This window comes from Pseudomonas sp. TKO26 (genome assembly GCF_003225665.1).
Taxonomy (GTDB): Bacteria; Pseudomonadota; Gammaproteobacteria; order Pseudomonadales; family Pseudomonadaceae; genus Aquipseudomonas; species Aquipseudomonas saponiphila.
Map to the genome: position 1 here is coordinate 170,325 of NZ_QKLN01000006.1, position 55,470 is coordinate 225,794.

At 62.3% G+C, this 55,470-nt stretch carries 58 protein-coding genes (2 of these 58 running past the window's edge); 33 read left to right on the forward strand and 25 right to left on the reverse strand.

The genetic code is table 11. The features are described from left to right. The 4 genes in view from DNK59_RS11500 to DNK59_RS11515 are tightly spaced (at most 46 nt apart) and all read right to left on the reverse strand, a layout consistent with a single transcriptional unit that may run on beyond the window. Window positions 1-515, reverse strand: partial view of a hypothetical protein gene (locus DNK59_RS11500; RefSeq protein WP_110723274.1) — the 5' portion only. It extends 97 nt beyond the left edge of the window; only the first 515 of its 612 coding nucleotides appear in the window; it begins with the start codon at window positions 513-515; its stop codon lies off the left edge, out of view. Then, entirely contained in the window at window positions 515-1,810 is a 1,296-nt protein-coding gene (locus tag DNK59_RS11505; protein WP_110723275.1) for an exo-alpha-sialidase, read from the reverse strand. Before DNK59_RS11505 ends, DNK59_RS11500 begins: the two co-directional genes overlap by 1 nt. A gap of 46 nt (window positions 1,811-1,856) precedes the next feature. Then, window positions 1,857-2,402: a cytochrome b/b6 domain-containing protein gene (locus DNK59_RS11510; protein ID WP_110723276.1), complete on the reverse strand. Its 546-nt coding sequence runs from the start codon at window positions 2,400-2,402 to the stop codon at window positions 1,857-1,859. Next, window positions 2,402-2,668: a PepSY domain-containing protein gene (locus DNK59_RS11515; protein ID WP_110723277.1), complete on the reverse strand. Its 267-nt coding sequence runs from the start codon at window positions 2,666-2,668 to the stop codon at window positions 2,402-2,404. Before DNK59_RS11515 ends, DNK59_RS11510 begins: the two co-directional genes overlap by 1 nt. A 169-nt stretch (window positions 2,669-2,837) precedes the next feature. Here DNK59_RS11515 and DNK59_RS11520 point away from each other — a divergent pair, with 169 nt between their 5' ends. The 3 genes from DNK59_RS11520 (at window position 2,838) to DNK59_RS11530 (ending at window position 5,606) form a co-directional block, all read left to right on the forward strand. Continuing rightward, on the forward strand, window positions 2,838-3,500 hold the full coding sequence (locus DNK59_RS11520) for a response regulator (RefSeq protein ID WP_110723278.1): 663 nt from the start codon (window positions 2,838-2,840) through the stop codon (window positions 3,498-3,500). Further along, window positions 3,497-4,879, forward strand: a complete 1,383-nt coding sequence (locus tag DNK59_RS11525) for an ATP-binding protein (protein ID WP_110723279.1) — start codon at window positions 3,497-3,499, stop codon at window positions 4,877-4,879. Before DNK59_RS11520 ends, DNK59_RS11525 begins: the two co-directional genes overlap by 4 nt. 184 nt (window positions 4,880-5,063) lie before the next feature. After that, the gene (locus tag DNK59_RS11530) at window positions 5,064-5,606 is read left to right on the forward strand and encodes a hypothetical protein (protein WP_110723280.1); all 543 of its coding nucleotides are present in this window, start codon (window positions 5,064-5,066) and stop codon (window positions 5,604-5,606) included. A 180-nt stretch (window positions 5,607-5,786) separates the two neighbouring features. Here DNK59_RS11530 and DNK59_RS11535 read toward each other — a convergent pair whose 3' ends face one another. The 3 genes from DNK59_RS11535 to DNK59_RS11545 are packed head-to-tail and all read right to left on the reverse strand — an operon-like array spanning window position 5,787 to window position 8,308. Then, the gene (locus DNK59_RS11535; protein WP_092313184.1) at window positions 5,787-6,539 is read right to left on the reverse strand and encodes an SDR family NAD(P)-dependent oxidoreductase; all 753 of its coding nucleotides are present in this window, start codon (window positions 6,537-6,539) and stop codon (window positions 5,787-5,789) included. A gap of 23 nt (window positions 6,540-6,562) precedes the next feature. Beyond that, the gene (locus DNK59_RS11540) at window positions 6,563-7,348 is read right to left on the reverse strand and encodes a TSUP family transporter (protein WP_047305291.1); all 786 of its coding nucleotides are present in this window, start codon (window positions 7,346-7,348) and stop codon (window positions 6,563-6,565) included. 27 nt (window positions 7,349-7,375) lie between these two features. Further along, window positions 7,376-8,308 carry a TauD/TfdA family dioxygenase gene (locus DNK59_RS11545; protein ID WP_256596336.1) on the reverse strand — a complete coding sequence of 311 codons (933 nt, stop codon included), beginning with the start codon at window positions 8,306-8,308 and terminating at the stop codon, window positions 7,376-7,378. Between the two features lie 512 nt (window positions 8,309-8,820). On the opposite strand from DNK59_RS11545, the gene DNK59_RS11550 reads away from it, so the two are divergent. Beyond that, window positions 8,821-10,203: a PLP-dependent aminotransferase family protein gene (locus DNK59_RS11550; RefSeq protein WP_092313178.1), complete on the forward strand. Its 1,383-nt coding sequence runs from the start codon at window positions 8,821-8,823 to the stop codon at window positions 10,201-10,203. 33 nt (window positions 10,204-10,236) lie between these two features. On the opposite strand, the gene DNK59_RS11555 is transcribed toward DNK59_RS11550, so the two are convergent. The 8 genes from DNK59_RS11555 to DNK59_RS11590 all read right to left on the reverse strand — a co-directional run bounded on the left by DNK59_RS11555 (window position 10,237) and on the right by DNK59_RS11590 (window position 17,770). Further along, window positions 10,237-11,010: a 1,6-dihydroxycyclohexa-2,4-diene-1-carboxylate dehydrogenase gene (locus tag DNK59_RS11555; protein ID WP_110723282.1), complete on the reverse strand. Its 774-nt coding sequence runs from the start codon at window positions 11,008-11,010 to the stop codon at window positions 10,237-10,239. A gap of 143 nt (window positions 11,011-11,153) precedes the next feature. Then, on the reverse strand, window positions 11,154-12,167 hold the full coding sequence (gene benC / locus DNK59_RS11560; RefSeq protein WP_110723283.1) for a benzoate 1,2-dioxygenase electron transfer component BenC: 1,014 nt from the start codon (window positions 12,165-12,167) through the stop codon (window positions 11,154-11,156). Window positions 12,168-12,177: 10 nt separating this feature from the next. Next, window positions 12,178-12,666, reverse strand: coding sequence for a benzoate 1,2-dioxygenase small subunit (benB, locus tag DNK59_RS11565; protein WP_110723284.1), 489 nt, complete (start codon window positions 12,664-12,666; stop codon window positions 12,178-12,180). Continuing rightward, on the reverse strand, window positions 12,663-14,027 hold the full coding sequence (gene benA / locus DNK59_RS11570) for a benzoate 1,2-dioxygenase large subunit (protein WP_110723355.1): 1,365 nt from the start codon (window positions 14,025-14,027) through the stop codon (window positions 12,663-12,665). Before benA ends, benB begins: the two co-directional genes overlap by 4 nt. A 219-nt stretch (window positions 14,028-14,246) precedes the next feature. After that, on the reverse strand, window positions 14,247-15,203 hold the full coding sequence (locus tag DNK59_RS11575) for an AraC family transcriptional regulator (protein WP_110723285.1): 957 nt from the start codon (window positions 15,201-15,203) through the stop codon (window positions 14,247-14,249). 136 nt (window positions 15,204-15,339) lie between these two features. After that, window positions 15,340-16,269 (reverse strand): catechol 1,2-dioxygenase, encoded by a 930-nt coding sequence (gene catA, locus DNK59_RS11580; RefSeq protein ID WP_110723286.1) that lies wholly within the window; start codon window positions 16,267-16,269, stop codon window positions 15,340-15,342. A 51-nt stretch (window positions 16,270-16,320) separates the two neighbouring features. Then, the gene (gene catC, locus DNK59_RS11585) at window positions 16,321-16,611 is read right to left on the reverse strand and encodes a muconolactone Delta-isomerase (protein WP_016966965.1); all 291 of its coding nucleotides are present in this window, start codon (window positions 16,609-16,611) and stop codon (window positions 16,321-16,323) included. A 10-nt stretch (window positions 16,612-16,621) separates the two neighbouring features. Next, complete coding sequence (locus DNK59_RS11590) at window positions 16,622-17,770, reverse strand: muconate cycloisomerase family protein (RefSeq protein ID WP_177431234.1); 1,149 nt, start codon at window positions 17,768-17,770, stop codon at window positions 16,622-16,624. Between the two features lie 125 nt (window positions 17,771-17,895). On the opposite strand from DNK59_RS11590, the gene DNK59_RS11595 reads away from it, so the two are divergent. From DNK59_RS11595 to DNK59_RS11610, 4 genes are all read left to right on the forward strand, one after another. Beyond that, on the forward strand, window positions 17,896-18,804 hold the full coding sequence (locus DNK59_RS11595) for a LysR family transcriptional regulator (protein ID WP_092313152.1): 909 nt from the start codon (window positions 17,896-17,898) through the stop codon (window positions 18,802-18,804). Window positions 18,805-18,875: 71 nt separating this feature from the next. Then, a complete protein-coding gene (locus DNK59_RS11600) occupies window positions 18,876-19,304 on the forward strand; it encodes an RDD family protein (protein WP_110723288.1) in 429 nt (142 codons plus the stop codon). A 59-nt stretch (window positions 19,305-19,363) separates the two neighbouring features. Then, window positions 19,364-19,699 carry a DUF6388 family protein gene (locus tag DNK59_RS11605; RefSeq protein ID WP_110723289.1) on the forward strand — a complete coding sequence of 112 codons (336 nt, stop codon included), beginning with the start codon at window positions 19,364-19,366 and terminating at the stop codon, window positions 19,697-19,699. Window positions 19,700-19,741: 42 nt separating this feature from the next. Then, window positions 19,742-20,446 carry a YoaK family protein gene (locus DNK59_RS11610; protein ID WP_110723290.1) on the forward strand — a complete coding sequence of 235 codons (705 nt, stop codon included), beginning with the start codon at window positions 19,742-19,744 and terminating at the stop codon, window positions 20,444-20,446. Between the two features lie 12 nt (window positions 20,447-20,458). Here DNK59_RS11610 and DNK59_RS11615 read toward each other — a convergent pair whose 3' ends face one another. Next, window positions 20,459-21,208 carry an SDR family oxidoreductase gene (locus tag DNK59_RS11615; protein ID WP_092313140.1) on the reverse strand — a complete coding sequence of 250 codons (750 nt, stop codon included), beginning with the start codon at window positions 21,206-21,208 and terminating at the stop codon, window positions 20,459-20,461. Window positions 21,209-21,394: 186 nt separating this feature from the next. Between DNK59_RS11615 and tusD the strand changes: the two genes are divergently transcribed. The 6 genes from tusD (at window position 21,395) to DNK59_RS11645 (ending at window position 24,867) form a co-directional block, all read left to right on the forward strand. Next, window positions 21,395-21,787: a sulfurtransferase complex subunit TusD gene (tusD, locus tag DNK59_RS11620; RefSeq protein ID WP_092313137.1), complete on the forward strand. Its 393-nt coding sequence runs from the start codon at window positions 21,395-21,397 to the stop codon at window positions 21,785-21,787. Window position 21,788: 1 nt separating this feature from the next. Further along, window positions 21,789-22,151 (forward strand): sulfurtransferase complex subunit TusC, encoded by a 363-nt coding sequence (tusC, locus tag DNK59_RS11625; RefSeq protein WP_110723291.1) that lies wholly within the window; start codon window positions 21,789-21,791, stop codon window positions 22,149-22,151. Continuing rightward, window positions 22,151-22,447, forward strand: a complete 297-nt coding sequence (gene tusB, locus DNK59_RS11630; protein ID WP_110723292.1) for a sulfurtransferase complex subunit TusB — start codon at window positions 22,151-22,153, stop codon at window positions 22,445-22,447. The genes tusC and tusB overlap by 1 nt, the downstream gene beginning before the upstream one ends. Then, on the forward strand, window positions 22,444-22,779 hold the full coding sequence (locus tag DNK59_RS11635) for a TusE/DsrC/DsvC family sulfur relay protein (RefSeq protein WP_092313128.1): 336 nt from the start codon (window positions 22,444-22,446) through the stop codon (window positions 22,777-22,779). The genes tusB and DNK59_RS11635 overlap by 4 nt, the downstream gene beginning before the upstream one ends. Continuing rightward, entirely contained in the window at window positions 22,776-23,777 is a 1,002-nt protein-coding gene (locus DNK59_RS11640) for a glycosyl transferase family protein (protein ID WP_110723293.1), read from the forward strand. The genes DNK59_RS11635 and DNK59_RS11640 overlap by 4 nt, the downstream gene beginning before the upstream one ends. An 88-nt stretch (window positions 23,778-23,865) precedes the next feature. Beyond that, window positions 23,866-24,867 (forward strand): glutathione S-transferase family protein, encoded by a 1,002-nt coding sequence (locus tag DNK59_RS11645; protein ID WP_110723294.1) that lies wholly within the window; start codon window positions 23,866-23,868, stop codon window positions 24,865-24,867. Between the two features lie 67 nt (window positions 24,868-24,934). Here DNK59_RS11645 and cysG read toward each other — a convergent pair whose 3' ends face one another. The 6 genes from cysG to DNK59_RS11675 all read right to left on the reverse strand — a co-directional run bounded on the left by cysG (window position 24,935) and on the right by DNK59_RS11675 (window position 32,456). Beyond that, entirely contained in the window at window positions 24,935-26,329 is a 1,395-nt protein-coding gene (gene cysG / locus DNK59_RS11650) for a siroheme synthase CysG (protein WP_092313119.1), read from the reverse strand. Next, on the reverse strand, window positions 26,330-27,610 hold the full coding sequence (serS, locus tag DNK59_RS11655; protein ID WP_110723295.1) for a serine--tRNA ligase: 1,281 nt from the start codon (window positions 27,608-27,610) through the stop codon (window positions 26,330-26,332). It abuts the gene before it with no gap. Window positions 27,611-27,626: 16 nt separating this feature from the next. Beyond that, entirely contained in the window at window positions 27,627-28,001 is a 375-nt protein-coding gene (gene crcB, locus DNK59_RS11660) for a fluoride efflux transporter CrcB (RefSeq protein ID WP_041119048.1), read from the reverse strand. Next, window positions 27,998-29,323, reverse strand: coding sequence for a replication-associated recombination protein A (locus tag DNK59_RS11665; RefSeq protein WP_047305310.1), 1,326 nt, complete (start codon window positions 29,321-29,323; stop codon window positions 27,998-28,000). Before DNK59_RS11665 ends, crcB begins: the two co-directional genes overlap by 4 nt. Window positions 29,324-29,356: 33 nt before the next feature. After that, on the reverse strand, window positions 29,357-29,980 hold the full coding sequence (lolA, locus tag DNK59_RS11670) for an outer membrane lipoprotein chaperone LolA (RefSeq protein WP_110723296.1): 624 nt from the start codon (window positions 29,978-29,980) through the stop codon (window positions 29,357-29,359). A 67-nt stretch (window positions 29,981-30,047) separates the two neighbouring features. Next, window positions 30,048-32,456 carry a DNA translocase FtsK gene (locus DNK59_RS11675; protein ID WP_060840121.1) on the reverse strand — a complete coding sequence of 803 codons (2,409 nt, stop codon included), beginning with the start codon at window positions 32,454-32,456 and terminating at the stop codon, window positions 30,048-30,050. 295 nt (window positions 32,457-32,751) lie between these two features. Between DNK59_RS11675 and trxB the strand changes: the two genes are divergently transcribed. The 4 genes from trxB to infA all read left to right on the forward strand — a co-directional run bounded on the left by trxB (window position 32,752) and on the right by infA (window position 35,540). Further along, entirely contained in the window at window positions 32,752-33,702 is a 951-nt protein-coding gene (trxB, locus tag DNK59_RS11680) for a thioredoxin-disulfide reductase (protein ID WP_110723297.1), read from the forward strand. 72 nt (window positions 33,703-33,774) lie between these two features. Beyond that, window positions 33,775-34,455, forward strand: a complete 681-nt coding sequence (gene aat / locus DNK59_RS11685; protein ID WP_110723298.1) for a leucyl/phenylalanyl-tRNA--protein transferase — start codon at window positions 33,775-33,777, stop codon at window positions 34,453-34,455. 58 nt (window positions 34,456-34,513) lie between these two features. Further along, window positions 34,514-35,221: an arginyltransferase gene (locus DNK59_RS11690; RefSeq protein ID WP_092313104.1), complete on the forward strand. Its 708-nt coding sequence runs from the start codon at window positions 34,514-34,516 to the stop codon at window positions 35,219-35,221. 100 nt (window positions 35,222-35,321) lie between these two features. Further along, window positions 35,322-35,540, forward strand: coding sequence for a translation initiation factor IF-1 (gene infA / locus DNK59_RS11695; protein ID WP_002553999.1), 219 nt, complete (start codon window positions 35,322-35,324; stop codon window positions 35,538-35,540). A gap of 126 nt (window positions 35,541-35,666) precedes the next feature. Here the strand turns inward: infA and clpA are convergent, their stop codons facing one another. After that, complete coding sequence (clpA, locus tag DNK59_RS11700; RefSeq protein WP_092313101.1) at window positions 35,667-37,937, reverse strand: ATP-dependent Clp protease ATP-binding subunit ClpA; 2,271 nt, start codon at window positions 37,935-37,937, stop codon at window positions 35,667-35,669. Window positions 37,938-37,966: 29 nt separating this feature from the next. Further along, window positions 37,967-38,329, reverse strand: a complete 363-nt coding sequence (clpS, locus tag DNK59_RS11705) for an ATP-dependent Clp protease adapter ClpS (RefSeq protein WP_011062173.1) — start codon at window positions 38,327-38,329, stop codon at window positions 37,967-37,969. Between the two features lie 224 nt (window positions 38,330-38,553). On the opposite strand from clpS, the gene cspD reads away from it, so the two are divergent. Then, entirely contained in the window at window positions 38,554-38,811 is a 258-nt protein-coding gene (gene cspD / locus DNK59_RS11710; protein ID WP_092313098.1) for a cold shock domain-containing protein CspD, read from the forward strand. A 79-nt stretch (window positions 38,812-38,890) separates the two neighbouring features. Here cspD and icd read toward each other — a convergent pair whose 3' ends face one another. Beyond that, window positions 38,891-40,147 carry an NADP-dependent isocitrate dehydrogenase gene (icd, locus tag DNK59_RS11715; RefSeq protein ID WP_110723299.1) on the reverse strand — a complete coding sequence of 419 codons (1,257 nt, stop codon included), beginning with the start codon at window positions 40,145-40,147 and terminating at the stop codon, window positions 38,891-38,893. 505 nt (window positions 40,148-40,652) lie between these two features. Here icd and DNK59_RS11725 point away from each other — a divergent pair. From DNK59_RS11725 to nuoF, 14 genes are all read left to right on the forward strand, one after another. After that, window positions 40,653-42,878 (forward strand): NADP-dependent isocitrate dehydrogenase, encoded by a 2,226-nt coding sequence (locus DNK59_RS11725; RefSeq protein ID WP_110723300.1) that lies wholly within the window; start codon window positions 40,653-40,655, stop codon window positions 42,876-42,878. Between the two features lie 167 nt (window positions 42,879-43,045). Continuing rightward, window positions 43,046-43,492, forward strand: a complete 447-nt coding sequence (locus DNK59_RS11730; RefSeq protein ID WP_092313092.1) for an NUDIX hydrolase — start codon at window positions 43,046-43,048, stop codon at window positions 43,490-43,492. Window positions 43,493-43,563: 71 nt separating this feature from the next. Next, complete coding sequence (gene mnmA / locus DNK59_RS11735; protein WP_092313089.1) at window positions 43,564-44,697, forward strand: tRNA 2-thiouridine(34) synthase MnmA; 1,134 nt, start codon at window positions 43,564-43,566, stop codon at window positions 44,695-44,697. After that, window positions 44,694-45,317, forward strand: coding sequence for a high frequency lysogenization protein HflD (gene hflD, locus DNK59_RS11740; protein ID WP_011062179.1), 624 nt, complete (start codon window positions 44,694-44,696; stop codon window positions 45,315-45,317). The genes mnmA and hflD overlap by 4 nt, the downstream gene beginning before the upstream one ends. Before the next feature lie 118 nt (window positions 45,318-45,435). Then, complete coding sequence (purB, locus tag DNK59_RS11745; protein ID WP_110723301.1) at window positions 45,436-46,806, forward strand: adenylosuccinate lyase; 1,371 nt, start codon at window positions 45,436-45,438, stop codon at window positions 46,804-46,806. 83 nt (window positions 46,807-46,889) lie between these two features. Beyond that, window positions 46,890-48,056, forward strand: coding sequence for a cupin domain-containing protein (locus tag DNK59_RS11750; RefSeq protein ID WP_110723302.1), 1,167 nt, complete (start codon window positions 46,890-46,892; stop codon window positions 48,054-48,056). Further along, window positions 48,049-48,471: a GNAT family N-acetyltransferase gene (locus tag DNK59_RS11755; RefSeq protein ID WP_092313078.1), complete on the forward strand. Its 423-nt coding sequence runs from the start codon at window positions 48,049-48,051 to the stop codon at window positions 48,469-48,471. The genes DNK59_RS11750 and DNK59_RS11755 overlap by 8 nt, the downstream gene beginning before the upstream one ends. A 175-nt stretch (window positions 48,472-48,646) precedes the next feature. Continuing rightward, window positions 48,647-49,402 (forward strand): secretin N-terminal domain-containing protein, encoded by a 756-nt coding sequence (locus DNK59_RS11760; protein WP_110723303.1) that lies wholly within the window; start codon window positions 48,647-48,649, stop codon window positions 49,400-49,402. Window positions 49,403-49,915: 513 nt separating this feature from the next. Beyond that, window positions 49,916-51,241 carry an isocitrate lyase gene (gene aceA, locus DNK59_RS11765; protein ID WP_016964777.1) on the forward strand — a complete coding sequence of 442 codons (1,326 nt, stop codon included), beginning with the start codon at window positions 49,916-49,918 and terminating at the stop codon, window positions 51,239-51,241. A gap of 589 nt (window positions 51,242-51,830) precedes the next feature. Further along, window positions 51,831-52,244: an NADH-quinone oxidoreductase subunit A gene (locus DNK59_RS11770; RefSeq protein WP_011062185.1), complete on the forward strand. Its 414-nt coding sequence runs from the start codon at window positions 51,831-51,833 to the stop codon at window positions 52,242-52,244. Window positions 52,245-52,254: 10 nt separating this feature from the next. Next, a complete protein-coding gene (locus tag DNK59_RS11775; protein WP_011062186.1) occupies window positions 52,255-52,929 on the forward strand; it encodes an NADH-quinone oxidoreductase subunit B family protein in 675 nt (224 codons plus the stop codon). A gap of 70 nt (window positions 52,930-52,999) precedes the next feature. Beyond that, window positions 53,000-54,781, forward strand: a complete 1,782-nt coding sequence (nuoC, locus tag DNK59_RS11780) for an NADH-quinone oxidoreductase subunit C/D (protein ID WP_110723304.1) — start codon at window positions 53,000-53,002, stop codon at window positions 54,779-54,781. A gap of 2 nt (window positions 54,782-54,783) precedes the next feature. Next, window positions 54,784-55,281: an NADH-quinone oxidoreductase subunit NuoE gene (gene nuoE, locus DNK59_RS11785; RefSeq protein ID WP_011062188.1), complete on the forward strand. Its 498-nt coding sequence runs from the start codon at window positions 54,784-54,786 to the stop codon at window positions 55,279-55,281. Then, on the forward strand, window positions 55,278-55,470 hold the 5' portion of the coding sequence (gene nuoF / locus DNK59_RS11790) for an NADH-quinone oxidoreductase subunit NuoF (RefSeq protein ID WP_011062189.1). The gene runs 1,163 nt beyond the window's last position; only the first 193 of its 1,356 coding nucleotides appear in the window; the start codon lies at window positions 55,278-55,280; its stop codon lies beyond the right edge, outside the window. The genes nuoE and nuoF overlap by 4 nt, the downstream gene beginning before the upstream one ends.

Sequence of the window (55,470 nt, forward strand, 5' to 3'; positions counted from 1 at the left end):
AGCAGTGGGTCCAGCAGGTAGTCCCAGTAGTTTTCCGAAGGTTTGAGGCGCAGGGCAAAGGCCAGGGTCCCGGCCGCCAGCATCAAGACCCCCAGCACGTTGCGCTGCCACAGCAGCACCAGCGCCGCCAGGCCCATCAGCACGATCATCGGCCGTGGGTTGTAGCCCCAGCGGTAGGGATCGAAATACGTCAGGCCCAGGGTCGCCGGGTACAGGCTCAGGGTCAGGCCGATAAACAGCAGCAGGACCTGCATTCGGTGTTTGGTTGGCAAGGGCGCTATCACCCCCAAGCGCCGCAGGCTGACCCAGCCCAGCAGCACCAGGGTGCTGATGGCCAGGTCGTCGGTGAAGCTGCGCACATAGGCCGCCAGCGGCAGCTGGTTCAGTGGAATAAAGCTGACCAGGGCCAGCAGCGGCAGCAGCCAGGGTCGCCAGGGCGCGGTCACTCGCAGGCTGCCGAGCAGCACAAAACCCAGGAGGATAAAACTCAGGTGGGCTTGCCACAGGGACGGCATCACAGGCGCTCCGCCAGCCACGCCGCGTTGAAGCTGACGTGCTTGATAAAGGTGTTGTTCCAGGAATAGACCAGGTGGTACAGGCCGTCCGTACCACGGCTGAAGTAGGGGTATTCGTACTCGAAGTCGCAGCCCTGGGGCTTGCACACCCGGTAGTCGAGGTTGCTCAGGAAGCGTTGTTCCAGGGGCAGGCGCCGGGCGCCGCTGGAGGCGCGAAAGCCTTCGCCGATGATTGCCTTGTAGGCCTCGTGGGAGAACGGCTGCCCCAGGGGATCGGGGGACTGGTCCAGTTCCACCAGCGGGCGCCATTGGCTAAGGCCGGCGTCGGTGCCGTACAGGCTGAGTTTAAAGCGCCCGTCCTGCAGGTCGTTGAGGGCCACCAGCAGGCCCTGGTCGTCGGTGCCCACCGCCGCCAGGGACGAGTTGGGGTTGGACGGTTGCAGCGGATAAGGCTCGCTCCAGGTCTGCCCAGCGTCTTCGGTGCGGCTGGCCAGGACTTTGTGATGGGTGTCGCCGGCGTAGCGCAGCATGGCCACGGCGCGACGTTCGTCCAGGGGCACGATGGTCGGTTGCAGGGAGTGCTTGCCCCGGCTGATGCGGAATTTGTCGATCACCGCACCGTCGGCGCTCAGGTACAGGTACTCGGCGAACTTGCCCATGAACTCGTGGTACACCGGCAGGCCGATCGAGCCGTCGGCATGGAACACCGGCGCGGCGCGCACCAGGGTGCTGATGTTGAAGAATGGCGAGGTCACCAGTTGGCGTGGCGCCGACCAGTTGCGCCCCAGGTCGTCGGAGACCATCAGGTTGATGGCGCTGGTGGCCCAGCCGCCCACCGACACCGAGACGTAGAACATCCACAGACGCTGGTCCGGGGCCAGGGCGATCACCGGGTTGCCGAGCTTGCGGATGTAGCGTCCGGTGCCATCACGGGTCGATTCGCGGGTGGCCAGCACCTGCTCGGCGCCCCACTCGCCGCTCTGGGCGTCAAAGCGGGCGGTACGCACCTGGACGTCGGCAGCGCCTTCCCGGGAACCGGCGAACCACACGGCCATCAGGTCGCCACCGGGCAAGGCGGTCACCGAGGACGAATGCACGAAGTCATCCAGGTCCGAGGAGACGAAGCGGCTGCTGTATTGCGGTGTGCTATTGGCCGTCGCCCCGTCGCTACTGACGACAGCCTGGGCGAACGGCGCCAGTGGGTGCGGTGGATGGCTGCGCCAGGCGGCGATAAAGACGGCGGCCAACAGCAGGCTGCCGCTGAGGAAAATCAGGCGAAAGGACAACGCACGCATACAGGAGCCCGTGGCAAATACTGGGTGGGGTACAAGGGAAAAACCATTAGTGCCGATCACTGTCCGGCAAGGGTCGGCGGCGGCCGGTGAGCATCGACAACGGCAGGTTGTCGCGCACCTGCAGGCTTTCAAAAATCGCCGCGCACACATGCAGCAGCACCAGCCCCAGCAGCACATCGGCGCTGGTTTCATGCACTTGCAGCGGCCAGTCGGCGCCCCACAAGGCATCGACCTCTTCCATCAGAAAACCGCTGATGCCGATCAGCAACAGCGCCAGCAGCATCAGCAACATCACTAAGGCCCCGAGCGGCGAATGCCCCAGGCGATGCTCGGGACGCCGGGCCAGCAGCGAACGCAGATGCCGCGCCAGCCGGGCCCGGGTCGGCCAGAAGTCGGACCAGCGCGCACTGCGCGGCCCGACAAATCCCCAGACTGTGCGGAGCAGCAGCCAGGCCATAGCGTAGTAGCCGAGCCAGACATGCCAGTCGTCACCGGCTTCATTGAAGAAATAGTTGCCGATGAAGACCCCAGCGATGGACAGGTGAAACAGTCGCACCAACGGGTCCCACAGCCGCAGGGACGCGTGCGGCATCAGCCTTTGATCTCGGTCTTCACCGCTTTGCCGGTGACCGGGTCGTGGTAGATCTCGACCTTGCGCTGGTCCTTGTCGAAGCCATAGATCTCGTAGCAGTTGCCGTCGGTGACCTTGAACTTGCTGATCTGGTAGCCCTGGGCCTTGAGCTGGTCCTGAAAGGCCTTCTGATCCTGCCATTGCGAGCGTTCGGCGGTGGTGCATTGCGGGCCGGCGAGGGCCAGGGGGCTGGCGAGAACCAGGGACAGCAGGAGGATCTTGCGCATGGAAAACGCTCCGGTGATGGGGGAGATTCCACTGTGCAAAACCAAGCTTAGTGAAAGCTTAGTTGGCAACGCGCGGTAACATTTTCCCCACCAAAAACCCCTGCCGGCCAAGCTTGGCCGGCGTCATCATGCGCCCCTTCCCTGCCCCTCGCCCGACCGAGAACCACCCATGCGCCTGCTGCTTGTCGAAGATGATCGTGCCCTCGGCCAGGGCATCCGCGTGGCGCTGAGCGCCGAAGGCTACACCCTGGACTGGCTGCAGGACGGTGCCAGCGCCCTGCACGCCCTGCGCACGGAAAGCTTCGACCTGTTGCTGCTGGACCTGGGCCTGCCGCGGCTCGACGGCCTGGAACTGCTGCAGCAATTGCGCGCCGCCCAGCAGGACCTGCCGGTGCTGATTCTCACCGCCCGCGACGGCACCGCCGAGCGCATCGCCGGGCTGGATGCCGGGGCCGACGACTACCTGGTCAAGCCCTTCGATGTCGAGGAATTCAAGGCCCGGGTCCGCGCCCTGCTGCGCCGCAGCCAGGGTCGCGCCCAGCCGCTGCTGGAACATGCTGGCATCCGCCTCGACCCGGCCAACCAGCAGGTGCACTACCTCGACGCCGAGGTGGTATTCACCCCCATGGAATACCAGTTGCTGCACCAGCTGATGGTGCGCCCGGGCAAGGTGGTCACCCGCGAGCGCCTGTCCCGGGCGCTGTACGGCTGGCAGGACCGGGTCGAGAGCAACACCCTGGAAGTGCTGATCCATAACCTGCGCAAGAAGCTCTGCAGCGAGCTGATCCGCACCGTGCGCGGCGTCGGTTACGTGCTGGCGCTCAAGCCATGAACTCGGTGCGCACGCGGATTCTGCTGCCGGTCCTGGTGCTGGTGCTGCTGGGGGATTTGCTCATCAGTTGGCTGGTGCTGCGCGACAGCCACCACGAGATCGAAGAGGTCTACGACGCCCAACTGGCCCAGAGCGCCCGGCTGCTGCAAGGGGTGCTGCGCCAGCGCGACCCGGCTCAAAAGCCGGACGCGGCGGACTGGGAGCGCCTGCACCAGGCCTTCGACCAGGCCATGAGCCGGGTCGGCGTGGACGGCGCGGCCCACCCCTATGAAACCCGCCTGACCTTCCAGGTCTGGCGCGACGATGGCCAGTTGCTGATGCGCTCCGCCGAGGCCCCCTTGCTGGAGGCGCCGCCCACCACCCTGGGCGCCCACGACATTCTGGAAAACGGCAAGGACTGGTGCGCCTTCCTGCTGGCCGACCCGCAGCAGGGCTTGCTGATCTGGGTTGGCGAACGCGATGACATTCGCCAGGACCTGATCCAGCGCATCGTGCGCCATACCCTGTGGCCGACCCTGATCGGCGTGCCGCTGCTGGCGCTGCTGATCTGGCTGACCATCGGCTGGGGCCTGGCGCCACTGCGGGCCATGGCCCGGGCCATTCGCGGGCGCAGCAGCGACAGCTTGCAGCCGCTCGGGCTCAAGCCGTTGCCCCAGGACCTGGAGCCGATGCAGACCGCCCTCAACCAGTTACTGGCGCAGATCGACAGCCTGCTGGAGCGCGAGCGACGCTTTATCGCCGACGCCGCCCACGAACTGCGCACGCCGCTGGCGATCCTGCGGATTCATGCGCAGAACGCCCAGAGTGCCGGCAGCCCGGAGCAGCGCCGGGAAGCCCTGGATTTTCTGGTCAGCGGCGTCGACCGCGCCACCCGCATCGGCAGCCAACTGCTGACCATGGCCCGCATCGAGCCGCAGTTGAACAGCCCGCGTTTGAGCCGCATCGACCTCAGCGCCCTGGTGCGCGAAGAGCTGGCGGAGCTGACGCCTTTGGCCCTGGAGAAGGATGTTGAACTGGTGCTGGAAGGCGACGAAGGCTGCCTGATCGACACCGACCCGGTGGCTTTGGCCATTGCCCTGCAAAACCTGGTGACCAATGCCCTGAACTTTGCCCCAGCGGGCAGCGAGGTGCGGGTCGGCCTTCGCCCGCAGGCCGATGGTGCGATGCACCTGTGTGTGGAGGACGCTGGGCCCGGCATCAATGAACAGGAGCGCGGGCGTTTGCTGGAGCGCTTCTACAGCCAGGGCAATGCCCATGGCGCCGGGCTGGGGCTGGCGATTGTGCAGATGATCGTCGACAAGATTGGCGGTCGCCTGGAATTGCGCAATCGGCCTGAGGGCGGTTTGTGTGCGTTGTTGTTGCTGGGGCCGGCGCTTTAGTCGGCAGCGCAGAGGGACTATTCTGTGCGCCGCTCGGGAATGGGGGTGGTCTGGCGGGCGTCTTCGCTGGCAAGCCAGCTCCTACACAAGTAGGCACCATCCCTCGTGGGAGCCGGCTTGCCGGCGAAGGCGATCTCACGCCCCCCTTCTCCAGCCACATGCAATGACAATCAGGGAGATACCCATGGCCATGCCGGAACGGCTGAAACCAACCCCACCGACGCCGACTATAAACGCGTTGATGAAGGACCTGCTGGAGCAGATCCTCGACCGGATCTGGGACAACCAGGGCCGGGAAAGCCCCGAGATCAGTGCGCTGATCGAGCAGTGGAACAGCCACGCCGGTCGGCCTTTCGAGTTCCACGAGTTTCTCGTGATGCACAGCCATACCAGCGCGGAGGACTTTCTGCGCACGGCCTTTCATCAAAAACGCTACGTTGACGACCTGAGCTTCGCCGAGGCGTGTGCCCTGGCGGATTTCATCTGTAAATGCGAGGGCACGGAGTCTGATACGGACTACGCCTTGAGCCTGCTGGAAACCAACTTCCCCGAGGCCAATGCCTCGGACCTGATCTTCTGGCCCAACGAGTGGTTTGGCGAGCCGGACATGTTGCAGGTGGACATGACGACGCCGCAGATCATCGGCTATCTGATGGGCAAATCCTCGCGGCAGTTACCGGACGCACCGCCGATCGACTTGCCCTACCCCATGCCTGTAAACCCTTAGCGGCGACGGAGAGGGTCGCCGCTAAGGGCGAAGGATTGCACAGCCATCAGAGACCGGCCCGGTGAGTTTCACCGGGGTATCGCAGCCTCTGGTGTTGCGAGCGCTTTGCGCCCGGCGCCAGCAGCTACAGGGGGCCGTGCGCCTGCGGTTGCGTAAGCGCCGCACTCAGCCCCCCTGCCCTCAAAGGTTGCGCACAACATTCAGCGCCGCGCTGCTCTGCGCCACGGGCATGATTTCGATGGAGTTGATGTTCAGGTGCTCCGGCTGCTGGGCGATCCAGCACACGGTGTTGGCGATGTCCTCGGGGCGGATGGCGTCAACATCCTTGTACAAGGCTTGCACCGCTTCCATGTCGCCGTTGAGCCGCACCACCGAGAAGTCGGTGCCGGAACACAGGCCCGGTTCGATGTTGGTCACCCGCACCCGGGTGCCGGCCAGGTCCGCCCGCAGGTTCAGGCTGAACTGTTTGACGAAGGCCTTGCTGGCGCCATAGACGTTGCCGCCCGGGTAGGGATAGGTGCCGGCAATCGAGCCGATGTTGATGATCAGCCCGCTGTTGGCCTCGACCATGCGTGGCAGGACGCGCTGGGTAATCAGCGCCAGGCCGGTGATGTTGGTGGCGATCATGCGTTCCCAGTTCTGCGCGCTGCTGTGCTGGGCACGTTCGATGCCCAGCGCCAGCCCGGCGTTGTTGACCAGCAGATCGATGGCCAGGGACGCCTCATGGATCTGTTCCACCGCCCGCTCCAGGGAGGCTTTGTCGGTGACATCCAGCTCCAGGGCGATGAAGTTTTCACCCAGTTCCTGTTCCAGGCGCTGGAGCTTGTCCATGCGCCGCGCGCCACCGATCACGCGATAGCCTTCGGCGACCAGTCGGCGGCAGATCGCTTGGCCAAAGCCGGCCGAGGCGCCGGTCACAAATGCGGTTTTCATGGGTTTCTCCTTAGGTCAGGCGATCAGGCCAGGTATTTCACGCCGAGGCTGGCGAACAGGCACATCATCGAGAGCACCAGCACCTTGCGCACCACGTCGTTGCCCTTGCGAATGGCCAGGGCGCTGCCCAGGTGGTTGCCCAGAATGTTGCAGGCCACCAACGGCAGGGCCAGCAGGTAGATCACCTTGCCGGCCATGATGAACGCCACCAGGGCGCCGATGTTGGAGGCGAAGTTGAAGGTCTTGGAGTTGGCCGAGCTGGAAACCAGGTCCATTTTCAGCAGGTAGTGAAAGGCGATGATGAACATGCTGCCGGTGCCCGGGCCGAAGAAGCCGTCGTAGAAGCCGATGACCAGGCAGGTCAGGGGCACTACGGTAAACAGCATGGCATCGGACAGCACATGCTCCTGCACGGGCCGGTCCTTGGGGGTGAGGAAAATCAGGATGCCGAAGGGGATCAACGCCAGGATGATCTTGCCCACGGTTTCCTGGGAGATCGACACGATCAGGTGTGCTCCCAGGTAGGCACCGAGCAGGGAAAACGGCACGCCGACCAGCGCCACCTTCCAGACCATCTTGCTGTTGACCAGAAAGTTCCTGATCGCCGCCAGGGTGCCCAGGGTGCTGACCAGTTTTTCCTGGCCCAGCGCCACCTGCGGGGGCAGGCCCACCAGCAGGAAGCCGGGCACCAGAAACAGCCCGCCCCCGCCGGCAATGCTGTCGACAAAACCGGCGACGAAGGCAATGGCGCCCAGCAGCAGAATCGCCAATACCCAGTGTTCAGCCCAATAGGCTCCTAACAGTTCCATAGCGTTACCCCATAAAGACAAAAAGAATCAGGAAAGGACTTCATACAGATGGTCGGCTCGCGCAAAGCGCACGCGGTTCAGGTCATTGACCGCGAACACGCGCAAGAGCCAGCGGTCGGCACCGTCGTTTTGCGGCTCGAAACCGTCGCGGGCGTGCAGCACCCGCTGGTTCTTGAAGATCATGAAATCCCCGGGCAGCAGCAGGTGCGGCTCATCGAAGCGGCGGGTTTCCAGCAGCGCGCGCAGGGTGTTGAGCGCCAGCTCGGCGGTGGCATTCATGCCGTAGGTGTTTTCACTGTCGAAACGGCACAGCCACTCGTTGGCCGCGCCGCGCACCAAGACCGCCAGGTTGGGCGTTGAACGGCGTTGACTGGCGAACGAGTCCGGGCGGCGCACTTCGAACTGCGGCAGGCTCAGTTCGCGCACGGTGGCCGCCGGCAGTTGCTCGATCACGTCGTCCAGATTGACCAGCGTGGTGTTGATCCGCGGATCGCAACGCATGCCGAAGAACGACAGGTATTCCGGGCAACAGGAGTGCTCGCCGAGCGCTTCGCACGACAGCGGCAAGTCCGGGTTGTCGACGTGGTAGGAGAAGCGCAGGCGCGAGCCGTGCGAGCTTTTCTGGCTGGAGGAGCTGCGTGAAGGAATCACATGGCGGAACAGGCGCCCGTCATTCTCCCCTTCATACACCACCGGATGGATACCCAGCAGGCTTTGCAGCGACAGGCTGACCAGGCAGGCGATGGGTGTGCTCTTGGGGCTCAACACCCCGGAGTATGGCGTCGGCGGAATATCCCGGTCTCGCGGGCAGTTGCGAATCACCATCGAGGTGAGGTCGGGGTCTTCGACAAATGCCCGGATCTGTCGCGTCAGGGCGGCACCCAGCACATCCTGGGCCTGTTCCTTGAGCTGAAAGTAAATGTCCTTGGTGGCCTCGAATTCCAGAGGCGTCTGACTCAAGACGGTTTGCCATGCGCTGGAAATAACCCACGGCAAGCGGATTTCCAACGTTGCCACGGCCTCGACTGCCTGCTTGTGCTGTGCGCTTTCCATTTCAGTTGAATTCCATAGTTCGATGCGCGTTGCGCCTGCCCGGGAGGCGGCACAACCTGTTGTATTTTTGTGATTCAGCTCACACGACACCCGTGTAATGCCGGGACAAACCAGTCAATGCCTCGATAACATCTCGAAACAACATCGACGCAATCATTGTAATTACACAAATAGACTCGATTCAATTTATTTCTGCCGACCGGACTTACAGCCCGCACACACGGCTTTAAAGTCATTGAATTTATTGAAATTTCTCACGAAAGAAAAATTAACTGCGACAAAACCGACGAAAAAACTGGGTTATCAGTCAGAATTAAATCGCATCAATTCGGTGCAATTTCCTCGATTACCACAAGATTACGCCCCTCCTCGGGTTCATGTTAGGCTTGCGTGCTTGTGCAGACTCTGGTGCTTTACCTATGTGGGTTCCTCAATACAGCGGCCACGCGCAGCCGGTTTACCTAATGATTGCCGACGCCCTGGAGCAAGACATTCGCTCCGGGCGCCTGAGCCCCGAAGATCGGCTGCCCACGCTCAAGGAGCTGGCCGAGGCCTTGAAAGTCACGCCCGGCACCGTGGGTCGTGCCTATGACGAAGCGGCCAAGCGCGGGCTGGTGGTGGGTGAAGTCGGACGCGGGACCTTTGTCTTGCCGGCCAAGACCAGGACGGCGCCGGCCGCGGCGCAGATCAACACCGGCAACCACAGCGCGCAGATCGACCTGTCGATCATCAAGCCCAATGACGCCAACGTCGGGATGTGGTTGCGCGATTCCATTGGCGAACTGGCACAGTCCGCCGACCTCAACCGGGTTCTGGACTACGCCACCGATGGCGGGCACGCCGTGCACAAGCAGGCCGGCGCCCGCTGGGTGCAGCGCAGCCTGCCCGAGGCGCGCTGGCAGCAGATCGTCCTCACCAGCGGCGCGCAGCACGGCTTGCTGGTGGCCATCAACAGCCTGTCCAACACCCACGACCTGATTCTCTGCGAAGAGCATTGCTACCCCGGGATCATCTCCCTGGCCCACAGCCTGGACCGGCGCCTGATGGGCGTGCAGATCGATGAATACGGGCTGGTGCCCGAGGCGTTCCGCGCCGCGTGCCAGGAGCACCGCCCGGCCTTGCTGGTGTGCGTGACCACGCACCAGAACCCGACCAACTCGATCATGCCGCCGGAGCGCCGCGAAGCCATTGCCCAGATCGCCCGCGAATACGATGTGTTCATCATTGACGATGACATCTACGGTTTTCTGGAAACCCACAACGTGCACAAGCCGATCTCGGCCTACGCCCCCGAGCGCTCGGTCTACCTGACCAGCCTGTCGAAAAGCATCCTGCCGGCGCTGCGCATCGGTTACCTGTACGCCCCGCCCGAAACCCTCTCGCGCCTGTCGTCCATGGTTCGCAGCAGCGTGTGGATGCCCTCGCCGATGATGGCGCAACTGGCCAGCAACCTGATCAACAGCGGCACCGGCGAGCAGTTGATCAAGGTGCAGCAGCAAGAGGCGGCGGTACGCCAGCAAATGGCGCGAGAGATTCTCGGCAGCTATCAGATCAGCAGCCAGCCCAACAGTTTTCACATCTGGCTGGTGTTGCCCCAGCCCTGGAACTGCGATGAGTTTGCCAACCTGGCCCGCGCCCAGGGGGTCACCGTGGTCAGCGGCAGCCAGTTCCTGGCCCAGCGCACCACGGCCAGCCGCGGCGTGCGCATTGCCTTGATGTCGCCAAGCCGCGCCGAGCTGAGCTTTGCCCTGACCAAGCTGGCCAGCTTGCTCGCCTCACCCGAGCCGCGGCTGTTCTACTGACGGCCTCGGCAGCCCCCCCCAGGCCGCCGGGCTTCAGCCCTGGTCGCCACCGCCCACCGGCAGCACCGTGCCGGTGATGTAGGACGCTTCGGCGGAGGCGAGAAACAGGATCGCCGCCGCCTGCTCGTCCATGTTGCCGTAGCGTTTCATCAGGCTGCTGTCCAGGGTCTGATCGACGATCTGCTGATACCAGACCTGCTCCTCGGCGCTTGGCTCGGCGCTGTTGCGCGGGATGCGCCGCGGCGGCGCTTCGGTGCCGCCCGGGGCGGTGGCGTTGACCCGCACGCCACGCCCGGCGGTTTCGAAGGCCAGGCAGGCAGTCAGCGCGTTGATCCCGCCCTTGGCCGCGCCGTAGGGCACGCGGTTGAGGCTGCGGGTGGCGATGGACGAGACGTTGACGATGGCGCCGCTGCCCTGCTCCAGCATCTGCGGCAAGGCGGCGTGGCAGCACCACAGAGTCGGAAACAGCGAGCGGCGCACTTCGGCCTCGATCTGCGCTGGCTCGTAGTGTTCGAAGGGCTTGGCCCAGATAGTGCCGCCGACGTTGTTGATCAGCACATCGAGACGGCCGAAATGAGCGATGGCCGCGGCCATGATCCGGCTGCATTCGGCGTACTGTTCCAGGTCGGCGGTCAAGGCCAGGACCGGGTAGCGGGAGCTCAGTTCGGCAGCCAGTTCGAAGACCAGTTCCGAGCGGTCCACCAGCACCACGTGGGCGCCCTCTTCGGCCAGGCGCTCGGCAACGCGACGGCCGATGCCTTGGGCGGCGCCGGTGACCAGGGCGACTTGGTTGTGGAAACGGTTCATGAAGACCTCGGGAGAGCAAAAGCATTAAGGAGAACGCCATTCGCCGTAGGAGCCGGCTTGCCGGCGAAGGGGCCCTTGAGCCTCGCAGCGCCCTGATGGACGCCTTCGCTGGCAAGCCAGCTCCTACAGCGGGGAAGTGCCCTTCAGGCGGCGCTGGCGGCGAATTTCTCGTAGTAGAAATTCGCCGGGGCGATGCCCTGCTCGCGGATGAACTGGCTTACCGCCTCGACCATCGGCGGCGGCCCGCACAGGTAGACGTCCACATCGCCCTGGTTGAGGTGCGCCGGTTCGATGTGCTGGGTCACGTAGCCCTTGCGCGGGTACTGGCTCTCGGGGTTGGCCACGCAGGCGCTGAAGCTGAACTGCGGGATACGCGCGGCAAAGTCTTGCAGGCGCTCCAGCTCCACCAGGTCGACATCGTGGGTCACGCCGTAAATCAGGTGCAAAGGGTGCTCGCTGCCCTGCTCGGCGATTTTCTCCAGCATGGCGGTGAACGGCGCCAGTCCGGTGCCGCCGGCCAGCAACAGCAAGGGCCGGCGGATCTCCCGCAGGTAGAAGCTGCCCAGGGGCCCGGCCAGGGTCAGGCTGTCGCCGGCTTTGGCAAGACCGGTGAGGAAGCTGCTCATCAGGCCGCCGGGCACATTGCGGATCAGGAAGCTGACCTCGCCGTCGCGCTGCAAGGAGCTGAAGGAATAGGCCCGGGTCTGCTCGCTGCCAGGCACCCCGAGGTTGACGTATTGCCCCGGCAGGAACGCCAGCTGGTTCAGGGCCTCGCCCTTGATCGACAGGGCGATGGTGCTGGCGGACAACTGGCGCACGGCGCTGATGCTGGCCTGGAAACTGCCCTGCCCGGCACGGCAGACCTGGGACGAAGCCGGCACCCGCACCACGCAGTCGCTCAAGGCGCGCATCTGGCAGGTGAGGACAAATCCCTGCGCGGCCTCGTCGGCGCTCAGGGCGTCTTCGATGTAGTCCTCGCCCAGCTCGTAGCGCCCGGCTTCGGCCAGGCACTTGCAGGTGCCACAGGCGCCGTCGCGGCAGTCCAGGGGAATGTTGATGCCCTGGCGGTAGGCGGCGTCGGCCAGGGTTTCGCCCGGGTTGGCGTTGACGAAACGGGTCACGCCGTCTTCGAAGTTGAGTGCGATTTGATGGCTCATGGCAGTCGCCTCAGAGGTGGTAAATGTCGACGACCTGGCGAACGTAGTCGTTCTTCAGGATGACTTTCTTGGCCTTGATCAACGGGTTTTCGCCGCGCAGGTCGAGGGTGTAGAAACTGCAGCCGAAGTAGCTGTCCACGGTCTTGTAGCGAAAGCTCAGGGTGTGCCAGTTGAAGCGCAGCTTGCACTGGCCGTCGCCCTGCTCCAGCAGCTCGATATTGCTCAGGTTGTGCGAGGTGCGGGTGTCGGGAATGCTGGCGCTGGAGCGCTCGGTCTTGATGCGGAACACCCGGTCTTCCAGGCCGCTGCGGTTGCCGTACCAGATCAGCGAGATTTCCCGCTGCGGGTCTTCGGTCAACTGGTCGCGGTCGTCCCAGGACGGCATCCAGAAGGTCGCGTCCGGGGCGTAGAGTTCCAGCCAGCTGTCCCAGTCCTTGTCGTCCAGGTAGCGGGCTTCGCGGTACAGGAAATCCCGCACGGTGTCGTAGGAAACAGTCATTGCACGGCCTCCACATCGATCTGGCGTGCAGCTTCACGTTCCAGGGCCGCCAGCAGGGTCTGCTGCCAGTACTTGTGCTGCATCACGAACAGACCTTCGTCCTCGGTGCGCACGCCGCTGAGGATCGGCTGCAGGTCGATTTCTTTCGCGGCCTCGTCTGCCCCCTGAACCCAGTGCTCGGCACCACGGGACATGTCGTTCCAGGCGGTGGTGCTGCCCTGGTAGCCGAGCTGGCAGGAGCGGAACTCTTCCAGGTCGTCCGGGGTGGCCATGCCACTGACGTTGAAGAAGTCTTCGTACTGGCGGATGCGCCGGGCCCGGGCGTCGTCGCTCTCGCCCTTGGGCGCGATGCAGTAGATGGTGATTTCGGTGCGGTCCACCGAGATCGGCCGGGCGATGCGGATCTGCGAGCTGAACTGGTCCATCAGGTAGACGTTGGGATACAGGCACAGGTTGCGCGAGTTCTCGATCATCCAGTCGGCCCGGGCCTGGCCGAAGTCCCGGGCCAGCTCGTCGCGGCGCTCGTACAGCGGGCGATCCTCGGGGTTGGACCAGCGGGTCCAGAGCAGCATGTGGCCCTTGTCGAAGGAATAGAAACCGCCGCCCTGCTTGGCCCAGCTGCCGGCGTTCATGGTGCGGATGTCTTCCCCGGCTTCGCGCTGCTTGCGCTGGTTCTGGGTGGCGGCGTAGTTCCAGTGCACCGAGCTGACGTGGTAGCCGTCGGCGCCGTTTTCGGCGGTGAGCTTCCAGTTGCCTTCATAGATGTAGCTGGAGGAGCCGCGCAGCACTTCCAGGCCGTCGGCGGACTGGTCGACGATCATGTCGATGATCTTCGCCGACTCGCCCAGGTGTTCCACCAGGGGCAGCACGTCTGGGTTGAGGCTGCCGAACAGGAAGCCACGATAGGACTCAAAACGCGCGACGCGGGTCAGGTCGTGAGAGCCCTCGCAGTTGAAGCTGGCCGGGTAGCCTGCGGCGGCCGGGTCCTTGACCTTGAGCAGTTTGCCGGCGTTGTTGAAAGTCCAGCCGTGGAACGGGCAGGTGAAGGACGCCTTGTTGCCGGTCTTGTGCCGGCAGAGCATGGCGCCGCGATGGCTGCAGGCGTTGATGAAGGCATTGAGTTCGCCGTTCTTGTTGCGCGCGATGAACACCGGCTGCCGGCCCATGGTGGTGCTGTAGTAGTCGTTGGGGTTGGGAATCTGGCTGTCGTGGGCCAGGTACAGCCAGTTGCCTTCGAAGATGTGCTGCATCTCCAGGTCGAACAGCCGGGGGTCGGTGAACATCGCCCGCTTGCAGCGGTAGACACCCTGATCGGGGTCTTCTTCAAGCAGGGAATGCAGGTATTCGGGTCGCAGGGACATGGCCGCCGCCTCCATTGTTTTTATTCAGGCAGGGCCATGCTAGGACGGGGGTTGGCGGGGCAATAGCCGATGCGTGCAGACCTGTATCCGTTTTCTGCAAAGGCGCCGACATGGCCTGTGTAGGAGCCGGCTTGCCGGCGAAAAGGCCCTTAGGGGGCGCTGAGCCTGGCGGCCCCTTCGCTGGCAAGCCAGCTCCTACAAGGGGCCGATGCCTGAGGATCAGTGGCGGCGCTTGAGGGTGTCGGAGGGCCGTTCGCCGTATTGCTGGCGGTAGCTCTGGGCGAAGCGCCCCAGGTGCAGGAAGCCGAAATCCAGGGCCAGTTCGGTGACGTTGCGCACCGGGCATTGCGGGTCGCTCAAGCAGGCGTGCACCCGTTGCAGTTTCTGCTGGCGGATGTAGTTCTTCGGCGTAGTGCGGACGTTGCGTTCGAACAGCGCATACAGCGAACGCAGGCTCATGCGCGCCTGCTGCGCCAGTTCCTCGCAGCCGATGTCCTGCTTGAGGTTGCGTTCGATGTAGTCGGCAATGCGTTCGAAGGTCGCCGCCGAGGCGCTCAGGGTGCCGCGCTGGACATTGGTCTGCATCAGGCCCAGCAGCTTGCCGACCAGAATGTGCGCGTAGTGCTCCTGGACCTTGGGCATGCTCTCAAGGGCTTCGGCTTCCTGGCACAGCAGGCTCAGCAAGGGAATGAAGCCTTCCAGTTCCTGCAGTTGGTAACGCTGGCGCACAAAGCGCACGCCCTGCCCCGGGTACTGCCAGCGCTGTTCCTGGCAGGCGGTTTCCAGCAGATGGGTGGGAATCTTGATGATGAATTTTTCGCAGTCGTCGGAATAGGTCAGGTCCACCGGGTCGTCGGGGTTGATCAGCAGCAGCTCCCCCGGGGCGAAACAGTGTTCCTGGCCCGGGCCGCGCCACAGGCAATGGCCGCGCAGCAGTACCTGCAGGTGGTAGATGCTTTCCAGCGCTGGCGAGGTGACGCGCACGCTACCGCCGTAACTGAGGCTGCACAGGTCGAGGCTGGCCAGGGCCCGGTGGTTGAGGCTGGCCTGGGGCTGCCCGGCCCGGGGCAAGCGGATGCAGTGGCTGCCCACGTGCTGATTGACGTAACCGGACACGGCATGGGGATCGGCTTGAACAAACACGCGGCTGCGTTCACTCAACAGATGCATTTGCATGATCGGGTCACTCTGATTGTTCTTATTGGGTCTGCGTTTCAGGCACGCAACGCAGGCTCGTCAGGCCAGGCATAACGGCAAAAGCCACGGGCACCTGGGTCGGTGCTCCGTGGCCGGGTCAAGCCGGGTCGGCGCTTCAGTCCTCCAGGGCACGTACCCGTTCGTGGCGCTGCTGTTCTTGCGGCTGGGCCGAGGACTGCAGGGTGAAGTCGAACTCGATTTCGGCGAAACGCCCGCTCACGCCCAGGGCCTTGGCCCGGGCCTGGTCTTCGCTGAAGGTGATCTTGGCGATCAGCTCGTCGCGGGTGGCGTAGGCGAAGTCGTCGTGCAGGTAGGGATCGCCATCCAGGTTGATCTGGGTGGTCAGGTGGCGATGGTCATCAGCCGAGATGAAGAAGTGGATGTGCGCCGGGCGCTGGCCGTGGCGACCCAGTTGATCCAGCAGTTGCTGGGTCGGGCCTTCCGGCGGGCAGCCGTAGCCGGACGGCACGATGCTGCGAAAACGGTAGCGGCCCTCGGCGTCGGTGACGATGCGCCGGCGCAGGTTGAACTCCGACTGGCTGCCGTCGAAGTAGGAATAGGTGCCGCCGGTGTTGGCGTGCCAGACGTCGACGATGGCGCCGGCCAGGGGCTGGCCGGCAGTGTTGGTCACCTGCCCTTGCATGAACAGCACCACGCCCGGATCGAGGCCGTCGTCCAGGCGCGCCTCGCCCTGGCTCAGGGGCGCGCCGGCGACGTACAGCGGGCCTTCGATGGTGCGTGGGGTGCCGCCAGTCTTGCCTGCCTGCTCGTCGGCAGCGTCCATCAGCAGGTCCAGGTAATGCTCCAGGCCCAGGCCTGCGGCCAACAGTCCGGCTTCCTGGCGAGCGCCGAGCACGTTGAGGTAGTTGACGGCTTTCCAGAACTCTTCCGGGGTGACGTTGAGGTCTTCGATGATGTTCACGGTGTCCCGCAGGATGCGGTAGACGATGGCCTTGGTCCGGGGGTTGCCGCCTTCGGTGAACTGGCCGCTGGCTTCTTCAAGAAAGCGTTGGGCGCTGGCAGTCTGGGAAATTCTGACGTTCATGATCAATCCTCATCTTGTATTTATTAGAGTGGTGAACGGGCTGGTGCGAACTCAGCGGTCATCCTCATGAATGGAAGAAGGATGCCTGCACAGGGCGTTAACTTCGATGGCCATGTACGGGTACAGCGGCAGTTGCATCAGGGTGTCGTGCAGTTCCTGCACGCTGTCGACGTCGAACACGCTGTAGTTGGCGTACAGCCCGGCGATGCGCCACAGGTGGCGCCACTTGCCTTCGGCCTGCAGGCGCTGGGCCAGGGCCTTTTCCTCGGCTTTCAGTTGCGCGGCGCGCTCGGGGTTCATGTCGACCGGCAGGTTCACGGTCATTTTCACGTGGAATAGCATGCAGCCCTCCTCAGGTGTGATGCAGCACGGGGGTGGTTTTGTCGCGACGAAAGAACGCCAGGCGCTCTTCGTCCAGGCTCAGGCCAAGGCCCGGTGCCCGTGAGACATGCAGGTGGAAATCCCGGTACACCGGCGCCTCGGCGAGGATGTCCTCGGTCAGCAGCAGCGGGCCGAACAGCTCGGTGTCCCAGCTCAGTTTGTTCAGAGTCAGAAAGGCGTGGGCCGAGGCCAGGGTGCCGATGCCGCCTTCGAGCATGGTGCCGCCATACAGGCCGATGCCCGCCGCCTCGGCAATCGCCGCGGTACGCAGGACAGCGCGCGGCCCGCCGTTCTTGGCGATCTTCAGGGCGAACACCGAGGCCGCGCCTTCGCGGGCCAGGTTGAAGGCGTCTTCCACGCATTCGATGGATTCGTCGGCCATGATCGGCGCCGGGCTGCTGGCATTCAGGCGCACCATGCCGGCGCGGTTGTTGCGCGAGATGGGTTGCTCGATCAGGTCGATGCCGTTGCCGCCGAGAATGCGGCAGGCGCGCAGGGCCACGGCTTCGTCCCAGGCCTGGTTGACGTCGACCCGCACGCTGGCGCGGTCGCCCAGGGCCTTCTTGATGGCGATCACGTGGGCCAGGTCGCGGTCCACTTCACCGGCGCCGATTTTCAGCTTGAAGATGCGGTGGCGGCGCAGGTCGAGCATCTGCTCAGCTTCGGCGATGTCCTTGGCGGTGTCGCCGCTGGCCAGGGTCCAGGCCACGGGCAGCGCATCACGCACCCGGCCGCCCAACAGTTCGCTGACCGGCAGGCCAAGGCGCTTGCCCTGGGCGTCGAGCAAGGCGCTTTCGATGCCGGACTTGGCGAAGGTATTGCCGCGAATGCTCTGCTCCAGGCGCAGCATGGCGGCGTTGATGTTGCTGGCGTCCTGGCCGAGCAGCAGCGGAGTGAAGAAGCGGTCGATGTTGGTCTTGATGCTGTCCGGACTTTCGTTGCCATAGGCCAGGCCGCCGATGGTGGTGGATTCGCCCAGGCCTTCGATGCCGTCGGCGCAGCGCAGGCGGATCAGCACCAGGGTCTGGTTCTGCATGGTGTGCATGGCCAGCTTGTGGGGGCGAATGGTCGGCAGATCGACGATGATCGTTTCGATCGATTCAATGGCAGAAGCGTGCATGTCCATACCCGTGAGGTTCTTGAAGTTCTGCGCTCGATTCTGTGCCGGCTTTTTCCGGGGTTCCAATATAGAATTGGTCTGGCTTGATACCTTTAAGGTATGCACATCTCTACAGGGGAGCTGTCATGGAGCTGCGTCATCTGCGCTACTTCCAGGTACTGGGGGAAACCCTCAACTTCACCCGCGCCGCCGAGCGCCTGCACATCGCCCAGCCGCCGTTGAGCCGGCAGATCCAGCAATTGGAGGACGAGTTGGGGGTGCTGTTGCTGGAGCGTGGCCGGCCGCTGCGCCTGACCGCTGCCGGGCGGTTCTTCTTTGAACATTCCAATCGGGTGCTGGAGCAGTTGGGCAAGGTCTGCGACAACACCCGGCGCATTGGCCTGGGGCACAAGACCTGGCTGGGCATCGGCTTTGCCCCTTCGACCCTGTACGGCGTGCTGCCGCAACTGATCCGCCGCCTGCGCAGCAACGAAACCCTGGAGCTGGAACTGGGCCTGTCGGAAATGACCACCCTGCAACAGGTGGAAGCCTTGAAGGCCGGGCGCATCGATATCGGTTTTGGGCGCATTCACATCGACGACCCGGCCATCGTGCAACGGGTGCTGACCGAGGACCGGCTGGTGGTCGCCCTGCCCGCCGGCCACCGCCTGCTGGGGCAGGCGCTGACCCTCGAGCAACTGGCCAACGAGCCCTTCGTGCTCTACCCGGCCAACCCGCGCCCGAGCTACGCCGACCACGTGATCGCGCTGTTCAATGCCCGGGGCCTGAACCTGAAGATCGCCCAATGGACCAATGAACTGCAGACCGCCATCGGCCTGGTGGGCGCCGGGATCGGCGTCACCCTGGTGCCGGCCTCGGTGCAGGTGCTGCACCGCGACGACATCGGCTTTTGCCCCTTGCTGGAGACCGCGGCCACCTCGCCGATCATCCTCAGCCGCCGGGTCGGCGAACCCTCGCCAGGGCTCACCCACTGCCTGCACCTGATTGCCCAACTGAGGGCCGAGATAGGTCGCGACGACCCCGTCATCAGCTGAAAGCCAAACTGTCGAGGCGTTAGGCCGTACAATACGCCGCTCAATACAGCGCGTAGTCTTTGGGGCACTGCATGGAAGTATCGAGAGCCGGCCTGATCATCCGGCGCATTCTGGCTTATCTGCTGGACGCCGCGTTGGTGACCGCGCTGTGGTTTTTCCTCTGCACGGTGATCGACAACCTCCAGTATTCGGAGTGGGCGCTGCTGATCATCTGGTGCCTGTATTTTCCCCTCAGCGAATACCTGTCGCGGGGTTACACCGTCGGCAAGGCCCTGTGCGGCCTGCAAGTGATCAATGGTATCGGCCAGCCGCCTTCGCTATTGCAGGTGCTGATCCGCTCGGCGACCCGACCGTTGGAGGCGGCCATCGGCCCGGTCACCCTGCTGATCTGCTGTGAATCGAGCCGCTTCCAGCGCATTGGCGACAGGCTGGCGCGCACCTATGTCATTGCGCGCAAGGACCTGGCGCGGTTGCGTGATTTGACCGCCACGGTGTCTTGAACATCTGCCACCCCCATTCAATCTCGCGCCCTAGCCCGGCGCTCTTTACGGGAGTCTTCATGGCCATCGATCAATACCCCCATGAACAGGCCCTGGGCACGTTCCTCGAACAGCGCCCCGAGCTGCGTGAACAGCTGGACCACCTCAACCCCCTGGAAGCCCGGGCCCGGGGCGAAACCCCGGCGCAATACCGCGCCGAGCGCCTGCATGAAGCTTTCGAGGCTGAAGCCGAGCGCCTGGGGCTGTTCGCCTGGGAACTGAGCCTGCAACTGACCGCCGCCAGTCCGGAGGAATTCCGCGCCCAGCGCCTTGAGGTGCACAAGGAGGTGGCGGAGATGGCCGGCATGCCCTGGGCTGAATATTGCGCCCTGCATCAGCTTGATCCGCAGCCTTGACCCGCACGCGTCCCCCGCAGTCCCTGTTCAGGAGAACCGACGATGTTGCCTTCGACTTCCACACCAGCGGCCAGCGCCACCCTGCAGCACACGCAGAAATGGCGCGGGCGGGTCGGCCTCGGGCTGGTGGCCTGCCTGTCCGTGCTGGCCGGGATGACTGACGCCATCGGCTTCATGGCCACTGGCGATTTCGTTTCCTTCATGAGCGGCAACACCACGCGCATGGCGGTGGCCATCAGTGATGGCGAACCGGGCCTGGTGCTGCGCCTGTTGCTGCTGGTGGCGACCTTTGTCGTCGGCAACGCCCTGGGCGTGGTGGTCAGCCGCCTGGCCGGACACCGCGCCCTGCCCTTGCTGCTGAGCATTGGCGCGTTGCTCTGCGCCTCCGCCGCCTGGCCCTTCGAACAGCAATTGCCGGCCCTGCTGGCAGCCATCATCGCCATGGGCATGCTCAATGCGGCGGTGGAGGAAGTGAACGGCCTGCCCATCGGCCTGACCTACGTCACCGGTGCCCTGTCGCGCTTTGGCCGCGGGCTGGGGCGCTGGCTGCTCGGCGAACGGCGCAACGGCTGGCGGGTACAGCTGGTGCCGTGGAGCGGGATGTTCGCCGGAGCGGTGCTGGGGGCCTTGCTGGAACAGCACCTTGGGCTCAAGGCGCTGTATGTCAGCGGGTTGTTTGCCGCCCTGCTGGGCGTCGCGTCATTGAAGATTCCGCGCCGCTGGCAACTGGGCTACAAGACCCGCTGACCTGCGCCGCCGTCAGTCGAACAGACCGCCGCTGTCGGTATCGATGACGATCGACGACAGGCTGATGTGCCGTGGTCGGGTCAGGGCGAAGACCACCGCTTCCACCACGTCGCGGTTGGTGCCCTGCTGGCCTTTGTGCCGTGCCGGAACCTGCTGCCAGGCCGGGTCCAGCGGCGAGATGTCTTCCAGATACGGCGGATGCACGCACAGCGAACGCACCGGCGTGCCCTTGAGCACCTGGCGCAGGCCGTCGGCCAGGGCCAGTTGCCCGTGCTTGGCCGCGTAGAACGGCAGCGACACGCTGTGCAGCGGTGCATTGGGCAGACCGCTGATGGAACCGATGGTGACGATGTCCGGGCGCTTGGAGGCCTTGAGCGCCGGCATCAGGCCCTGGGTCAGGAGGAAGGTGCCAGTCAGGGCCGCATCGATCACTCCAGTGACCTCGGCCGCGCTATGGGGCTGCTCGCTGGCCTCCAGCCACATGGCGCCGTTGTTGATCAGAATGTCCACCCGCGGCTGACGCACATGAATCTCCGCCAGGGCCGCCTTGACGCTGTCGCTGCTGGCCAGGTCCACCACCACGCAATCGGCGGCCTGGCCGGTGCGCGTCTGGATGGCCGCGCTCACTTGCGCCAGGGCCTCGGCGTTGCGCCCACAGAGAATCAACTTGCAGCCCAGGTCCGCCAGACTGATGGCCAGCGCCGCGCCCAGACCACGACCGGCACCGGTGACCACCACCACCGCCGAATTCAAATCCATCATCCCTTGCTCCTTGTCGCAGGTTGATTGAAGGCGCGAGTCTAGCCCCCGCCCCGGGGTTTGGGGCCGGGCAAAGCTTTACCCGATATGTACCAGGCTTGCCGAGCCAGAGCCTTCGGGGCGAAAGGGGTTTAGCCGATCCACGGAGAAAGCTTTATCATGGCCGCAGTTTTATCCATCGAGTCCGTCATGAAGTTCGCCATCGCCCTGTTCTCCGCCGCCCACGCGCCTTCCTCGCGCCGCGCCCTGCTGTTCGCCCAGGCGGCGCTGGCGGGCGGGCACGAGATTGTCCGGCTGTTTTTCTATCAGGACGGCGTGTACAACGCTGCCAACAGCGTGGTCACGCCCCAGGACGAACAGGACCTGCCCCGGGAATGGCGGGAGTTCGTCCAGCAGCACCAGCTCGATGGCGTGGTGTGCATCGCTGCGGCCCTGCGCCGGGGCGTGCTGAATGCCGACGAAGCCCAGCGCTATCAGCGCACGGCGGTAAACGTCGAGGCGCCCTGGGAACTGTCGGGGCTCGGCCAGTTGCATGACGCGGTGCAGGCCGCCGATCGCCTGATCTGTTTTGGAGGGGCGTGAGATGGCCAAATCCCTGTTGTTGATCAGCCGTCAGGCGCCGTGGTCCGGCCCTGGTGCCCGGGAGGCCCTGGACATCGTCCTGGCCGGCGGCGCCTTTGACCTGCCCATTGGCCTGCTGTTTCTCGACGATGGCGTGCTGCAACTGGCGCCCGGGCAACAGGCGTCGCTGCTGCGCCAGAAAGACCTGAGCGCCAACCTGCAGGCGCTGTCGCTGTTCGGCGTTGACGAGCTGTTCGCCTGCAACGCCAGCCTCAAGGCTCGCGGCCTCGACCCGGCGGCCCTGGGCCTTGACGCGGTACAAGTGCTGGACGCCCCGGAACTGGCCGGGATCATCGACCGTTTTGACCAGGTGATTACCCTCTGATGTCGACCTTGCATGTGTTGTCCCACTCGCCCTTCACCGACACTCGCCTGAGCAGTTGCCTGCGTTTGCTGGGCAGCGCCGATGGCCTGCTGCTGTGCGGTGATGCCGCCTACGCCCTGCAGCCGAACACAGCTGTCTACGCCGAACTGGGCGCCCGCAGCGGCCTGAATCTGTACGTGCTGGAAGAAGACCTGAACGCTCGCGGCCTGGCCCTGCCGGCCTGGGCCCGGGCGGTGGATTACCCGGGTTTCGTCGAGTTGTCGATTGAGCATGACAAGGTCAACACCTGGCTATGAGTACCCTGACCGTGGGCGCCCGCGCCATCGAGCTGGACAAGGACGGTTACCTGGTCAACCTCGACGACTGGTCGGCCGATGTGGCCCAGGCCCTGGCCGCCAATGAAGCACTTGAACTCAGCGCCGAGCACTGGGAAATCCTCGAACTGCTGCAGGGCTTCTACAAGGAGTTCCAGCTGTCTCCGGCCACCCGCCCGCTGATCAAGTACACCGCCCTCAAGCTGGGCCCGGACAAGGGCAACAGCCTGCACCTGAACCGACTGTTCAAGGGTACTCCCGCCAAACTCGCCGCCAAGCTGGCGGGCCTGCCGAAGCCGACCAATTGCCTATGAACGATTTCGCCCCCCTGCTGACCGAAACCCCGGCCGAGCATCCCTTCGCCCCGTTCGTGCGCATCCTTGGCAAGGGCAAGCGCGGCGCGCGCAATCTGACTCGCGAGGAAGCCCGCGAAGCCATGGGCATGCTGCTCGACGACAAGGTCGAGGACACCCAGCTCGGCGCCTTCCTGATGCTGCTGCGGCACAAGGAAGAAAGCCCGGAAGAACTGGCGGGCTTCACCGAGGCCTTGCGCGAACGCCTGAACGCCCCGCCTATCGCGCTGGACCTCGACTGGCCGACCTACGCCGGCAAGAAGCGCCACCTGCCCTGGTACCTGTTGGCAGCCAAGTGCCTGGCGCAGAACGGCGTGCGTATCCTGCTCCACGGCGGCGGCGCCCACACGGCCGGGCGCCTGTACACCGAACAATTGCTGGAGCCCCTGGGCATTCCCCTGTGCCGAGACTGGCCATCGGTCGGCAAGGCATTGGACCAGGGCAACCTGGCCTTCATGCCCCTGGGCGACTGGGCGCCGCAATTGCAGCGCATGATCGATCTGCGCAACATCCTCGGCCTGCGCTCGCCGATCCACTCCCTGGCGCGCCTGCTCAATCCCCTGGGCGCCCGTTGTGGCCTGCAGAGCATCTTCCACCCCGGCTACCAGGCGGTGCACCGCGATGCCAGCGGCCTGCTGGGGGACAACGTGATCGTGATCAAGGGCGACGGCGGCGAGATCGAGATCAACCCGGACACCACCAGCCATCTGTACGGCAGCACCGGCGGCGTCAGCTGGGACGAGGAATGGCCGGCGCTGTCGGCCCAGCGCCATGTGAAACCAGCGAGCCTCGACCCCGAGCACCTCAAGGCGCTGTGGCGTGGCGAGGTGCAGGACAGCTACCCGCAACTGGCCCTGCTGGCGACCATGGCCCTGGCCCTGCGCGGCTTGGGCACGCCGCGGGAGCAGGCCTTCGCGCTAGCCCAGCAGTACTGGGATGCCCGGGACAGATCGATTTAATCGATCAAAACCGCCCAAGCTTTGCGCTTTTTGTTCGAACCCAGCGGCATAGACTGCACTCCAACGCAAAATAGCTGAGGAGCACTCCATGGGACTGCTGATCGATGGGCGCTGGCATGACCAGTGGTATGAAAGCGGCAAGGACGGCGCCTTCCAACGGGAACAGGCGCAACGCCGGCACTGGGTCACCGCCGATGGTCGCCCAGGCCCTAGTGGCGAAGGCGGCTTTGCCGCCGAGGCCGGGCGCTACCACCTCTATGTATCCCTGGCCTGCCCGTGGGCCCACCGCACCCTGATCCTGCGCAAGCTCAAGGGCCTGGAACCGCTGATCGACGTCTCGGTGGTCAGCTGGCTGATGCGCGAGAACGGCTGGACCTTCGACAGTGCCTACGGCTCCAGCGGTGACGCGCTGGATCACTTCGACTTCATGCACCAGCGCTATACCGCCGACACGGCCGACTACACCGGCCGCGTAACGGTGCCAGTGCTGTGGGACAAGCAGCAACAGCGCATCGTCAGCAACGAGTCGGCGGAAATCATCCGCATGTTCAACAGCGCCTTCGACGGCCTGACCGGCAACGACCTGGATTTTTATCCGCAGGCATTGCGCGCACGCATCGATGAACTCAATGCTCGCATCTACCCCGCACTGAACAATGGCGTGTACCGCGCCGGATTTGCCACTTCACAACAAGCCTATGAAACGGCGTTCGATGATGTGTTTGCCGAGCTGGACGCGCTGGAGGCGTTGCTGGACAAGCAACGCTACCTGGCCGGCGAGTACCTGACCGAAGCCGATGTTCGGCTGTTTACCACGCTGATCCGTTTCGATGCGGTGTACCACGGCCACTTCAAGTGCAACCTGCGGCGGATTGCCGATTACCCGAACCTGTCGAACTGGCTGCGTGAGCTGTATCAATGGCCGGGGATTGCCGAGACGGTGGATTTTGCCCATATCAAGGGGCACTACTACGCCAGCCACAGCACCATCAATCCGACCGGGATCGTGCCCAAAGGGCCGTTGCAGGATTTCAGCCGCGGCCATGATCGGCAGCGGTTGAGTGGGCAAGGGGTTAGGTGCAGGGATTGAGGAGGCTTTCGCTGGCGAGCCAGCTCCTACGCAGATCGTGTAGGAGCCGGCTTGCCGGCGAAGCGTTTCAGACCTCGGACTGGGCGCCTTCGAACCAGGCCAGCTTCTCGCGCAGCTGGACCACTTCGCCAACGATCACCAGGGTCGGCGCGTGCACTTCGTGCTCGGCCACCAGCGTCGGCAGGTTGGCCAAGGTACCGGTGAACACTCGCTGGTTGCTGGTGGTGCCCTGCTGCACCAGCGCCGCCGGCGTGTCGGCGCCACGACCGTGCTTGATCAGCTGCTCGCAGATGGTCGGCAAGCCCACCAGGCCCATGTAGAACACCAGGGTCTGGGCCGGTGCCACCAGGTCGCTCCAGGGCAGGTTGCTGGTGCCGTCCTTGAGGTGACCGGTGACGAAGCGCACCGACTGCGCGTAATCGCGGTGAGTCAGGGGAATCCCGGCGTAGGCCGAGCAGCCACTGGCCGCGGTAATCCCCGGCACCACCTGGAATGGAATGCCGTGGGCCGCCAGCTCTTCGATCTCTTCGCCGCCCCGGCCAAAGATGAACGGGTCGCCTCCCTTGAGCCGCACCACGCGCTTGCCTTGCTGGGCCAGGGTCACCAGTTGCTGGTTGATCTGCTCCTGGGGCACGGCGTGATCGGCGCGACGTTTGCCGACGTAAATGCGTTCGGCGTCGCGGCGGCACAGTTCGAGAATCGCCGGCGCCACCAGACGGTCGTAGAGCACCACGTCGGCCTGTTGCATCAGGCGCAGGGCGCGGAAGGTCAGCAGGTCCGGATCACCCGGGCCCGCCCCCACCAGATACACCTCGCCCGGCGCGTGGGGCGCCTTGCCGGCAATCTTGGCCTGCAACAGACGCTCGGCTTCCGCGCCCTGCCCCGCCAGCTGGCGATCGGCGATGGGGCCCTGGAACACGTCTTCCCAGAACGCCCGGCGCTGCTGCACATCCGGAAACAGGCCTTTGACCTGGGCCCGAAAACGCGCCGCCAACCCGGCCAACTGGCCATAGGTGGAAGGAATCCAGGTTTCCAGCTTGGCCCGGATCAAGCGCGCCAGCACCGGCGCATCGCCGCCGCTGGACACTGCGATGACCAGCGGCGAACGGTCGACGATGGCGGGGAAGATCACGCTGCACAGGGCCGGAGCATCCACCACGTTGACCGGGACGCAACGCCGATGGGCATCGGCGGAAACCTGGGCATTCAGGGATTCATCGTCGGTGGCGGCGATGATCAGGGTGCAGCCGTCGAGGTCTGCCTCGACATACCCGCGCAACAGGGACTCACCGCCGCTGGCGACGATCAGTTCCTGCAATTGCGCTTCTATTTCAGGTGCGACCACTCGCAGCTGCGCACCGGCGTCGGCCAGCAGACGGGATTTGCGCAAGGCAATCTCCCCTCCGCCGACCACCAACACACGACTGCCGCGAAGGTTGTGAAACAGCGGCAGATATTCCATTTAGCCGATGACCTCAAGACCACCCATGTACGGCTTCAGCACCTCCGGCACGCGGATCGAACCGTCGGCTTGCTGGTAGTTCTCCAGCACCGCCACCAGGGTACGGCCCACGGCCAGGCCGGAGCCGTTGAGGGTGTGCACCAGCTCAGGCTTGCCGGTTTCCGGGTTACGGAAACGCGCCTGCATGCGCCGGGCCTGGAAGTCGCCGCAGTTGGAGCACGAGGAGATCTCGCGGTATTTGTCCTGGCTCGGCACCCAGACTTCCAGGTCGTAGGTCTTGATCGCGCCAAAGCCCATGTCGCCGGTGCAAAGGGCCAGTACGCGGTACGGCAGTTGCAGCAGTTGCAGGACCTTTTCGGCGTTGGCGGTCAGGCCTTCCAGGGCTTGCATGGAAGTCGACGGCTCGACCACCTGGACCATCTCGACCTTGTCGAACTGGTGCTGGCGGATCATGCCGCGGGTGTCGCGGCCCGAAGCACCGGCTTCACTGCGGAAGCACGGCGTGTGAGCGACGAACTTCAGCGGCAGCTGCTTCGGATCGAGGATCTCGCCAGCCACGATGTTGGTCAGCGACACTTCAGCGGTCGGGATCAGGTACAGATCGGCCTCGCCTTCGCGAGTGATCTTGAACAGGTCTTCCTCGAACTTCGGCAACTGGCCGGTGCCCATCAGCGCCGGAGCCTGCACCAGGTATGGGGTGTAGGCTTCTTCGTAACCGTGCTCGCCGGTGTGCAGGTTGATCATGAACTGCGCCAGGGCGCGGTGCAGGCGGGCGATCGGGCCGCGCAGCAGGGCAAAGCGCGCGCCGGAGAGCTTGGCGGCGGTTTCAAAGTCCAGCCAGCCGTGGGTTTCGCCCAGGGCCACGTGATCCTTGATCGGGAAGTCGAAGGAGGTCGGAGTGCCCCAGCGGCGCACTTCAACGTTGCCGTCTTCGTCTTCACCCACCGGCACCGACTCGTGAGGCAGGTTGGGAATGCCGAACAGGATCGAGTCCAGTTCGCTCTGGATGCTTTCCAGCTCGGCCTTGCCGGAGCTCAGCTCGTTCCCCATGCGCTCAACGTCGGCCATCAGCGGGGCGATGTCTTCGCCGCGTTGCTTGGCCTGGCCGATGGACTTGGAGCGCGCGTTACGTTCAGCCTGCAGTTGCTCGGTGCGGGTCTGCACGGTCTTGCGCTGTTCTTCCAGCGCTTCGATGCGTGCCACATCCAGGGCAAAGCCGCGGGATGCCAGACGATCCGCTACGTCCTGGAGGTTGCTACGTAACAGTTTGGAATCGAGCATGTCGTTCTCTCGTTTATCAAAGTTTGGTCAAGGACAGGCCGGCCCAGGTAGCAAGCAGCCCGCCGAATACGCTCAGTGCCGCATAGCCCAGGGCCAGCGCCACTTGTCCGCTTTCCAGCAGACGCACGGTATCCAGTGAAAAGGATGAAAAAGTCGTCAGGCCACCGAGGAAGCCCACTATCAATCCGGCACGCACTTCGATCGGCACTTCCGGACGGACCAGGAACAGTCCGTACAACACGCCGATCAGCAGGCAGCCCACGATATTAACGGCCAGCGTCGCGGTATAGAAGTGCCGCGGCCAATTGGCGTTGATCCAGTTGCCTGTGGTGAAACGCAACAGGGTGCCGGCCACGCCACCGGCGGAGACTGCGAGAATCAGGGGGATCAAGGTTTTCTCCGCTGCAAGGGGCTGGCCCGGTCCAGGGCGGCCAGGTGCTTGAGCTTCTCGCCGATCTTCAGCTCCAGGCCACGGGGCACCGGCTGGTAGAGCGGCAATGGCTCCAGCTCTTCGGGAAAATAGTCTTCACCGGCGGCGTAGGCATCCGGCTCGTCATGGGCGTAGCGGTATTCATCGCCGTAACCCAACTGCTTCATCAGCTTGGTCGGGGCGTTGCGCAGGTGGATCGGCACTTCCAGCGAACCGTGCTCGGCAGCGGCGCGCATGGCGGCCTTGAAGCCCATGTACACGGCGTTGCTTTTTGGCGCACAGGCCAGGTAGGTGATGGCCTGGGCCACCGCCAGCTCGCCTTCGGGGCTGCCCAGGCGCTCCTGCACATCCCAGGCCGCCAGGCACAGGCTCAGCGCTCGCGGGTCGGCGTTGCCGATGTCCTCGCTGGCCATGCGCACCACGCGCCGGGCCAGGTACAGCGGGTCGCAGCCGCCGTCGAGCATGCGCGCAAACCAGTACAGGGCGCCGTCGGGGTTGGAGCCGCGCACCGATTTGTGCAACGCGGAAATCTGGTCGTAGAAGGCTTCTCCGCCCTTGTCGAAACGCCGACGGGTATCCCCCAGCAGGCTTTGCAGCAGATCAACGCCGATCTCGCCGCCGTCTTCGGCCAGGTCCGAGGCGTTTTCCAGCAGGTTGAGCATGCGCCGGCCATCGCCATCGGCCGCCGACAGCAGCATCTGGAAGCCTTCGTCGCTGAGTCGCAACTGGCGCTTGCCCAACCCCCGCTCCTCAGTCAGGGCGCGCTGTACCAGGGTGCCCAGGGCCGTTTCATCCAGGCTCTTGAGCACATACACCCGCGCTCGGGAGAGCAAGGCATTGTTGAGTTCGAAGGACGGGTTTTCCGTGGTGGCACCGATAAAGATCAGGGTGCCGTCTTCCACATAGGGCAGGAAGGCATCCTGCTGCGACTTGTTGAAGCGATGCACTTCGTCGACGAACAGAATGGTCCGCCGGCCGTATTGCCCGGCCTGCTGCTTGGCGATTTCCACCGCCTGGCGGATCTCCTTGACCCCGGCCAGCACCGCCGAGACGGTTTCGAAGTGAGCATCCGAGACTTCCGCCAACAGCCGCGCCAGGGTGGTCTTGCCGACCCCGGGCGGGCCCCAGAAGATCATCGAATGCAGGGCGCCCTGCTCCAGGGCCTCGCGCAGCGGCTTGCCCCGGGCCAGCAGGTGCTGCTGACCGACGTACTCGTCCAGGTTGGTGGCACGCAAGCGTGCGGCCAGTGGCTGGGCGATCGGGGCACTACGAAACAGGTCCATGGACTACCTTCGAAACCTTGCGGCTGCGGCTGCTTACTCTTGGATCACATCGGCACCCTTGGGGATGTCGAACTTGAACTTGGAGGCCGGGATCGCTTCGTTGGCCTTGACCCCGGTAAACAGGATATTGGTGCGCTGGCCGACGCTGTCGATCAGTTGCATGTCGTTGATCATGCCGTTGCGGAACGACAGGCGCAGGCTGTCGAACAGGGTGTCGCGGGTTTTCGGCTTGAGGGTGAAGTCCATCACGCCACCGGCTTCCTTGGAGTTGATGTCGAAGCTTTCGCTGATCTTCGACACGTCACCGGACAACAGCAGGGCTGGGGTCTGGGTCAGGCGCTGGTCGAGCTTCTTGATGGTCACCTGCTCCAGGTCCGGGTCCCACAGCGAGACTTTCTGACCATCGGAAACCATCAGTTGCTCTTGCGGCGCATCGGTGTGCCAGTAGAACAGGCCAGGACGCTGCAGCGACATCTCGCCGGCGGTTTCCTGCAATTGGGTGCCGCTGCCGTCCAGGGTCAGCTGTGAGAAACGCGCGGTCAGGGTCTGGGACTTTTCCAGCAACTGGGTCAGGCGCGCCACGTCTTTGGGGTCGGCGTGGGCCGACAAGGTGGTCACAGCCAGTACCGGCAGCAGCAACATGCGAATCAGGCGCATGGAATTCCTCATAAATTGGATGGGTACACGAGCGGCGTGGCATCACGCCGCTGAAAACAAAACGGGATCAGTCGCGCATCGGGCCAGGCGCCAGCACTTCGCGGGAGCCGTTGGTGTTCATCGCCGTCACCACCCCGGCCATTTCCATGGCCTCGATCATCCGGGCGGCGCGGTTGTAGCCAATCTTCAGCTTGCGCTGTACCGCCGAGATCGAGGCCCGGCGGCTTTCCAGGACGAACTGCACGGCTTCGTCGTACAGCGCATCGGCTTCCGGATCATCGCCGTCGCCACCACCGCTGCTGCCTTCGAAACCACTGCCCGCCTCTTCGACACCGTTGAGGATGTCGTCGTTATATTCCGGCGCGCCGCGCAGCTTCCAGGCCTCCACCACGCGGTGCACTTCATCGTCGGAGACGAAGGCGCCGTGGACGCGAATCGGCAGGCTGGTGCCCGGCGGCATGTAGAGCATGTCACCGTGGCCCAGCAGCTGTTCGGCGCCGCCCTGGTCGATGATGGTCCGCGAGTCGATCTTGCTCGATACCTGGAACGCCATGCGGGTCGGGATGTTGGCCTTGATCAGGCCGGTGATCACGTCCACCGACGGCCGTTGGGTCGCGAGGATCAGGTGGATACCGGCGGCCCGGGCCTTCTGGGCGATACGGGCGATCAGCTCTTCGACCTTCTTGCCGACGATCATCATCATGTCGGCGAATTCGTCCACCACCACGACGATGGTCGGCAACTTGGTCAGCAGCGGCGCTTCGTCGTGGATGCTTTCGCGGTTGTACAGCGGATCAGCCAGCGGCGTGCCGGCATCGATGGCTTCCTTGACCTTGGCGTTGAAGCCCGAAAGGTTGCGCACGCCCATCTTGGCCATGAGTTTGTAGCGCCGCTCCATCTCTGCCACGCTCCAGCGCAGGGCGTTGGCCGCGTCCTTCATGTCGGTGACCACCGGGCACAGCAGGTGCGGAATGCCTTCGTAGATCGACAGTTCGAGCATTTTCGGGTCGATCATGATCAGCTTGGCGTCTTCCGGGCCGGACTTGAACAGGATCGACAAGATCATGGCGTTGACCCCCACCGACTTACCGGAACCGGTAGTACCGGCCACCAGCAGGTGAGGCATTTTCGCCAGGTCGGTGATGATCGGCTTGCCACCGATATCGTGGCCCAGGGCCAGGGTGACCGGGGATTTGAAGTTGTCGTATTCCGGGGTCGAGAGCACTTCGGAGAAGCGCACGATCTGCCGGTCTTCGTTGGGGATCTCGATGCCGACGGTGGTCTTGCCGGGAATCACTTCCACCACCCGCACACTGGTCACCGCCAGGGAACGGGCCAGGTCCTTGGCCAGGTTGGCGATACGGCTGACTTTCACCCCCGCCGCCGGCTGGATTTCGTAACGGGTGATCACCGGACCTGGATGGATCGAGTCCACCGCGACCTCGACGCCGAATTCCTTGAGCTTGATTTCCAGCAGGTGACCGACGGCGGCCAGGGACTCGGGTGAATAATTGAGCTGCTTCTTTTCCGCCGGATCAAGAATCGAGATCGGCGGCAAGGTGCCTTCCACCGCGCTATCGACGAACAGCGGCGCCTGCTTCTCTTTCTGCACGCGCTTGCTGGGCTCAGGCGGCTTGACCGCCACCGGCGTGATCACGGGCGGCACCTGCTTCTCGCGCTCGGACATGTGCTTGCTCAACGCCTGCTCGCGCTCGATCAGGCGCTCCTTGACCTTGGCCTGCTCGCGTTTGTCGGCGATGTTGGGGGTCACGACTTCATCGACCCGAGCATCCACCTCGCGCAGTTGCGCCACCAGTTGCTTGCGCTCCACGCGGGCATCCCACCAGCGATTGGCCGCGCCCTGGAACAGCTCGAACAGGTCAAGCGTGATCTTGCCAGTGACATCCATCACCTTGAACCAGGACAGGTCGGTAAATACCGTCAGGCCGAACAGGAACAGGGCAATGAACATCAGGGTACTGCCCTGCACGTTCAGGGCATTCTTGGCCAGGTCGCCCAGGCTTTCACCCAGGGCGCCACCGGCACCGGCAGGCAGGCCGGTGGGTGCATGGAAATGGATATGGGCCAGCGCGGCGCCAGACAGCACCAGGAACACCAGGCCGATCAGCCGCCAGGAAAACAGCCAGCCGCTCCACTGCCAGGGTTCATGGCGCTGGCGGAAGATCTGATAAGTCTTGATCGCCAACAGCAGCGGGAAGATATAAGCGAAGTAACCCAACACCATGAACAGGATATCGGCGCTGTAAGAACCGGCGGGACCACCGAAGTTCTGCACATCTTCGATCTTGCTGTTATGACTCCAACCCGGATCATCTTTACCGTAGGTCAGAAGTGCCATCATCAAGAACAGACACAGGGCTCCAATGGCGATCAACGCACCTTCCTTGAGCCGGTAGTGCAATTGCTGACGCCAAAGCGGAACAACAGGTTTAGGTGCTGCGGTGGATTTCTTCAAAACGCGTCTTTTCCTGCGCCATAAGCGCGTCCAACGGGTGATTGACTACAAGATACTGCTCAATCCGAGCAGGTAAATAAAGTTGACCGGCGTAACTGAGGCTACTTTTAACACTCTGCCCCTTGCTTCTGAAACGGTGCGTTTCTGAATAAGCCTGGTACATCGTCGTATTGTACGGGTTTGTTCACACCATGCCACGTCAGAACAGTCTGTTAAGCATAGCCAATTGCGTAATACGCACTGTTCAATTGGAGCATGCATTCTCTTTTGTGACAAAGGCTTATGAGGTGTTTTTATGAACCCAGCACAGCATTCCCGCCTGATCATTCTGGGCTCCGGCCCTGCCGGTTACAGCGCCGCCGTTTATGCCGCGCGTGCCAACCTCAAACCGACAGTGATCACCGGCCTGCAAGCCGGCGGCCAACTGACCACCACCACTGAAGTCGACAACTGGCCCGGTGACGTCGAAGGCCTGACCGGTCCGGTGCTGATGGAGCGCATGCAGAAACACGCCGAGCGCTTCGACACCCAGATTGTCTATGACCACATCCACACCGCTCAGTTGCAGCAACGGCCGTTTATCCTCATCGGCGACAGCGGCACCTATAGTTGCGACGCGCTGATCATCGCCACTGGCGCGTCGGCGCAGTACCTGGGCCTGCCATCGGAAGAAGCGTTTGCCGGCAAAGGGGTTTCCGCCTGCGCTACCTGCGACGGCTTTTTCTATCGCAATCAGGTGGTGGCGGTGGTGGGTGGTGGCAATACCGCCGTGGAAGAGGCCCTGTACCTGTCCAACATCGCCAAGGAAGTGCATCTGGTGCACCGCCGCGACAAGCTTCGCGCGGAGAAAATGCTTCAGGACAAGCTGTTCGACAAGGCCGCCAACGGCAATATTCGCCTGCACTGGAACCAGCACCTGCAAGAAGTGCTGGGGGATGCCAGCGGCGTGACCGGTGCCCGCCTCCAGGACAGCCACAGCGGAGAAACCAGGGACCTGGCATTGGCCGGGGTGTTTATCGCCATCGGCCACAAGCCCAATACCGATCTGTTCCAGGGGCAACTGGAGATGCGCGACGGCTATTTGCTGATCAAGGGAGGCAGCGAAGGCAACGCCACCGCCACCGGCATCCCGGGAGTATTCGCCGCCGGCGATGTGGCCGACCACGTCTACCGCCAAGCCATTACATCCGCCGGTGCCGGCTGCATGGCAGCCCTGGATGCAGAAAAATTCCTCGACGACAACTAAGCCCTCGCCCTACGCTTGTGGCGGGCCATCATCGGCCCGCCACCGCCCTCCCCTGCCGTAAGTCTGGATGCCATGCTGACCTGGTTACAACGCAACAAGCTTGATTTCCCCCCATTGGAAAAAGCCATGCGCGAGCCCAACGGGCTGCTGGCTGCGGGCGGTGACCTGTCCGCCGATCGCCTGATTCAGGCCTATCGTCACGGCTGCTTTCCCTGGTTTTCTGAAGGCCAGCCCATTCTCTGGTGGTCTCCGGACCCGCGCACCGTGCTCTTCCCCGATGAGCTGCACGTGTCACGCAGCTTGGGCAAGCTGCTGCGCAAACAGCGTTATGAAGTGACCTTCGACCAGGATTTCGCTGCGGTGATCAGCGCCTGCGCTGCCCCCCGCGCCTACGCCGACGGCACCTGGATCAGCGAAGCCATGCAGCAGGCGTATCAGCAACTGCACCAGCGCGGCCACGCTCACTCGGTGGAAGTCTGGGATCAGGGCGAGCTGGTGGGAGGCCTTTATGGCCTGGCCATGGGACAGTTGTTCTTTGGCGAGTCGATGTTCAGCCGAGCCGATAACGCTTCGAAATTCGGCTTCGCCACCCTGGTACACCATCTTAAGGCATGGGGTTTTGTGCTGATCGACTGCCAGATGCCTACCGAGCATCTGCACAGCCTGGGGGCGAGATCCATTACTCGAGCGGAGTTCGCCGATTACCTCAAGCAACACCTGGATCAGCCGAGCCGCGCCATATGGGTTTACTAGGCGGGTTTGACAGCAGTGGCTTACACTTAATTTCAAAGCTTATTCCGAGGGTTGACTCATGACCGAGTTGGCGCGCCTGAAGTTTTATGCGACTCAACCCCACTCTTGCAGCTACCTGCCCGACGAACAGGCCACTACCTTGTTCCTCGATCCCAGCCAGCCCATGGACGTGCATGTTTATGCGGATCTGTCGGAAATGGGTTTTCGCCGCAGTGGAGATCATCTGTACCGACCCCATTGCCAAAATTGCAACGCTTGTGTGCCGGCGCGCATCCCCGTGGCGCAGTTCCTGCCCAACCGCCAACAAAAACGCATTCTCAAACGCAACAGCGACCTGAAGGTACAAGCAGCCAAACCAGCGTTCAGCGAAGAATATTTCGAGCTGTATCAACGCTATATCGAGCAACGCCACGCCGATGGCGACATGTTCCCCCCCAGCCGCGACCAGTTCTCGACCTTTCTGGTACGCGACCTGCCATTCTCGCGCTTCTATGAATTTCGCCTGGACGGTCGCCTGCTGGCTGTAGCGGTCACCGACCTGCTACCCAATGGCCTTTCCGCGGTCTACACCTTCTATGAACCTGACGAAGAACGCCGCAGCCTGGGGCGCTATGCGATTCTCTGGCAAATCGGCGAAACCCTGCGCCAGGGCCTGGATGCGGTCTACCTCGGCTACTGGATCAAAAACTGCAAAAAGATGAGCTACAAGACCCAATATCGCCCCATAGAGCTACTGGTTAACCAGAGATGGGTGATCCTCAACTAGAAGGTCTTGGCTTAAACCCCTCTTTTCGGGCACAATGCACGCCGCTTTTGCCTGGCGCAGTTGCACCGGGCCATTCATTGGATACCGAGGGCTTTACTGCATGTCGAAAGAAGACAGCTTCGAAATGGAAGGCACTGTCGTCGACACCCTGCCCAACACCATGTTTCGCGTGGAGTTGGAAAATGGGCACGTCGTAACCGCGCATATTTCCGGCAAGATGCGCAAGAACTACATTCGTATTCTTACCGGTGACAAAGTGCGCGTCGAGCTGACGCCCTATGACTTGAGCAAAGGGCGCATCACTTACCGCGCTCGCTAAGCAAGTCAATACAAGACGCCCGGTTATGCCGGGCGTTTTTGTTCGCCTGCAAAAAACTGTTCAAACCCCAGATAGCACAAAGGCACCCTCCGGTGCCTTTGGCGGTACTGCTGCGTTATGCGGCCATCAAGCCATTTCCGCCGTGGTCTCGAAATCGAAGGTCAACTCGCCATCCTTGATGTCGATGTGCACCACACCGCCATGGTCGGACAATTCGCCAAACAGGATCTCCTCGGCCAGGGGACGCTTGATCTTGTCCTGGATCAAACGCGCCATCGGACGCGCACCCATCGTCACGTCGTAACCACCGGCTGCCAGCCAGCTGCGAGCGGCATCGGTCACTTCCAGCTGCACGCGCTTGTCTTCCAACTGTGCTTGAAGCTCGGTAAGGAACTTGTCCACCACGCTCTTGATCACTTCATGGCTCAGACGACCGAACTGGATAATGGTGTCCAGACGGTTACGGAACTCCGGCGTAAAGCTCTTCTTGATCACTTCCATGGCATCGGAAGAATGATCCTGATGAGTGAAACCTATGGAGGCTCGCGCCGCGGTTTCAGCACCGGCGTTGGTGGTCATGATGAGGATGACATTGCGGAAATCCGCCTTGCGCCCGTTGTTGTCGGTCAGGGTGCCGTGATCCATCACCTGCAACAGCAGGTTGAAGACTTCCGGATGAGCCTTCTCGATCTCATCAAGCAGCAACACGCAATGTGGCTGCTTGGTGATCGCTTCGGTCAGCAATCCGCCCTGATCGAAACCGACATAGCCGGGAGGCGCACCAATCAGACGCGAGACAGTATGCCGCTCCATGTACTCGGACATGTCGAAGCGCACCAGCTCGATGCCCATTGCCTTGGCCAACTGCCGGGCCGCCTCGGTCTTGCCGACACCGGTAGGACCGGCGAACAGGAAGGAACCGACGGGTTTGTCCGGGGATTTCAGGCCGGCACGGGACAGCTTGATCGCCGTGGACAGCGAATCGATCGCCGCATCCTGACCGAATACCGTCAACTTGAGATCGCGCTCAAGGTTGCGCAGCAGCTCTTTGTCGGAGCTGGTGACATGTTTTGGCGGAATACGGGCAATTTTCGCCACGATGTCTTCAACCTGAGCCACTTCAATGCGCTTCACGCGCTTGTCGACTGGTTGCAGACGCTGATAGGCACCCGCCTCGTCAATCACATCGATGGCCTTGTCAGGCATATGCCGGTCATTGATGTAGCGCGAGGCCAGCTCCGCAGCCGCACGCAGCGCCTCATCACTGTATTCGATACTGTGATGCTGTTCGAAACGCCCCTTGAGACCGCGCAGGATACCGATGGTGTCTTCAACGGAAGGCTCGGACACATCGACTTTCTGGAAGCGCCGCGCCAGAGCGCGATCCTTCTCGAAAATGCCACGGAATTCCTGGAACGTAGTCGAACCGATGCAGCGGATGTCGCCCGACGACAGCAACGGTTTGAGCAGGTTCGAGGCATCCATCACGCCACCGGACGCCGCACCGGCACCGATGATGGTATGGATCTCATCGATGAACAGGATCGCCTGAGGACGCTTTTTCAACTCGCCCAGCAACGCCTTGAAGCGTTTCTCGAAGTCGCCACGGTATTTGGTACCCGCCAGCAATGCCCCGAGATCCAGGGAGTAGACCACGCTGTTGGTCAGCAGGTCCGGCACTTGATTGTCGACGATACGTTTGGCCAGGCCTTCGGCAATCGCCGTCTTGCCCACGCCCGCCTCACCCACCAGTAACGGGTTGTTCTTGCGCCGACGCGCCAGAATCTGGGCTACACGCTCCACTTCCTGCTCACGCCCTACCAGCGGATCAATGCGCCCCTGACGGGCCAGCTCATTGAGATTGCTGGCATAGGCATCCAGGGGATTGCTCGAAGAAGACGACTCACCACCCTCTTCATCCTGCATATCCTGTTCACCTTCAGAATGATCGCCATGCCCAGGCACCTTGGAGATGCCGTGGGCGATGTAATTGACCACATCGATACGAGCGACGCTCTGCTGCTTGAGCAGGAACACCGCCTGACTCTCTTGCTCACTGAAGATAGCTACCAACACATTGGCGCCAGTGACTTCACGCTTGCCCGAGCTCTGGACGTGAAAGACAGCACGCTGCAGCACACGCTGGAAACCCAGGGTAGGCTGAGTCTCGCGATCCTCGTCATGTACCGGGATCAGCGGCGTGGTGGAGTCGATGAACTCCTGCAGGTCGTGCTTGAGTTTGTCGAGGTTTGCTCCGCAGGCACGCAAAACGGTGGCGGCGGCCTCATTATCCAAAAGAGCCAACAGAAGGTGCTCGACGGTCATGAACTCATGACGCTTCGAACGGGCCTCCTTGAAGGCGAGATTGAGGGTGACTTCGAGCTCGCGGTTTAACATAGCTTCACCTCATACCCAAGTGGTCGGCGTTAACCGTCCTTCTCGATTTCACAGAGTAGCGGATGCTGGCTTTCCCGGGCGTACTGGTTGACCTGCATGGCCTTTGTCTCGGCGATGTCGCGGGTAAACAATCCACACACTGCCCGCCCTTCTGTATGGACGGCCAGCATGACCTTGGTCGCCAGCTCGCGATTCAGGTTAAAAAACATCTCGAGCACTTCGACGACGAAATCCATCGGGGTGTAGTCATCGTTGAACAAAACCACCTTGTACATCGGCGGCGCCTGTAACGCAGGCTTAGCTTCCTGTACAGCCAAGCCAGCGGAATCGTCGTCGTGCAAGTCCGGGCGATCCTGATTGAATGTTAGTCGAATCTGGCTGATTGCATGCATGGAAAGAAAGGTTCGTCAGTTGTGCAAATACAGTGGTTGGGGCGCTCTGGATGGAATTCAACTCCGACCGCCGGGTCACCTTGACTATCGGCAAAACGGTGTTACAACCAATAGGGCCCACATTGGGTAATAAACGTCCGCGGCGTCAACCTTTTTACCAAGCTTGGCGGCGGATGAACTGGATGATACTCCAGTGATGGAGTCTGTTGCAGAGGGATATGAGTATGGCTAGCGGTAAGGTCAAGTGGTTCAACAATGCCAAGGGTTATGGCTTTATTAATGAGGAGGGCAAGACGGATGATCTGTTTGCCCATTACTCGGCCATCGAGATGGATGGCTACAAGACCTTGAAAGCCGGACAGGCTGTGAGCTTCGAGATCATCCAGGGCCCCAAGGGCCTGCATGCGGTCAAAATCAATGCCTTGAAGGTGCCCGGTGAAATCATCCCCGCAGAGGCACAACCTGAAAGCGCCTTGAGCTGATATACCCAACATCCAGTCATAAAAAAACCGGCCGACTCAAGGGATTGAGTCGGCCGGTTTGCTTTGTGCGCGATTGCGCTTACATGTGCGAGATCAACGCATCGCCGAATGCCGAGGAAGACAGCAGGGTCGCACCTTCCATCAGACGCTCGAAGTCATAGGTCACGGTCTTGGCCGAAATCGCGCCGTTGGTGCCCTTGATAATGAGATCAGCAGCCTCGGTCCAGCCTATGTGACGCAACATCATCTCCGCAGAGAGAATCAGCGAACCCGGGTTGACCTGATCCTTGCCGGCATACTTGGGCGCAGTACCGTGGGTTGCCTCGAACATGGCCACGGTATCGGACAGGTTGGCACCTGGAGCGATACCGATACCGCCCACCTCCGCCGCCAGGGCGTCGGACAGATAGTCACCGTTGAGGTTAAGAGTGGCGATCACATCGTATTCCGCCGGACGCAGCAGGATCTGCTGGAGCATGGCATCGGCAATGGCATCCTTGACGATGACGTTCTTGCCGGTTTTCGGGTTCTTGAACTGCATCCAAGGCCCGCCGTCCAGCAGGGTGGCGCCAAACTCTTCGGCCGCCACTTCATAGGCCCATTCCTTGAAGGCACCTTCGGTGAACTTCATGATGTTGCCCTTGTGGACAATGGTCAGCGAGTCACGGTCATTATCCACTACATATTGCAGCGCCTTGCGCGCCAGACGCTTGGTGCCCTGCAGGGAAACCGGCTTGACACCAATGCCGCAGTTTTCGTCGAAACGGATCTTGGTGACGCCCATTTCTTCTTTCAGGAACTTGATGACCTTGGTGGCTTCCGCCGAACCGGCCTTCCACTCGATACCGGCGTAAATGTCTTCGGAGTTTTCACGGAAGATGGTCATGTCCACATCGCCGGGCTTTTTCACCGGGCTGGGCACGCCTTCGAACCAGCGCACCGGGCGCAGGCACACATACAGGTCCAGTTGTTGACGCAGGGCCACGTTCAGGGAACGGATGCCGCCACCGACCGGAGTGGTCAACGGCCCCTTGATGGAAACCACGTAATCCTTCACCGCGTCCAGGGTTTCCTGAGGAAGCCAGGTGTCCTGGTCGTACACTTGAGTCGCTTTTTCCCCGGCATACACTTCCATCCAGGAAATCTTGCGTTCGCCGCCGTAAGCCTTCTTAACCGCAGCATCGACAACCTTGATCATGACCGGGCTGATATCAACACCAATACCGTCGCCTTCGATGAAAGGAATAATCGGGTTGTTAGGAACATTGAGAGAATGGTCTGCGTTGACGGTGATTTTGTCGCCGACTGCTGGAACCTGAATCTTCTTGTATCCCATGCTGAACTCCGTTGTGTGGATTGAACATCTGGCTGCGTTCGAGCGTAACCCAGTTGAATCTGGACGGGAACCTCATGTTCCACCCATATGCCGTGAAAGCTTTACGGTTCGCGGCCTACAAGCCTGAATGCAAAGGGAAAAGTGCCAAATTCGAGCACAGCCGACGACTCTACGCCTGCACCCCGCCTGCGACCTTTAGACCAATGGACGAGCACCGGTACCTATGAAGCACCGGCGCTTTGCTAGCTACCTATGTATAATGCCGCCGCTGACCACAGAGTCACGACGGCCGAACGCTCTGCTACCGAAGAAAACAAGCCGAGACTGGCCGCCCAAAGCCGGGTTGTTACCGCAGCCCACCCGCTTGACGCTCGACTGATGCACCCAACATCACCGCGAAGAAACCTCGACATTCGGCTCATGGATGACCTTTGAACGAAAGCGCTTACCCGGCGCACCTCGAGTTTCTGCGCACGCTTTAGCAAAGAAGAGAGTTAATCCGAATATGCCCACCCGCTCGAAGATCATCTATACCTTCACCGACGAAGCCCCGGCCCTCGCCACCTATTCCCTGCTGCCTATCGTAGAAGCCTTCACCGCTTCGGCTGATATCGCCGTGGAAACCCGCGACATCTCCCTGGCCGGCCGCATCCTCGCCAGCTTCCCTGAGCAGTTGGGTGCCAAAGCGGTACCGGACCACCTCGCCGAACTGGGCGAGCTGGCCGTCACCCCAGAAGCCAACATCATCAAACTGCCGAACATCAGCGCCTCGGTCCCGCAACTGCAAGCCGCGATCAAGGAACTGCAGGCCCAGGGCTACGCCCTGCCGGACTACCCGGAAACCGTGACCAGCGATGCCGACAAAGACGCCAAGGCGCGTTACGACAAAGTCAAGGGCAGCGCCGTGAACCCGGTTCTGCGTGAAGGCAACTCCGACCGTCGCGCCCCGCTGTCGGTGAAGAACTACGCACGCAAGCACCCACACAAGATGGGTGCCTGGGCCAAGGACTCCAAGTCCCACGTTGCCCACATGAGCAACGGCGACTTCTACGGCAGCGAAAAAGCCGCCCTGATCGAAGCCGCTGACAGCGTCAAGATCGAGCTGATCGCCCAAGACGGCACGGCCACCGTCCTGAAAGAAAAGACCAGCGTGCAAGCCGGCGAGATCCTCGACTGCGCCGTGATGAGCAAAAAGGCCCTGCGCGCCTTCATCGCCGCTGAAATCGAAGACGCCAAGAAACAAGGCGTGCTGCTGTCGGTGCACCTCAAGGCCACCATGATGAAGGTTTCCGACCCGATCATGTTCGGTCAGATCGTTGCCGAGTTCTATCAGGACGCCCTGAGCAAGCACGCTACCGTGCTGCAGGAAATCGGCTTCAACCTGAACAACGGTATCGGCGACCTGTACGCCCGCATCAAAGCCCTGCCGGCCGAGCAGCAAGCCGCGATCGAAGCCGACATCCAGGCGGTCTACGCAGCCCGCCCGGCCCTGGCCATGGTCAACTCGGACAAAGGCATCACCAACCTGCACGTGCCAAGCGACGTGATCGTCGACGCCTCGATGCCTGCGATGATCCGTGACTCCGGCAAGATGTGGGGCACCGATGGCCAGCTGCACGACACCAAGGCCGTGATTCCGGACCGCTGCTACGCCACCATCTACCAGGCCGTGATCGAAGACTGCAAAGCCAATGGCGCGTTCGATCCGACCACCATGGGCAGCGTGCCGAACGTCGGCCTGATGGCGAAAAAGGCCGAAGAGTACGGCTCCCACGACAAGACCTTCGAAATCAAGGCTGACGGCGTGGTTCGCGTCACCGACAGCAAAGGCAACCTGCTGCTGGAGCAGAAAGTCGAAGCCGGCGACATCTTCCGCATGTGCCAGACCAAAGACGCGCCGATCCAGGACTGGGTCAAGCTTGCCGTCAACCGTGCTCGCGCCAGCAGCACCCCGGCGATTTTCTGGCTGGACCCGATGCGTGCCCACGACGGCGTGATGATCGAGAAAGTTCAGGCCTACCTGAAGGATCACGACACCAGCGATCTGGACATCCGCATCATGTCCCCGGTCGAAGCCATGAAGTTCACCCTGGCCCGCACCCGCGACGGCAAGGACACCATCTCGGTGACCGGCAACGTGCTGCGCGACTACCTGACCGACCTGTTCCCGATCATGGAACTGGGCACCAGCGCCAAGATGCTGTCGATCGTGCCGCTGATGAACGGTGGCGGCCTGTTCGAAACCGGCGCCGGCGGTTCGGCTCCGAAGCACGTGCAACAGCTGCTGGAAGAGAACTTCCTGCGCTGGGATTCCCTGGGTGAGTTCCTGGCCCTGGCCGCCTCCCTGGAGCACCTGGGCAACACCTACAACAACCCGAAAGCCCTGGTACTGGCCAAGACCCTGGACCAGGCTACCGGCCAGTTCCTCGACAACAACAAGTCGCCATCGCGCAAAGTCGGCAACATCGACAACCGCGGCAGCCACTTCTACCTGGCGCTGTACTGGGCACAAGCCCTGGCCGCCCAGACCGAGGACACCGCCCTGCAAGCGCAGTTCAGCCCTCTGGCCAAGACCCTGACCGAGAACGAAGCGACCATCGTCGCCGAGCTCAACGCCGTACAGGGCAAGCCCGTGGACATCGGCGGCTACTACAGCGCCAACCCTGAGCTGGTGAGCAAGGCCATGCGCCCAAGCGCTACCCTCAACGCGGCCATTGCTGCGCTGGTGTAAGCACGAGCGAATACACAAACCCCGGCCCCGCGCCGGGGTTTGTGCTTCTGGAGCCTGTAGGAGCCGGCTTGCCGGCGAATGCCCCCCCTCCACGCCAAACATGCGGCGCTCGCTTCGCCGGCAAGCCGGCTCCTACAATGCCCGCCTTTTTATAAAGGAGCGTTCTTATGGAATGGCAACCCCATATCACCGTCGCCACCATCGTCGAAGACCAGGGCCGCTTTCTGTTCGTCGAGGAATACTCGGGTGAACAGGCCGTGCTCAACCAGCCCGCCGGGCACCTGGATGCCAATGAAAGCCTGCTCCAGGCGGCCATTCGCGAAACCCTGGAGGAAACCGGCTGGGACGTGGAATTGACCGGCGTGGTCGGCATCTACCTGTACACCGCCCCGAGCAATGGCGTGACCTACCAGCGCGTGTGCTTTGCCGCCAAACCGCTGCGCCATCATCCGGACTATCAGCTGGATGACGGCATCATCGGCCCACGCTGGCTGACCCGCGAACAACTGCTGGAACAGCGTGCCCACTGGCGCAGCGAGCTGATCCTGCAATGCCTGGACGATTACCTGGACGGCCAACTGCACAGCCTGGCACTGATCCGACCAATGCTTTAACCGCAGTTTTAGCCTTGCAGGCCTCAGCCTGTTAGAATCGCGTCCTTTTTCAAGACACCCGTTGAATTCCTATGCGTGATCCAGCCCCTTCTGACACCCAAAAGAAGCGCGTCATTGTCGGCATGTCCGGCGGCGTGGATTCTTCCGTTTCCGCCCTCCTGCTGATGGAGCAGGGATACCAGGTGGAAGGCCTGTTCATGAAGAACTGGGAGGAAGACGACGGCACCGAATACTGCACCGCCATGGATGACCTGGCCGACGCCCAGGCCGTGTGCGACAAGCTTGGCATCAAGCTGCACACCGCCAACTTCGCCGCCGAGTACTGGGACAACGTGTTCGAGCACTTCCTGGCCGAATACAAGGCCGGCCGCACGCCGAACCCGGACATCCTGTGCAACCGCGAAATCAAGTTCAAGGCGTTCCTCGACTACGCCCTGATGCTCGGCGCCGACCTGATCGCCACCGGCCACTATGTACGCCGCCGCGATATCGACGGCCGCACCGAACTGCTCAAGGGCCTGGATCCGAACAAGGACCAGAGCTACTTCCTGCACGCCGTCGGCGGTGAACAGATCGCCAAGACCCTGTTCCCGGTAGGCGAGCTGGAAAAGCCCGAAGTACGCGCCATCGCCGAGAAACACGACCTGGCCACCGCCAAGAAGAAAGATTCCACCGGCATCTGCTTCATCGGTGAGCGGCGCTTCAGCGACTTCCTCAAGCAGTACCTGCCCGCCCAGCCCGGCGAGATCAAGACCACCGAAGGCGAAGTCATCGGCCGTCACCACGGCCTGATGTACCACACCATCGGTCAGCGCCAGGGCCTGGGCATCGGCGGTCTGAAAGACGCCGGTGAAGAGCCGTGGTACGTGCTGATCAAGGACCTGGAACACAACGAACTGATCGTTGGCCAGGGCAACGACCACCCATGGCTGTTCTCCCGCGCCCTGCTGGCTTCCGACATCTATTGGGTCAACCCTATCGACCTGAGCCAACCACGGCGCCTGACCGCCAAGGTGCGCTACCGCCAGAGCGACCAGCCCTGCACCCTGGAGCAGACCGCCAACGGCTACCGCGCTACCTTCGACGACCCGCAACGCGCCGTGACTCCCGGCCAGTCCGTGGTGTTCTACGACGGTGAAATCTGCCTCGGTGGCGGCGTCATCGAAGTGGCCGAGCCCTGGAGCAGCAAGGACGTCCGTCCATGAGCCCGATTCAGGAACAACTGACGGCGCTGGGCGGAGTATTCCTCGCCGCGGTGCTGGTGGACCGCATCGCCAAGACCGGCCAGGTCAGCGAAGCGGCCCTGAGCTGCATGCTCGGGAGCCTGCTGATCCGCGATCCGAAGGACACCCTGGAAGTCTACGGCGGTGACGACATCAACCTGCGCGAAGGCTATCGCGCCCTGATCGGCGCCCTGGAACGCGACCCCAGCACCCTGCAACGCGAGCCCCTGCGCTACGCCTTGTCGATGCTCGGCCTGGAGCGTCAACTGGCCAAGCGCGATGACCTGCTGGAAACCATCGGCAAGCGCCTGCCACAAATCCAGTCCCAGGTGGAACACTTCGGCCCGGCCCACGAAAACGTGATTGCGGCGTGCGGCGGGCTGTACCAGGACACCCTGAGCACCCTGCGCCAGCGCATCCAGGTACACGGCGACATGCGCAACCTGCAGCAACCGAGCAACGCCTCGAAGATCCGCGCCCTGCTACTGGCCGGCATTCGTTCGGCGCGCCTGTGGCGTCAGCTGGGCGGCCATCGCTGGCAACTGGTGATCAGCCGGCGCAAATTGCTTAAAGAACTTTATCCGTTGATGCGCAGCAGCTGAGCTGCGCCTGACTTTCAAGAGCTGCGCGTAAGACGCCGGTCAGTTGGCAACGGACCGGCGGATATTTTCATGTATGATACGCGCCCCATTTCGTTGCCCGACTGTCCGAGAACACCCCATGCAGCTCTCTTCGCTCACTGCGGTTTCCCCTGTTGACGGCCGCTACGCCGGCAAAACCCAGGCCCTGCGCCCCATTTTCAGCGAATACGGCCTGATCCGTGCTCGCGTCCTCGTTGAAGTGCGTTGGCTCCAGCGCCTGGCCGCACATAGCGCCATCAGCGAAGTGCCGGCGTTCTCCGCCGAAGCCAACGCCGTCCTCAATGCCCTGGCGGAGAACTTCTCCCTGGAGCACGCCGAGCGCGTCAAAGAGATCGAGCGCACCACCAACCACGACGTCAAGGCCATCGAGTACCTGCTCAAGGAACAAGCCGCCAAGCTGCCTGAGCTGGCCAACGTCAGTGAGTTCATCCACTTCGCCTGCACCAGCGAGGACATCAATAACCTGTCCCACGCCCTGATGCTGCGCGAAGGTCGTGATGAAGTGATGCTGCCGCTGATGCGCCAGACCGCCAACGCCATCCGCGAACTGGCAATCCGCTTCGCAGAAGTGCCGATGCTGTCGCGCACCCACGGTCAGCCGGCTTCGCCGACCACCCTGGGCAAGGAATTGGCCAACGTCGTGTACCGCCTGGAGCGCCAGATCGCCCAGGTCGCCGCCGTGCCACTGCTGGGCAAGATCAACGGCGCCGTGGGCAACTACAACGCTCACCTGTCGGCCTATCCGGACATCGACTGGGAAGCCAACGCCCGCGCCTTCATCGAAGACGAGCTGGGCCTGGCCTTCAACCCCTACACCACGCAAATCGAGCCGCACGACTACATCGCCGAGCTGTTCGACGCCATCGCCCGCTTCAACACCATCCTGATCGACTTCGATCGCGATATCTGGGGCTACATCTCCCTGGGCTACTTCAAGCAGCGCACCATCGCCGGGGAAATCGGTTCCTCGACCATGCCGCACAAGGTCAACCCGATCGACTTCGAAAACTCCGAAGGCAACCTGGGTATCGCCAACGCCCTGTTCCAGCACCTGGCAAGCAAACTGCCGATTTCCCGCTGGCAGCGCGACCTGACCGACTCCACCGTCCTGCGCAACCTGGGCGTGGGCTTCGCTCACAGCGTGATCGCCTACGAAGCCAGCCTCAAGGGCATCAGCAAGCTGGAGCTCAATGCCCAGAAGATTGCCGAAGACCTGGACGCTTGCTGGGAAGTGCTGGCCGAGCCGATCCAGACCGTGATGCGTCGCTACAACATCGAAAATCCTTACGAAAAGCTCAAGGAACTGACCCGCGGCAAGGGCATCAGCCCTGAAGCGCTGCAGACTTTCATCGACGGGCTGGACATGCCTGCCGCGGCCAAGGCCGAGCTGAAGAAGCTCACCCCAGCCAGCTACATCGGCAATGCCGTGGCCCAGGCCAAGCGCATCTGACCGACCGCTAGACCCTTTGACGCCCGGCCGCGCCGGGCGTTTTTATTCCTGCTAGAAAAGTACATTTTTTCAATAGGTTACACATGAATCCTGACATTCCTCTTCAACTTCTGGGCGGCATCACTGCACGGGAATTTCTGCGTGACTACTGGCAGAAGAAGCCCCTGCTGATCCGTCAGGCCCTGCCTGACTTCGAAAGCCCGATCGAACCCGATGAACTGGCCGGCCTGGCCCTGGAAGAAGAAGTCGAATCGCGCCTGGTGATCGAGAACGGCGAACGCCCATGGGAACTGCGTCGCGGCCCGTTCGCCGAAGACGAGTTCAGCAAGCTGCCGGAGCGCGACTGGACCCTGCTGGTCCAGGCCGTCGATCAATTCGTCCCGGAAGTCGCCGAGCTGCTGGAGCACTTCCGCTTCCTGCCGAGCTGGCGCATCGACGACGTGATGATCAGCTTCGCCGCACCGGGCGGTAACGTCGGCCCACACTTCGACAATTACGACGTGTTCCTGCTGCAAGGCCACGGCAAGCGCAACTGGAAGATCGGTCAGATGTGCGACTCCGAGAGCCCGCTGCTGCAGCACGCGGACCTGCGCATCCTCGCCGAATTCGAAGAGACCGAAAGCTGGGTCCTGGAGCCGGGCGACATGCTCTACCTGCCACCGCGCCTGGCCCACTACGGCGTTGCAGTCAATGACTGCATGACTTACTCGGTGGGCTTCCGCGCCCCGAGCGCCGCTGAAGTGCTGACCCACTTCACCGACTTCCTCGGCCAATTCCTGCCGGACGAAGAGCGCTACACCGACGCCGACGTGCAGCCGGCCAGCGACCCGCACCAGATCCAGCAGGATGCCCTCGACCGCCTCAAGAGCCTGCTGGCCGAGCACATGAGCGACGAGCGCCTGCTGCTGACCTGGTTCGGCCAGTTCATGACCGAACCACGCTATCCGGAACTGGTGGTCGGCCCTGAACTGGAAGAAGACGACCTGCTGGGCAGCCTGGAACAGGGCGCGATCCTGATCCGCAACCCGAGCGCGCGCCTGGCCTGGTCGGAAGTGGATGAAGACCTGCTGCTGTTCGCCAGCGGCCAAAGCCGCTTGCTTCCCGGTAAACTGCGCGAGCTGCTGAAAATGATTTGCGCCGCCGACGCCCTGCATATCGACAACCTCGGCCCTTGGCTGGCGGATGAAGATGGGCGCGGCCTGCTGTGTGAACTGGTCAAGCAAGGGAGCCTGGGGTTTGCCGATGAATAAGATTCACGTACGTGTCGCAGACTGGCAAAAGGATAACGCCGAGATCCGGCGCATTCGTGAAGCGGTGTTCATTGCCGAGCAATCGGTTCCGCCCGAGCTGGAGTGGGATGCCGACGACGACAGCGCCGTGCACTTCCTGGCCTTCGAGGGCGATTTTCCGATTGGCACCGCGCGCTTGCTGCCCGACGGCCATGTGGGCCGGGTTTCGGTACTCAAGGACTGGCGCGGCCTGAAGGTCGGCGATGCGCTGATGCATGCGGTGATCGACGAAGCCGAGAAGCGCGGCCTCAAGCAGCAGATGCTCAGCGCCCAGGTCCAGGCCACGCCGTTCTACGAGCGCCTGGGCTTCTCGATTGTCAGCGAGGAGTTTCTCGAAGCAGGGATTCCTCACGTCGACATGGTTCGCGGCGCCTGACCGACATGCCCTGACGGCAATAGCCAGAGCGAACGCCCCGCCATCCCCTCGCGCCTAAAAGGCGCAAGAGCAGGATGCCGGGGCGTTTTGCCGTCTAGGATTCAACTTGCCCCACCCAAAGCCGACAAAGTGTCAAACTCAAGGCTTTACGCCAGCTACTCCGGAGATAACGGATATGTCCCTACGCACCTTGCTCACGACGCTGCTGCTGACCTTCAGCTGCTCGGTCATGGCTGCCACCGAGATCGTGCCTCTGAACAACCGCACCAGCGCCGACCTGCTGCCGGTGGCACAGAACTTTCTTGGCAAGGACGGCAAGGTCAGCGCCTATGGCAACCAGCTGATCGTCAACGCCGAGCCGGGCAAGATCGCCGAACTGCGAGCCTTCATTGCCCAACTGGATACGGCGGCCAAGCGCCTGCTGATCACCGTCGACACCAATGAAAACAACTTCAAGGACAACCAGGGGTATTCGGTCAACGGTGCGCCGCAAACCCGGATCATCAATCGCAGCACCGAGAGCCGCGACGGTGGCATCCAGCAGATCCAGGCCAGCGAAGGTGTGCCGGCCCTGATTCAGGTCGGCCAGAGCGTGCCCCTGACCACCACCCAGACCGATCCCTACGGTCGCCCGCAAAACCAGACCCAGTACCGCAACGTCACCCAGGGCTTCTATGTCACGGCCAGCGTGACCGGCGAAACCGTACACCTGAGCATCAGTACCAATCGTGACCGCATGAGCCAGGAACGTCCCGATGTAGTGAACGTGCAAAGTACCGACACAACCGTCAGCGGTCGCCTTGGCGAGTGGATCACCCTGGCGGGTGTCAATCGCCAGACCCAGGCCGACAAGCAGGCTCTGGGCCGCAGCTATTCGACCCAAGGCCGGGATGACATGACCTTGCGGGTCAAGATCGACGCATTGGACTAAAGCACCAAAAACTGACTGATTAGTCGTATTAGACCAAAGATGTAGTGGCGCAAAAAAAGCACTACAAAACATTTGACGGGTCAAAAAACCGCGGGCATGATGGCCTCGCTCCCGCTAATCAGGGGCCCTGGCAAGGGCCTTCGGATCGCTGCTCTAACCTACCCACCTGAGCCGATTCGTGTCTGTACTGCCCACAAGGTGTGTTTGACGAGATTGCGACTGGAACGAAGTTGTCCCGAGGGACGGAAGCGTAATTAGGTCGATCGGCAACACACTGTTGGAACGCACCCAGGCCCACGACGCCCGAATGCGCACCGCAGACCGCCTTCACCTGCTCACTTTTCCCCTCGAGCCATCGTTCACCCGTCGCCATCCCCGCCATACCCCCTCGACCGCCTAAGCTTCCTGGTCAGCGAGCAGCCTTCCACGCAACGTTATGACGCGTGGTCGGCGGAGCCGGAATTTTCCAACCAAGAACGACTTTTTACACAAGACGCGACGAGGTTTATCTCCATGGCACTGACACGCGAACAGCAAATTGCAGCCCTTGAAAAAGACTGGGCTGAAAACCCGCGCTGGAAAGGCGTGACTCGCACCTACTCCGCTGCCGACGTGGTCCGTCTGCGTGGTTCGGTTCAACCCGAGCACACCCTGGCACGCATGGGCGCCGAGAAGCTCTGGAACCTGGTCACCCAAGGTGCCAAGCCGTCCTTCCGTCCTGATAAAGATTTCGTCAACTGCATGGGCGCCCTGACCGGCGGCCAGGCTGTTCAACAGGTCAAAGCCGGTATCCAGGCCATCTACCTGTCGGGCTGGCAAGTGGCTGCGGACAACAACTCCGCAGAATCCATGTACCCAGACCAGTCGCTGTACCCGGTGGATTCGGTTCCAACCGTGGTCAAGCGCATCAACAACTCGTTCCGTCGTGCCGACCAGATCCAATGGAAAGCCGGCAAGAACCCGGGCGACGAAGGCTACATCGACTACTTCGCGCCAATCGTGGCCGACGCTGAAGCCGGTTTCGGCGGCGTGCTGAACGCCTACGAGCTGATGAAAAGCATGATCGAAGCAGGCGCCGCCGGCGTTCACTTCGAAGACCAACTGGCTTCCGTGAAGAAGTGCGGCCACATGGGCGGCAAGGTACTGGTTCCAACCCAGGAAGCCGTACAGAAGCTGACCGCTGCTCGCCTGGCGGCTGACGTTGCCGGTGTACCGACCATCATCCTGGCCCGTACCGACGCCAACGCTGCTGACCTGCTGACTTCGGACTGCGATCCGTACGACCAGCCGTTCGTGACTGGCACTCGTACCCAGGAAGGCTTCTACAAAGTGAAAGCCGGCCTGGACCAGGCGATTGCCCGTGGCCTGGCTTACGCGCCTTACGCCGACCTGATCTGGTGCGAAACCGCCAAGCCGGACCTGGACGAAGCTCGTCGCTTCGCCGAAGCAATCAAGAAGGAATACCCAGACCAGATCCTGTCGTACAACTGCTCGCCTTCCTTCAACTGGAAGAAAAACCTGGACGACGCGACCATCGCCAAGTTCCAGCGCGAACTGTCCGCCATGGGCTACAAGCACCAGTTCATCACCCTGGCCGGCATTCACAACATGTGGCACAGCATGTTCAACCTGGCGCACGACTACGCCCGCAACGACATGACCGCCTACGTGAAGCTGCAAGAGCAAGAGTTCGCTGACGCCGCCAAAGGCTACACCTTCGTGGCGCACCAGCAGGAAGTGGGCACCGGCTACTTCGACGACATGACCACCGTGATCCAGGGTGGCTCGTCCTCGGTAACCGCGCTGACCGGTTCCACCGAAGAAGAACAGTTCCACTGATTCAGGCCTCGCGCCTTGATCGAGCGGCCAATGCAGATCCGGTAAAAACAACTGCATTGCTGTAAAGCTGACGCCCCGACTGGTTCGGGGCGTTTTTTTTGCCCGCTGGCGAAGCGCAGGTCGCGCCCGCCTCCCTTCGCCGCAAAAATTCACCAACCGTCCCACTCCCACCGAAAAGCAGGCAAAACATTGATCCAGGGCGGTGTTACACAGGGCAAATCGGGTTAAAAGGTGCGCCCCTGCTACTTGCAGTAACAGGGATATAACAAGCAACTTTCCCACGCCCCGAACGAAAGTAGATTAAAGCCACCCACAAATAATATTGATTATCATTTAGCTGCTGTAACTTTCGTTGCAGCGGTGACAAAACATAATTAACAAAACCTCCCCTAATGCCCGCAGGCTGCGGCTTACGGGGCTACTGGGGTGAGCTATGTCCTTATTACGATAAACAATTTCGCTTTAGAAATTTTACTTGCCCGGTGTTTAGCCATAAAATCAGCGCGATTGATTGCGCTGCGACATATCGTCACTGCTTTATTTCTTTATCAAGCTCAGAGACTCTTGCTCTCTGTTAAGGATTACCAGCATGCCCGAAGCGACAGGACTCATGGCCCACAACTGGGGCTTTGCCATTTTCCTTCTGGGTGTTGTCGGCCTTTGCGCCTTCATGCTCGGCGTCTCCAGCCTCCTCGGGTCAAAAGCCTGGGGCCGCAGCAAAAACGAACCGTTCGAGTCCGGCATGCTACCTACCGGTGGCGCCCGCTTGCGGCTCTCAGCCAAATTCTATCTGGTCGCGATGCTCTTCGTGATCTTCGATATCGAAGCCCTCTTTCTCTTTGCCTGGTCTGTGTCCGTCCGCGAAAGCGGCTGGACCGGATTCGTCGAAGCTCTTGTTTTCATAGCAATTCTGTTGGCAGGTCTTGTCTACCTTTGGCGAGTGGGGGCTCTTGACTGGGCTCCGGAAGGTCGTCGTAAGCGGCAGGCGAAGCTAAAACAATGAGGCTTTGGCGATGCAATACAATCTCACCAGGATCGACCCCGATGCTCCTAACGATCAGTACCCGATCGGCGAACGTGAAACCGTTTCCGATCCGTTAGAGGATCAGGTCCACAAAAACATCTTCATGGGCAAGCTGGAAGACGTGCTGAGCGGCGCGGTCAACTGGGGGCGCAAGAACTCCCTGTGGCCGTACAACTTCGGCCTGTCCTGCTGCTACGTGGAAATGACCACCGCCTTCACGGCGCCCCATGACATCGCGCGCTTTGGCGCCGAGGTTATCCGGGCCTCGCCGCGTCAGGCGGACTTCATGGTTATCGCCGGTACCTGCTTCATCAAGATGGCGCCGATCATCCAGCGTCTCTACGAGCAAATGCTCGAGCCCAAATGGGTCATCTCCATGGGTTCGTGCGCCAACTCCGGCGGCATGTACGACATCTACTCCGTGGTTCAGGGGGTGGATAAGTTCCTGCCCGTGGACGTCTACGTACCTGGCTGCCCGCCCCGTCCCGAAGCATTCCTGCAAGGCCTGATGCTTTTGCAAGAATCCATTGGCCAGGAGCGTCGCCCACTGTCCTGGGTCGTCGGTGATCAAGGCGTGTACCGCGCCGAGATGCCGTCGCAAAAGGAGCAGCGCCGCGAACAGCGTATTCAGGTCACCAACCTGCGCAGCCCTGACGAAGTCTGATCCAGATCTGTTCTGACAAAGAAACGACACTGGCTTCACTCTTTACGTTGACCGAAAGCGATAAAAAACCATGACTACAGGCAGTGCTCTGTACATCCCGCCTTACAAGGCTGACGACCAGGATGTGGTCGTCGAACTCAATAACCGTTTTGGCCCTGAGGCGTTCACCGCCCAGGCCACCCGCACCGGCATGCCGGTGCTGTGGGTTACCCGCTCCAAACTCATCGAAGTCCTGACCTTCCTGCGCAACCTGCCCAAGCCGTACGTCATGCTCTATGACCTGCACGGCGTGGACGAGCGCCTGCGCACCAAGCGCCAGGGCCTGCCGGGTGCCGACTTCAGCGTGTTCTACCACTTGCTGTCGATCGAGCGTAACAGCGACGTGATGATCAAGGTGGCCCTGTCCGAAGGCGACCTCAGCTTGCCATCCGTCACTGGCATCTGGCCCAACGCCAACTGGTACGAGCGTGAAGTCTGGGACATGTTCGGCATCGACTTTGCCGGCCACCCGCACCTGTCGCGGATCATGATGCCGCCGACCTGGGAAGGTCACCCGCTGCGCAAGGATTTCCCGGCCCGCGCCACCGAGTTCGACCCGTTCAGCCTCAACCTGGCCAAGCAGCAGCTGGAAGAGGAAGCCGCACGCTTCCGTCCGGAAGACTGGGGCATGAAACGCTCCGGCGCCAACGAGGACTACATGTTCCTCAACCTGGGGCCGAACCACCCTTCGGCTCACGGTGCCTTCCGTATCATCCTGCAGCTGGACGGCGAAGAGATCGTCGACTGCGTTCCGGACATCGGCTACCACCACCGTGGTGCCGAGAAGATGGCCGAGCGTCAGTCCTGGCACAGCTTCATCCCCTACACCGACCGTATCGACTATCTGGGCGGGGTGATGAACAACCTGCCATACGTGCTGTCGGTCGAGAAGCTGGCCGGCATCAAGGTGCCGGAGAAGGTCGACGTCATCCGCATCATGATGGCCGAGTTCTTCCGCATCACCAGCCACCTGCTGTTCCTGGGTACCTACATCCAGGACGTCGGCGCCATGACCCCGGTGTTCTTCACCTTCACCGACCGGCAACGTGCCTACACCGTGATCGAAGCCATCACCGGCTTCCGTCTGCACCCGGCCTGGTACCGCATCGGCGGCGTCGCCCACGATCTGCCCCGCGGCTGGGAAAAGCTGGTCAAGGACTTCGTCGAATGGCTGCCCAAGCGCCTCGACGAATACACCAAGGCCGCCCTGCAGAACAGCATCCTCAAGGGCCGGACCATCGGTGTCGCCGCCTACAACACCAAGGAAGCCCTGGAATGGGGCGTCACCGGTGCCGGCCTGCGTTCCACCGGTTGCGATTTCGACCTGCGTAAAGCGCGCCCCTACTCCGGCTACGAGAACTTCGAGTTCGAAGTCCCGCTGGCTGCCAACGGTGACGCCTACGACCGCTGCATGGTTCGCGTGGAAGAAATGCGGCAGAGCATCAAGATCATCGATCAGTGCCTGCGCAACATGCCGGAAGGCCCGTACAAGGCGGACCATCCGCTGACCACGCCGCCGCCGAAAGAACGCACCCTGCAGCACATCGAAACCTTGATCACCCACTTCCTGCAAGTTTCGTGGGGCCCGGTCATGCCGGCCAACGAATCCTTCCAGATGATCGAAGCGACCAAGGGCATCAACAGTTATTACCTGACGAGCGATGGCGGCACCATGAGCTACCGCACCCGGATCCGTACCCCAAGCTTCGCCCACCTGCAGCAGATCCCTTCGGTGATCCGCGGCAGCATGGTCGCGGACTTGATCGCGTACCTGGGTAGTATCGACTTCGTTATGGCCGACGTGGACCGCTAAGCATGAACAGCACGCTTATCCAGACAGACCGTTTCGCCCTGAGCGAAACCGAGCGCTCGGCCATCGAGCACGAGATGCATCACTACGAAGACCCGCGCGCGGCGTCCATCGAAGCCCTGAAAATCGTTCAGAAGGAACGCGGCTGGGTGCCAGACGGCGCGGTCTATGCCATCGGCGAGATCCTTGGCATTCCTGCCAGCGACGTTGAAGGCGTGGCGACGTTCTACAGCCAGATCTTCCGTCAGCCAGTGGGCCGCCACATCATTCGCGTCTGCGACAGCATGGTCTGCTACATCGGCGGCCATGAGTCCGTGGTCAGCCAGATCCAGAGCGAGCTGGGCATCGGCCTCGGCCAGACCACCGCCGACGGCCGTTTCACCCTGCTGCCAGTGTGCTGCCTGGGCAACTGCGACAAGGCCCCGGCGCTGATGATCGACGACGATACTTTCGGCGATGTGCAGCCTGCTGGCGTGGCCAAACTGTTGGAGGGCTACGTATGACCCTGACCTCTTTCGGCCCTGCGAATCGCATTGCGCGCACCGCAGAAACCCACCCCCTGACCTGGCGTCTGCGTGACGACGGCGAGCCGGTATGGTTCGACGAGTACCAGGCCAAGAACGGCTACGCGGCAGCCCGCAAGGCCTTCGCCGACCTGTCCCAGGACGACATCGTCCAGACCGTCAAGGACG

Coding starts and splice junctions, on each gene's coding strand:
- DNK59_RS11505 (WP_110723275.1), bottom strand. CDS start 1,810: ATGCGTGCGTTGTCCTTTCGCCTGATTTTCCTCAGCGGCAGCCTGCTG.
- DNK59_RS11510 (WP_110723276.1), bottom strand. CDS start 2,402: ATGCCGCACGCGTCCCTGCGGCTGTGGGACCCGTTGGTGCGACTGTTT.
- DNK59_RS11515 (WP_110723277.1), bottom strand. CDS start 2,668: ATGCGCAAGATCCTCCTGCTGTCCCTGGTTCTCGCCAGCCCCCTGGCC.
- DNK59_RS11520 (WP_110723278.1), top strand. CDS start 2,838: ATGCGCCTGCTGCTTGTCGAAGATGATCGTGCCCTCGGCCAGGGCATC.
- DNK59_RS11525 (WP_110723279.1), top strand. CDS start 3,497: ATGAACTCGGTGCGCACGCGGATTCTGCTGCCGGTCCTGGTGCTGGTG.
- DNK59_RS11530 (WP_110723280.1), top strand. CDS start 5,064: ATGGCCATGCCGGAACGGCTGAAACCAACCCCACCGACGCCGACTATA.
- DNK59_RS11535 (WP_092313184.1), bottom strand. CDS start 6,539: ATGAAAACCGCATTTGTGACCGGCGCCTCGGCCGGCTTTGGCCAAGCG.
- DNK59_RS11540 (WP_047305291.1), bottom strand. CDS start 7,348: ATGGAACTGTTAGGAGCCTATTGGGCTGAACACTGGGTATTGGCGATT.
- DNK59_RS11550 (WP_092313178.1), top strand. CDS start 8,821: ATGTGGGTTCCTCAATACAGCGGCCACGCGCAGCCGGTTTACCTAATG.
- DNK59_RS11555 (WP_110723282.1), bottom strand. CDS start 11,010: ATGAACCGTTTCCACAACCAAGTCGCCCTGGTCACCGGCGCCGCCCAA.
- benC (WP_110723283.1), bottom strand. CDS start 12,167: ATGAGCCATCAAATCGCACTCAACTTCGAAGACGGCGTGACCCGTTTC.
- benB (WP_110723284.1), bottom strand. CDS start 12,666: ATGACTGTTTCCTACGACACCGTGCGGGATTTCCTGTACCGCGAAGCC.
- benA (WP_110723355.1), bottom strand. CDS start 14,027: ATGTCCCTGCGACCCGAATACCTGCATTCCCTGCTTGAAGAAGACCCC.
- DNK59_RS11575 (WP_110723285.1), bottom strand. CDS start 15,203: ATGCAAATGCATCTGTTGAGTGAACGCAGCCGCGTGTTTGTTCAAGCC.
- catA (WP_110723286.1), bottom strand. CDS start 16,269: ATGAACGTCAGAATTTCCCAGACTGCCAGCGCCCAACGCTTTCTTGAA.
- catC (WP_016966965.1), bottom strand. CDS start 16,611: ATGCTATTCCACGTGAAAATGACCGTGAACCTGCCGGTCGACATGAAC.
- DNK59_RS11590 (WP_177431234.1), bottom strand. CDS start 17,770: ATGCACGCTTCTGCCATTGAATCGATCGAAACGATCATCGTCGATCTG.
- DNK59_RS11595 (WP_092313152.1), top strand. CDS start 17,896: ATGGAGCTGCGTCATCTGCGCTACTTCCAGGTACTGGGGGAAACCCTC.
- DNK59_RS11600 (WP_110723288.1), top strand. CDS start 18,876: ATGGAAGTATCGAGAGCCGGCCTGATCATCCGGCGCATTCTGGCTTAT.
- DNK59_RS11605 (WP_110723289.1), top strand. CDS start 19,364: ATGGCCATCGATCAATACCCCCATGAACAGGCCCTGGGCACGTTCCTC.
- DNK59_RS11610 (WP_110723290.1), top strand. CDS start 19,742: ATGTTGCCTTCGACTTCCACACCAGCGGCCAGCGCCACCCTGCAGCAC.
- DNK59_RS11615 (WP_092313140.1), bottom strand. CDS start 21,208: ATGATGGATTTGAATTCGGCGGTGGTGGTGGTCACCGGTGCCGGTCGT.
- tusD (WP_092313137.1), top strand. CDS start 21,395: ATGAAGTTCGCCATCGCCCTGTTCTCCGCCGCCCACGCGCCTTCCTCG.
- tusC (WP_110723291.1), top strand. CDS start 21,789: ATGGCCAAATCCCTGTTGTTGATCAGCCGTCAGGCGCCGTGGTCCGGC.
- tusB (WP_110723292.1), top strand. CDS start 22,151: ATGTCGACCTTGCATGTGTTGTCCCACTCGCCCTTCACCGACACTCGC.
- DNK59_RS11635 (WP_092313128.1), top strand. CDS start 22,444: ATGAGTACCCTGACCGTGGGCGCCCGCGCCATCGAGCTGGACAAGGAC.
- DNK59_RS11640 (WP_110723293.1), top strand. CDS start 22,776: ATGAACGATTTCGCCCCCCTGCTGACCGAAACCCCGGCCGAGCATCCC.
- DNK59_RS11645 (WP_110723294.1), top strand. CDS start 23,866: ATGGGACTGCTGATCGATGGGCGCTGGCATGACCAGTGGTATGAAAGC.
- cysG (WP_092313119.1), bottom strand. CDS start 26,329: ATGGAATATCTGCCGCTGTTTCACAACCTTCGCGGCAGTCGTGTGTTG.
- serS (WP_110723295.1), bottom strand. CDS start 27,610: ATGCTCGATTCCAAACTGTTACGTAGCAACCTCCAGGACGTAGCGGAT.
- DNK59_RS11665 (WP_047305310.1), bottom strand. CDS start 29,323: ATGGACCTGTTTCGTAGTGCCCCGATCGCCCAGCCACTGGCCGCACGC.
- lolA (WP_110723296.1), bottom strand. CDS start 29,980: ATGCGCCTGATTCGCATGTTGCTGCTGCCGGTACTGGCTGTGACCACC.
- trxB (WP_110723297.1), top strand. CDS start 32,752: ATGAACCCAGCACAGCATTCCCGCCTGATCATTCTGGGCTCCGGCCCT.
- aat (WP_110723298.1), top strand. CDS start 33,775: ATGCTGACCTGGTTACAACGCAACAAGCTTGATTTCCCCCCATTGGAA.
- DNK59_RS11690 (WP_092313104.1), top strand. CDS start 34,514: ATGACCGAGTTGGCGCGCCTGAAGTTTTATGCGACTCAACCCCACTCT.
- infA (WP_002553999.1), top strand. CDS start 35,322: ATGTCGAAAGAAGACAGCTTCGAAATGGAAGGCACTGTCGTCGACACC.
- clpA (WP_092313101.1), bottom strand. CDS start 37,937: ATGTTAAACCGCGAGCTCGAAGTCACCCTCAATCTCGCCTTCAAGGAG.
- clpS (WP_011062173.1), bottom strand. CDS start 38,329: ATGCATGCAATCAGCCAGATTCGACTAACATTCAATCAGGATCGCCCG.
- cspD (WP_092313098.1), top strand. CDS start 38,554: ATGGCTAGCGGTAAGGTCAAGTGGTTCAACAATGCCAAGGGTTATGGC.
- icd (WP_110723299.1), bottom strand. CDS start 40,147: ATGGGATACAAGAAGATTCAGGTTCCAGCAGTCGGCGACAAAATCACC.
- DNK59_RS11725 (WP_110723300.1), top strand. CDS start 40,653: ATGCCCACCCGCTCGAAGATCATCTATACCTTCACCGACGAAGCCCCG.
- DNK59_RS11730 (WP_092313092.1), top strand. CDS start 43,046: ATGGAATGGCAACCCCATATCACCGTCGCCACCATCGTCGAAGACCAG.
- mnmA (WP_092313089.1), top strand. CDS start 43,564: ATGCGTGATCCAGCCCCTTCTGACACCCAAAAGAAGCGCGTCATTGTC.
- hflD (WP_011062179.1), top strand. CDS start 44,694: ATGAGCCCGATTCAGGAACAACTGACGGCGCTGGGCGGAGTATTCCTC.
- purB (WP_110723301.1), top strand. CDS start 45,436: ATGCAGCTCTCTTCGCTCACTGCGGTTTCCCCTGTTGACGGCCGCTAC.
- DNK59_RS11750 (WP_110723302.1), top strand. CDS start 46,890: ATGAATCCTGACATTCCTCTTCAACTTCTGGGCGGCATCACTGCACGG.
- DNK59_RS11755 (WP_092313078.1), top strand. CDS start 48,049: ATGAATAAGATTCACGTACGTGTCGCAGACTGGCAAAAGGATAACGCC.
- DNK59_RS11760 (WP_110723303.1), top strand. CDS start 48,647: ATGTCCCTACGCACCTTGCTCACGACGCTGCTGCTGACCTTCAGCTGC.
- aceA (WP_016964777.1), top strand. CDS start 49,916: ATGGCACTGACACGCGAACAGCAAATTGCAGCCCTTGAAAAAGACTGG.
- DNK59_RS11770 (WP_011062185.1), top strand. CDS start 51,831: ATGCCCGAAGCGACAGGACTCATGGCCCACAACTGGGGCTTTGCCATT.
- DNK59_RS11775 (WP_011062186.1), top strand. CDS start 52,255: ATGCAATACAATCTCACCAGGATCGACCCCGATGCTCCTAACGATCAG.
- nuoC (WP_110723304.1), top strand. CDS start 53,000: ATGACTACAGGCAGTGCTCTGTACATCCCGCCTTACAAGGCTGACGAC.
- nuoE (WP_011062188.1), top strand. CDS start 54,784: ATGAACAGCACGCTTATCCAGACAGACCGTTTCGCCCTGAGCGAAACC.